The following is a 57,363-nucleotide window of genomic DNA, read 5'->3' as shown; positions in this document are numbered from 1 at the left end:
CCGTCAGGCGCCAGCGAACGCGGCCGAGATTTCATCGGAGTTTGGACTTCGGCGGGCGTGACGGCCGGCATCGACTCGGCCCTGACACCATCCGCCACAGGAAGATCGCGCCAACCAATTCGCGCGATGCACGCACGAATTGACAGCATTCGTCGGTATGTCGAAACTCAGTATCTCCATTCACCGCAGTGGCCATCAGAATGAATTTCGAGATATCCGACTTGCGCGCCTTTGTCGCAACAGCCGACCTGGGCAGCTTTCGCGCCGCAGCCGACACATTGCACCTATCTGCGTCCGCGCTATCGCGCCGAATAGAAAAACTGGAGGAGGCGTTAGGCGTCAGACTGTTCGAGCGCACGACGCGAAAGATGGATCTGACCATCGTCGGTCGCGGATTTCTCGAGCGCGCTCACCGCATCCTCAATGAGGTCGACAACTCGATGCTCGAGTTTGATGATCTTGCACGCAAGATGACCGGCGAACTTACGGTTGCGTGCGTGCCGTCGGCGGTGCGCTATTTCCTTCCGGAGACCATCGCGGCCTACCATCAGCGTTACCCGGGCATTCGCCTTCGTCTCATTGACGAGCCGTCGTCGATGGTTTTTCTGGCAGTCGCGCGTGGAGAAGCAGATTTTGGCCTGACTTACGTCGGCACTCAAGAGCCGGACATCGAATTCACGCCGCTCCTCGATGACCCTTTCGTTCTCGCTTGCCCGCGCAGTCACCCGCTTGCCAAACGCAAATCCGTCGCGTGGGCGGAGCTTGCCAGCCTCGAGTATTTGGCCATCGCACAAGGCAGCGGCAATCGCGCGGTCATAGACGAGGCGCTGGCAGGCGTCGCCGAGCGGCCCAAATGGTTCTGCGAGGTACGCCACGTACCCGCTCTCGTGAGTCTGATCGAAGCGGGCCTGGGTGTCGGTGTCGTGCCTCGGCTCGCGATGCCCCGCGGCCCGCACAAGGCACTTGCCAGCGTCGCGCTGGTCGATCCGCCGATCCGGCGAACGCTGGGTGTCATCCAGCGGCGTGGCCGCGGGTTGTCCTCCGCGGGCCGCTTCTTCCTTCAGCTGTTGACGGAGATGCGTGCACCCGGTGTGCCGCCCGCAAGCGCGGCCGCTTAGGCGAAGCACGGGCCCTCGGCTTCGGGCGGCACGGCAAAGCCTTCGCGGACATCCGGTGGTTGGGTTCGATTCGTGCGCATGACGCACCAATCGAACGAAAATATGCGTTTGTTGCGTGAACCGCTCCTGCACGATCATGTGCGAAACGCAAGCAGCGTGCGATGCGCAGCCGCTTGAACCGCACGGTTTTCAAATCGAAGGAGACAACGCGTTCCATGACCCAGCCCACTCCCACCCACGGCATCGTCAGCAAGGCACATCTGACCGAGCTGACCATCGAAGCACTCTGCGCGCTCGGCCTGACGCGCGCCGATGCGACCGACACCGCCACGATCCTCGTGCTTGCCGATCTGTTCGGTCTGCGTACGCACGGCACGAGCCGTATCGAATCGTACGGCTCGCGCCTGCGCATCGGCGGCATCAATCCCGCACCTTCGATCACCACCGAACAGGTGGCGCCGGCGCTTCACCGCCTCGACGGCGACAACGGCATCGGCCCGCTCGTCGGCCATCGCGCACTCGATCTGGCGATGACGGCCGCACGCGAACATGGCATCGCCTGTGTGTTCGTGCGCGGCAGCAATCACTTCGGCCCCGTCTCCCCCTATTCGTACCTCGCCGCGATGCAGGGGTTCGCCAGCATCATCGGCAGTAACGCGACGACGACGATTGCGCCGTGGGGCGGAACCGACGCACGCCTGGGCAACAGTCCCGTCGGCTTCGGCGTCCCGAACCCGAACGGTCGTCCGTTCATGCTCGACATGGCGATCAGCGTCGCGGCACGGGCGAAGATCCGCAACGCGCTCAAGCGCGGCGAACTGATTCCCGGCGACTGGGCAACCGACGCGCAAGGCAAACCGACCACCGATCCGAAAGCCGCGCTCGATGGCTTTCTGCTGCCGATCGGCGGCCACAAGGGCTACGGCCTCGCGCTGGTGGTCGACCTGTTCGCGGGACTGCTTTCCGGAGCGGCGTATCTCACGCACGTCAAGTCGTGGGAGGACGATCCTGAACAACCGCAGAATCTCGGCCACTTCTTCATTCTCATCGATACGACCCGGCTCGGCAGCACCGGGTGGCTCGCCGCGCATATGGCCGATTACGCGGCGATCCTGCACGGCTCCAAACCGGCCGATCCCGCGGCGCCCGTGATCGTGCCCGGCGAGATCGAACTCGGTCGCCTGGAACGCCAGATGGCGGAAGGCATCGATATCGGCGCGGCACAGCTAGCCATGCTGGAAGCGATCGCACGTCCGCAGCGCTGAAAGCCTTATTCGTCGGCGTGGCCCACCACGCTCGCGCCGTCCCAAACGCGCGGCGCGGCGGCGAACAGATAAGCGACAGACCGGGCGGCTCATTCGAGCGCCCGGCCGTCAAGCACATAACAAGCTCCAAGGAGCGACAGGTGACAAACATTCGATGGCGCATCGTCCTGCTGCTGTTCATCGCAGGCTTCATCAATTATCTCGACCGCGCGGCGCTGTCCGTCGCCGCACCCGCCGTCATGCGGGAACTGCATATGTCGCCGAGCAGTCTCGGCCTGTTGTTTTCGACGTTCTTCATCGGCTACGCAGCATTCAATTTCATTGGCGGATGGGCGGCGGATCGCTGGGGCGGCAAGCGCGTTTTTTCCGGGGCAGTCCTGACGTGGTCGTTGCTATGCGGCGCGACCGGCCTCGCCACCGGCTTCGGATCGCTGCTGGCCGTTCGCACCTTGTTCGGCATGGCCGAGGGTCCACTCGCCACGACGATCAACAAGATCGTGAACAACTGGTTTCCGCACAAGGAGTCGGCGACCGCATTCGGCTTTGCGAATTGCGGTCTGCCGCTGGGTGGCGCGGTTGCGGGGCCGGTCGTCGGCCTGCTGACAGCCGCTTACGGCTGGCGTGTCGCGTTCGCCGGAATCGCATGTTTCGGCTTGCTCTGGCTGATCTTCTGGCAATTTATGGCGACAGACAAGCCGCACCAGCATGCACGCGTATCCGATGACGAACGCCGGCTGATCGAATCCGACCGAAGCGTCCCTGGAAGTCCTTCGGACCTGCAGCCGCTCGGCTTCTATCTGAAGCAGCCCGCCATTCTCGCGGCGATGATTTCGTACTTCGGCTACAGCTACATCCTGTTTTTCTTTCTCACCTGGTTCCCGACCTTCCTGACGATGGACCGCCACCTGAGCCTGAAAAGCATGAGTCTCGCGACGGTGCTGCCCTGGCTGCTGGGATTCGTCGGCTACGGGCTGAGCGGCGTGCTGTCCGATCTGATCTTTCGCCGGACGGGCAACGCACTGCTTGCGCGCAAGCGGGTATTGATCGCATGTCTCGGTACCGCGGGCGTCTGTGTCACGCTGGCCGGCGCCGTGACCACGACGCTCGGAGCGCTGCTGTTGATGGCCATTGCCGTGTTTGCACTTTATCTGAGCGGCAGCGCCTATTGGGCGCTGATTCAGGACACGATTCCCGGCCCGAAACTCGGCAGTGTCGGCGGATGCGTACACGCGATCGCAAACTGCGCAGGCATCGTCGGCCCGGCTGCAACCGGCTTTCTCGTGCAGGAAAGCCATACGTTCCTCAGCGCGTTCTTTCTCGCGGGCGGAATCGCGCTGGCCAGCGTGCTGGCCGTGGTAATACTGCTGAGGCCCCGAGCGCCCGCGCAACACAAGTCGAGCGATGCGCCGGTCTGCGGCTGACGGCCCATGTCCCCATACGATTTTTCGTTCTTCACGCTATCCACATGAAACCCGATCCATCCGTCATTCGCGCATTCACACCTGCCGGCAAGTTGCGGGCATCGATCAATCTCGGGAATCCTATTCTCGCGGGCAGGGACATATCGGGCGCACCGACCGGTGTTTCGGTCGACCTGGCGCGAGCCTTTGCCACAACGCTCGGGGTAGAACTTGAACTGGTGGTGTTCGATACAGCGGGCAAGTCCGTTCAGGCGGTCAGCGATGAGCAGGCTGACGTCGGCTTCTTCGCCATCGATCCACGACGAGGAGAAACCATCGTGTTTACCGATCCGTACGTGTTGATCGAAGGCTATTACCTGGTGCGAGACGGATCGTCGATTCGCTCCAACGACGATGTCGATCAGCCGTCGATCCGCGTCGCAGTGGGCGGGGGAAGCGCCTACGATTTGTTCCTGACGCGCGAATTGAAGCATGCGCGGATCGTGCGCGCACCGTCATCTCCGACCGTCGTCCGAACGTTCCTCGATGAGGGCCTCGAGGTCGCCGCCGGCGTCAAGCAACAGCTCGAGGCAGACGCACGTCAAACCCCCGGCCTGCGTTTGCTCGACGAGCGATTCATGGTGATCCGTCAAGCGATGGGGTTGCCGAAGCGCCGCGGCGCGGCGGCCGCTGAGACATTGCGGGCATTCGTCGGGGAAGCGAAGGCATCCGGGTTCGTCGCCGAGGCGCTCGCACGGCATAAAATCACCGGCGCGACGGTTGCGCCTGCTGCTTAGTCGAGGCCTGGAATTCGGTACAAACAACACGCTCGCACGCTGAAGCCATTTTGCCGACCGGTTCGCCGGTCGTTTTTCACATTGCGATGGCCTCACGCATGTCCGATGAAGAAGCACCATCAGTACCCCTATAGTTACTGCGGTCACCTGTCCGACTACGAACACGGGCTGGTCTCCAATCAGTTCCTGCCGCCGCTGCGTGTTACTGACCGATCGACATGGCGGTCTGCACGCGGATGCCGCTCAGTGACGATGGTTCTGGCACACATCAACCTCGGATTGCCAGAACTATTTTGCTGGCCAAGTTACCGGCCAGCCTTTTTATTCATCGAGCCGATTACAATGGTTCGCTTTCTTCATTCTCGATGCTTCGTGCCTTCACATCACGACCATTGATTGAGACGTGATCCTCTACATGTCAACGCCGACTGAATTCGGCCCCGCCTTTCGGCGAATCGCCGGAGTAAATCTGACCCACCTGGGTCCTATGTCACGCAGCTACTCGCATGCGAGCGGCTCGAACGGGTGGGGCCGCTCAGACCTCGGGTGGCGATTATCCCGGAACGCGACTCGTGTGGGCGCCCGTCTCGTTGGCGTAAGCAAGCTCTTTATTCAAGTAGAGTCGGTCATATCGCGCTGACGGCGATGGAGTTGCTTATCGTGGCCTTCCTCGTCTGTGAGTTGGCGGAGTCACGAGTCCGCAATCACTCTGTACACTAGCATGACAAAGATTAGCCTTGCGCGCCAAACAGCACTTTAGAGACCAGAGATTTTCAGAAGCTTTGACGGCGAAATATTCAGAGCGTCTGCGATTCGGATGAGGTTGAGGATGGTCAAATTGCGCTCACCTCTTTCGATGCGGCCCATGTGACTTCGATCAATTCCGGTGACAAGGGCAAGCGCTTCCTGCGAGACGCCAAACTCTAGCCGACGAGCACGGACCGTCGCGCCAATCGCGGCCAGATGTCCTCCGTCGTCCCGTTTGCCAGATACCCTTTGCATTCAATGATGGTCGCGGTATGATGCTCGTTTGGCCACGGCATTTACGACCCATTTTCTCGGGTGCGGCCAGTTTCTCTAGCTGCAAGGCATATGTTTTTGATTCAGGATGGGAACCGGCTACCGCTTCAGTCGGCGATGGCCGGTGCAGCTGTATGGGCTGTGATGGAACAGTGGACGCCTGGCGACTTACTGGTTCTACGGGTGTCTGAAAAGCGAGCGCGTGGGATTCCCTGTGTGATCTGGACGGATCTCACATCGGGTGCGGCATCGCTGAAGCAGTTTCTTGACGGCAGTAACGTGCTGCGAGGGGCGGCGGTGGTGAGCACCCGTCGTGCGCGTCAGGTTGATGACTGGTATCTGGATCCACTGAGCGAGATCCGGGTTGGGGCGACCGAACTCAGCGACGACGATCGCACACTGCTGACGGTGACCCAGTTCACGACGGTGACGGGGCGAAAGTTTTCCGTGCCAAGCGGATTTGCGACGTGCTACGCCCGCGGACGGCGGGTATGGCAGGCGCATCGGTCGCGCTCGGACTCCGCACAATGACCGAGAGTGGGTTGCTTTTCGATGGACAGGCCATGTGTGCGGCTTTGGCTCTCGTAGTGAGGCGGGAGGAATTCCAGGTGTTCTGTGCTGAAGGTGCCCTGGTTGAGCGACTATGACCGATACCCGCTTCCACAATGGACCGACCTGGTTGGTACCTTACAGCGGTCGTAGCAGTTGGAGAAATCGTTTCTTCGTCGACACCGAGTTCACGGACTTCGAAGCGCCTCAACTCATTAGTCTGGCCATCGTTGGGGAGAACGGATCCGAGTTTTATGGCGAATGTACGGACTATGATGCAGCACGCTGTAGTGACTTCGTTCGGACCGTGGTGCTCCCACAACTGGGCCGATTCAGGGAGCGCGCGATGCCGCTTGATCAGCTGCGTCAGTCGCTGCGGGCTTGGATTGCGGGTATCCCGACTGGCTCCAAGCCGGTGCTCTGCTACGACCTCGAGACGGACCTGAATCTGCTGCGATTCTTGTTTGACGGCCCGTTGCCAGAGGGCTGGATGCTCGAAGATATCCGCGGCCAGATCGATACGCGGCGGCAGGCTGAATACTTCGCACGACATGGCGGCGAGCACCACGCGCTGCACGATGCCCGAGCAAACGCATACGCCTATATCGGTTAAACGAATCAGGCGGAGCCGTTGCAAGTTGGCCTGCAATTCATTCAATCGTGAGGCGCGCATCTCGGACATTGTGCACAATTATCGGGCTGCGCGGGCCGTGCCTCGACGATGTGAGCGGCGAGGCTGACGTTGAAAGGCCGCGCTGACTTGACGAGCCCGCTTTGCCTCCTCGCTATGCAGATAGTTCGACGTGGTTGCCACCGAGGCGTGGCGTAGGTTGTCTCGTACGACTACGAGTTCCACGCCGGCGTCTAGTGCGTGGGTCGCGTGTGTATGACGCAACCAATGGGGGCTGGCGTGCCGTAGCTTCTCGGCGAGCGCCGGATGACGGGTGTTTACGCGCTCGGCCGTCTCCCGAAAAAACTCACCTAACACCTGCCGCAACCGCGCCGCGCTCAGACCGGTACTGGTCTGGCGTTCCGTGCGATGTTCCGTAGTGAGGGCAGCCACCAACGGGGCGGCTGGCTGCCAGCGGGCGCGTCTGACCGGCAAGCCGCGCGCCTTCAGCGCGTGCCGCAGCGCGTCCCGCGCGAGGGGCGGCAGGGCCACGCGCCCCGACTTCGCCCCTTTTCCCGTCACCTGCAGCCATAACGTACCGCAGGCGTCCGCCGTGATGTCGCCGAGCGTCGCGGCCACCAGTTCTTGCGCCCGCAGCCCGGTTGCGTAGCCGAAATCCAGCACAAAACGCAGTCGTTCTGCGGCCGGTGCAGTCCACCCGGTTCGCTCGAGCTGGTCGGCTGCCGCCCGCACGATCTTCCACTCACGGCCAGTCAGCGCCCGTCCGGTATCGAACGGCGCACGGGCTGCGCCGCCGCGCACGGTCACGCCTGCAAACGGATTGAGCACGACGTAGTGCTGGTCCACGAGCCACCCGAAGAGGGCGCGCAGGACGGCCAGCGCATAGGCGGTTGACCGCGCCGTCAGGTGTCCCGTGAACGGACGCCAGGCGGGCGTCGTGCGCGGGCGCGGTGGACCGATCCAGCGGGCGGCGGGTGCCGGATGGCGCAGGAAGGCGCGATAGGCGATCGCGTCATCGGTAGTCAGTGACGAGAGGGGCCGACGGCGCCCGACAATGGCCCACAGCAACAGCCGTTCGGCCTCGCGTCGGTACGCCCGCACCGTATGGATGCCCTCGTGGAGCGCCAGCCATGCCTCGATCGCCTGGTAGTCGTTGGTGGCGGCGAGGCCGCAGGTGCCGGGCGGGGCCCGGAAGCGGCCCTTAGAACCATCGAGGTCGGCGGGCAGCGCATCCAGGGACCATCGCGGGGCCAACTGAGCGGTCGCTGCCTCGTAAGGAACCAGCGCGGTGGCGCGCCGGGTCAGGTCCGGGTGCGCCCCGAGGAAGGTGTCGACGCGGTGTGCACCCTGGCGCCCCAGCCCCGGGATCGGCCGCCACCAGCCGGGGCGGTGGGCCATTCGGACCAGCAGGTCGGCGAATGAGTCGACGCCGGCGGCCACCAGCGCCCGCGCGGTGCACGGCGGCAGCCAGTGGGCCACCGGGTCGGTTGGTTGTGGCGCCGGGATGGGGGTGGTGCGCAGCACATCGAGTGCCGCGACCACCTGCGCCGCGTGGCGGGTGCGGTCCGCGGCCGGGTGAGTGAAGAGCGGCACCAGGTCGTCGCGCTGGCGGGCGAGCGCGCACGCGACGAGCTGGCGGCGGAGGCGACCCAGGAGGCCACGCGATGACTGGCCGTCGGCCTTGCGGTGCGGCAGGTAGCGCTCAACTGCCGCGCGGGCCGTGAGCCCGGCGTGCCAGGCGCGCAGGGCGGCCAACGAGGCGAGATCGGGCAGGGCGGTCGCTGGGAGATTTCCGTCGTCCGACCCTGCGGAGGAGGCAGGGGCCGTACTCATGAACCCAGTTTAGGTCGCACGCAGAATACTGGCGATAAGACTATTTATCGCAAACATTTCGGGAGCGCATCCACCGCGGGACGCGTTGCTCAGTCGTGTTCAGTCCTGGAATGGTGTTTTCGCTCAGTCTCGGCTGAAGGGGCACCCTAAATAAAACTGGAAGGAGGGAATTTGCCGGAAGCGGCGCCACGACGGCGAACCACCCGCGCAGTTGGCGGCTGCGCAGGTGCGCTGGGGGCGCATCTACCGTACGTGTAGGTTTCGGTACGCGTGAGCAACCCGATTGGCGACGCGACTATCGGTGCGGTGTTCATGAACAACGAAGCGGCGGTTCCATTAGAGACCGTTGACCCGGAACGGCCCCTTGAACGGGGCAAAGGAACAACTGCTTTCGAGTGGGAATTCGACGGACGCTCCTTTTCGGAAGCACTCGCGCACCGCACCAGCGCGAAGCTGTCGCGCGAACTCGCTGCTGGGGCGAGCATGCAGCTTGTTGGCAGCATTGACGTGCCAATTACGTCCCTTTGGGAGGCTATCTCAAAGGGGATTGTTAGTTTTCGGCATTCTGAGATTGCCACTTATCAAATGACTCTCGTGAAATGTTGGTTAGCATGCTAGAAAATACAACCGGATCGCCTGCATATAGGCAGTGTCTAATTAGTGTATATGTGTTTAGTGTGTCACTCGGATTTTCAGCTTCGAAGGTGGCTTGATATTTTTTGATGTCGCCAATATTTTCTTTCATGTAGAAATTAAACTTCCCGCGGCTAATGTCGGGCTTGCACTTGATGATTTCGTCCGTGAACCCATCCACTTTGTGTGGCTCGAAATCAAAGTCTGGGAAAAAGTGCTTCGCAATTTTCAAAAAGCGGAATGCATTGAGAGGTGCGTACTGGTTTGGTTCAACCTCTGAAACGCGACCATCTGTATTTTCGGCAACATGGTCTAGTGCCGGCACTTCATCCACGTCACTTTCTTCGGCTTCAGCCATTTCAATCTCGGCAAGAGTCGCGTCGCGCACTTCGCGAAACTCTCTGTCGGCGAGCTCGAATAGCGCAGCGAGCGTGTTAATTCGACGCTTTAAGCGACCTGGAATGGATTTTTTGTATTTTATCTTGTGGTCCAGGATACTCCATGAGTCTTGGACGACAGTGCGCATTTGAAGCTCAAAAGGGATTGTCCCGTAGACGCCATATTCTGGGAAGTTCAGTCGATCGTCATTTAATTTTAAATCAAGATGCAAGCCCTTGTAGCCGAATGAATTTTCGGTGCCTTCAATTTGCTCGATCTTGTTCGTAACTGATAGTACCTTGAAGTGCTGGTGAATTAAGTTTTTTATGGCATCAATCTCGTCTTCGTACAGGCAGACAATGCGCAAGCCTACTAGATCGGTGATATGATTTTTAATTTCGTATGGTGTTTTGCTTGCCTCGAGACCGCCTCGATATTTTATGTTGAATTTTTTTATGCACTCTTCTCGGTTCTTGAGGCGACCTTCAATTTTCGATACCGTGAGGTTGGCGGACGCTAGCAAGGATCGAACTAATGTAAGAAATGACTCTATTGCGCCTTCGAGCAAAGGGCGTTCTGTATCATAGTACTCACGAAACGCTGCTTTCTCAGCATCAAAATCTAGTGAAGCCATTGTAATATCCCCGATTTTTCGTTAAATCAGTCTTGATATCTTTGAATTCACATGGTGCTCGCAGGGGCGTATACGCTGGCGATGCAAGTATGTCAATTCCTCGAAACCCTTGAAATATGCGAATCGCTGCATGGTTCAAGAGGTGACAAATCTTACGTACCGGGCCGCGACTGTCAATGGCCGCACTGTACTTATCTAGACCGTGGCGGCATGTCCACAGGTTGGTTTATGCGCAAGGCATAGTACGCCTTCTCAAACTGCTGTTCGAGATACACCCTGGCCCCCACGAGCGGATTGCTGCGACAACCGTAGCCGGATTTCTCAGTCGAGGGTGCGAGTGTGACAGTAGATACCTCTCCCGCAGCTGACCGATTTATGAATTTCACCGAGCGACGGTCCGCTATTAGCCGCCGAGCCGACACTCGAATGGCTGTGTCGAAGAACTGGCGGGTGACCGTAGCTGGCCGAACGTTGCCCGATACGGTCGACCGCAGTCGCACTAAAGTGGCTCCGAAGTGCTGCACTGTGTCTAATTTCGACTAAAATTTAGCAATTCCCGGTTGGCTTACATTACTCCGGCAGGCAACAAAGATTGATAATTTTGATGCTCACAGATAAATTGGCGGTAATTGCGCGGGGCAATGACGCACGCCCGGACGGCTTCACGAACGATATCCACTAAACCAACTATGGCTCCGGCAGAAGAAAAATTCACTGAAATATTCTCGCTCAGCCAAAATCCGGCGCTCATGGAAGTTGGAGGTGGCCACGGACAAAAAGGAGTGGATTTTCAGCGCTACTGGGCGATTCTTAGGATATTTGAGCTCAAGGAGGGTGGCACGAGCGATTTCCTCCTCCTTTTTGAGTCGATCCAAGACGTTGCCGAATTCGATTCCGAAACATCTCCCAGCAGGGTCGACATCTACCAAATCAAGAAGAAGGATGGCGGCGAGTGGTCTTTCAATGACCTTACCGGCATACTCAAGCCGGACGGCAGAAAAAAAAAGGTGGCCCCAACCCTGTCCAAAGTCGAGAAGAGTCCAGTTGGAAAACTCTACAAGGCTGGCTTGGCTATACAGCAATTGGATGCCAACGCGCATTTCGTATCAAACGCGGGTTGCGACCTTCCGCTAGCGAAGAGCGGGACCGCTTCATCCCTGCTCAAATGCTTAGCGTCGGAACTGGATATGAGCCACGCGTCTTCGCTGGCCGAAGGCTTGGCTCTACTGCACGCGACTCCAGGTGAGGTACCGGACCTCAAGCGGCTGGTCCTACGGAAAACCACTCTACATCCGGACAATCCACACCTCTTGGCGCTTGGAGCCGCCGCAGCCTACCTCAGCAAGCACCTACCCACGAGCGCCGGCCAAGCGAAGGCATTTGTGGATGCCCTGTTTGTCCAACTCAGCGCTCTAGGGAGGCAGACGGAACCGGTCACCTCCTTTGGAGAGCTTCGGCGCCAACGAGGGTATTCGATGGCGGAATTGGACGCCGCACTGGCCGACCTCAAGGGCGTGCCCGACCTGAAATCGCACCTAGATTCGGTCCTTGATGGATTGTCGCTAGAGGGGCTTGCGCCGCTCAAGCGCATATCGGTCAACATCGGGGTAACGAAATACTTTTCCGCCCTCGTCTCGGGGACTTGGGGAGCCGACGAGCTTGCTCTAATCGACGAATGTGCTAAGGCGGCGCCATCGCTCATGGGGTCAGCGCCGCTGTTTCCGGCGCTGGAAGCCGAGACCGCAAGGATTGCAGCAATGTATACAGCCTTCAAGGAAACTGAAGTCTTCGCGTATTTGCTAATCCAGGTAACGAAAAATGCCGCAGCCTAACTTCAGAAAACTCCTTCGTGCTTTATCCACAAAATCTTATGAAAAGCTTCCAATTCGAAAGCATTTCGCTGCTATCGCACCGCGACAAAAAGGCCAGGAAGGTCAGCTTTCACCCACACAGGAACCTGATCCGAGGAGAGAACCACACGGGCAAGTCAAGCCTCGTTAAACACCTCTTCATAACGCTAGGGGCCAAGCCACTAGGTACCCTCGAGCAGTGGGATCCACGGACAGTTTCCGCGGTGAGGTTCAAGGTTGACGGAGAGTCTTTCACCGCGATTCACCACAACGGCTCGCGCTCGCTCTACGACTCGTTCGGCAAGCTCCTAAAGGCAACCGATTCACATGCAACCTGGGCTGAGGCGTTCGCGACGCTCGTCGGCTTCAAACTCATACTGACCTCGAAAAAGACAGGCCAAGGTGTGCTTGCCGATCCTTCTTGTTTCTTCCTTCCTTTCTACATCGACCAAGACGGAAGCTGGCGGGACAAGTGGGACACCTTCCCGGCAACGATGCAGTATGCGGCCCCGGTTCGTAGCATTCTCGAGTATTTCAGTGGAATCAAACCCGCCAAATACTACGATCTCAAGAGCGAACACGGCGCGGTGTCGAAGGAGGCTGACGCGTTGGCCAGTGAGATGAAGCTTCTTGAGCGCGCTCGCAGCCGACTTAGTCAAACACTCCCCGTCGGTACTGTGAATCTCTCAGAGGACGGTTTCGAAGAGGAGATCCGACGCTTGACCACAGAAGCGAACGAACTCAACCATTTTCAAGAGACTCTGCGCGCTAAGCACGTCCGCGAAAGTGAAGTGGTCGCAAGCATTAATCATCAAATCCAAGTGGCCCTTGCTTCATTACAGGAATACGCTGGTGATCAAAAATACCTTTCCAGCGTGGCCAACGCGCGCGAAATCGTGTGCCCTACCTGCGGGGCTGAGCACGAACAATCGTTCCTACATTACTTAGGTTATGCCGAGGATGCGAGGATTTTGGAGGAACTTACGCGAACGCTTCAAAGGGATCTTATTGAAGCGAAGCACCACCTGGAATCGACGGCCAAGGAGCGCCAGTTGCTGCGAGGCAACTACGCGAGGATCAACGAAATCCTTGAGCGTAAGCGCGGAGAGCTCCGATTCCGCGAAGTCGTGGAATCCCACGGGTCCCAGGCTGCCCATCGGGCGTTCGACGCGGAAAGGGCGCAAATTTCTGGCGAACTCGCGGGCTGGAACTCCAAACTATCAGAAATCGACGCACGTTTGGACGCCTTGTCCGACAAGAAGCGCACAAAAAGAATCGTAACGGCGTTCAGGGAAGCCTACTCGCTAGCGAGGAAGGCGCTTAACGTGCCGGACCCGGCGGGCAATCAAAACATTGTCAGCAGACCAAACCGTTCGGGTAGTGGTGGTCCACGCTTACTTCTTGCGTACTATGCCGCGCTATGGAAGGTATGCCACGATGAGCATGTGGGTATGTCGATCCCCGTGGTCATCGATTCCCCGAACCAGCAGGACCAAGACGATCTGAATCTGCACGTAGTGCTCGGATTTATTGCCGAAAACCTTCCAGCCCCCATGCAGCTAATAGTCTGTGTTACGAAGCACTCGGACGCGCACCTCGACAAGACGATCATTTTCGATAAGAAATACAGCATGTTGCTTCCTGAGTTTTACGAAGAGGTTGAAGCTGACATTGGTCCACTCTACCGCAAGATGAATTCGGCACTATTAAATACGCCACTGGGCGAGACCAACGAAAGCGACCCGACTTCCGACGCGGATGAGTAATGCGAAGAGACATTCGAGGCATGTCGTAGGGGGGGGCAGCATAGCGAGAAAAATCTCTGTCACAGCGGCGAATGCTACAAGCCATGAAAAGCACATAGAGAGGCACACTACAACATCCGCCTTTTTTGGGAAAAGCTAGCACTCCAACACGGTCCTTAAGTCCGCGCGTGCTATCGGTGATGCGCTCGATCGCGGCGGCGCGCCCTACGCAGAGTATTTCGGTGACCTGGACCCGAGAGGCTTGAACATTGCTGCAGTGCTGGACCGGGGTTTGCGCGAACAAGGCTCGCCTGCGCTTCAGGCAGCGGTTGTCTTCTATCGCTAGCTAATAGAGAACGGGCGACGCAGACCGCTCGGCGATGACAAGCGGATCAGTGCGAGAATCACCGCAGAGTGGCGGCCTCCCGATCTGTGTGAAGAGATCGGGCGCGAGTTTGATTCGGGACAGTGGATTCCGCGGGAATCACTGTCGTTGCACGTCATTCAAAGCGAGCTATTTGTGTAGTTATCCAATCGAGTGTAAAAAGTCGAACTCGAGCGCACAGATTAAACTGCTGCGCATGACCGCCGTTCGCGCATGCCAAGCACTCGCGCTCAATCATCCGCTGAGCTACGCCAACCTCAGCGAGGCAGTGCCGGCAACTGCCCGAACTTCTCTGTTGTCGATTTCGATTGTTGGGAGGAACGCGCTATTCGGACCGGGGATCGATTCGTAGCACCGGTAGATCGCGTGGCTCCGTGCCTGTAATTTCTGGCCAATTTTGAAGCAAACTGACGCTGGGGCTCCAACGAAGAGATGGATACGTTTCACCGCCCACTCGTCTTGAAGTATCCGAACAGCCTCTCCAAGTTGCTGCGATATCCGGTCGAGATCCTCTTCGCTTGAAACAATGTCGTGATGTAGTTTGGCGTTGGAGGTGACCTCGAGCGCGCCCATTCTGAAAGTGCCGTCCTCAGCCACTATTTCTGATGGCAGTCGACCAGGATCAATGTCGAACGTTAACGAGACGACGAGGCACGCCTCTTCTGCACCCACCGTATGGGGATGCAATTCCCGAACGTGATATTTCTCAGGGGAATGCTCTAGTACTTCATCAAACGCCCAGCGCCCGCCTTCAGCAGAAACAGGGCGCTCACGTCGGAATTGAAAAATCCGAACCGCGCTTGCTTCGCCAAACAATCGGCCGGCGAGGATGAGTACAGATGTGCCATGTAGTGGAAAGACCGCAAGATCCGGGCTCCCCGAGTTTCCAGCATCCGTGCGCAGCAGTTTGCGGAGCTGAGGCAGTTCAGACTCAAGGGCTTCGAAAAGTGATGGCCAGAAAGCAACGGAGTGGGGGTCGTACTTGCTCCATCCATGTTCAAAAAAGGTATGCGGATGACCAGGTTTCATTCGCAACTTTTGCGTCCACATTGCCTCTTCGGCTTCGCGTGCAATGAAATGAGGGGACTGTGTCGCAACGTTTCCCATCAACACAATCGGCACGGCCTCTCGATACTGAAGTGAAGAGAGCAGTCTACGAACCTCAGCGATACTCTGTTGACGCATCTGCTGCAATACAGCGACGGTGAAGCGATCTGGATCCTCCCGGTCAATGCGACGATGACACTCGTCGCAGAGGAGGAGGAAGTTTTCGATGTCAGCTGATCGCACAGCCGATAGAAGCCGATCGCCTCGCGGTCCGTTCGGGGATGAGGCAATGATATGTGCAAAGTAGCTGGATCTATTGGCGACGCCAGTGGCAGTATGCGTACCCAAATCCCTACCGCATCCCGCAAATTGGCATCGTCGCGCCGTCAGATACTCGAGTTGATCCACGTCTGCGGCTTTCAGCGATGCGCCCCTTCCCGTGTCCGTCGTCAGAGACTCCGCCGTTTCCAACCAGGTATCGATGTGGGCCTGATCGACCGGCCTGGGTGCTACGTTCAAGATATCGCAACTCAGCGGCGATCCGACGACTTCATGCCACCACAGGTGTCCTCTGCCAGCCGAGCCACCAGCAGCGTCGCCACTTTTTAAGCCAAAATCACCACGTCCTAATGGCATCCAAGCGCTTTCGGCAGACTCTCGCGTTGCCAGGACAGCAGTGTAGTGGTTTGCTATGACGAGTAGATCTCGCCCCTGTGCGGCCTCTGACGTGATTGCGTCAGCCATATCAGCATCTGAGAAGATTCGGAGTTCTGGCATGTAGCTCACTTCGCGTTAACGATAGACGGTTCGCAGCGCGCGGCAGGGCAGCGGTCTTTCACGATGAAGCGCTCGATCGTATGAGAACCAGAATGGGCGCCATCTTCATTGCGTCGGACTCCACCGCGCTCGATCTCGCCGTGATCAACATCACAGCGGAGCTTGCCGACCTCTGCTCGGCAACGCTGGAGCAGCCGCGAGATGGAATCGCGCACCATCAGCGTACTCCAGGCCCCAGCATCACCGGCCTTTCGGGACGTTCTGGATACTGGGCGCTACAGTGCCTTGATCGGCACGTTGTCGAGATCGCCGCGAGGATCCCTGTACCCCGGAGCCAATCGAGCATTGTTTGCCCCGTAGAGCGCCAACGGGTCCTTTAGCCACAAAGCATATTCAATCCCGTCCAGGCTATGGTCGGGAGAGCAATCGATGGTCCAGCGGCGCAGCATATATCCTGCATTTGCGGCACGAACTTTCACGCGCAAAACCCCGTCGGGCATGTCGTAGTCCATCAACACCACGTCTGGCCGCGGATGGGATGGGTGGGGGACTAGCTCAAGTTCGATAATCCGATTCCACTGGACATCCTGGTCTCCACGCTCCTGGGCGGCAATTTCGCTGTCCTCCAGCAAAACGGGGTTCTCCATCCGCGTGAACACAAAGTCGCGGAAATCCTTGCGGCGCCGATCAAAGGCTCGAACGTGCCAACGTACCCCGTTGTTCGTAAGCGCGATCGGAACAATTTCTCGCTCAGTACGACCACTTTCGATTGATGTGTACGTCATCTTCACGACTTTTCCACGGTGAATTGCACGTGTCACCGGGGCCAGCACCGACATCTTCGGCACACTCAATGGCATGGGAAACTCACAACGCACCATCGGCTTCAGCTCATCGCCAATTCCTTGGCCAAAGCCTCGCGACAGCGCTGTCAGGACGCGTTGCGGCGCATGTTCGAAGAGAGGCGAGAAGGTCTCGGTAGGGCGGTAGATCTTGTCAGCGTTATCAAGTGACATATTGCCCGGCGCGAGTTCTTTGTATTGGGCGATGTCACGCGTAGCGGCGGCTGGTCCGGTCCCGAAACGATCCACGACATCGGCACGCCGTAGCTCACCGAGAAAGTAAAGCTTGAAATCAATATGCGATAGACGCTCGCGCTGAGCCTGAGGCAGGCGTTCTAAAAGGGTCAGATATTGGGGTGCGGGAGATTGAGTCATGCCTCCATAGTACACGAAACACCCAGATCGACGAACACATTCAATCACTTGATCTAATCAAAATGATGATATAGGATGGGTGGACTTGATAGCGCAGGAGTTAGTCATGGCGAAGAACAAACCCTACGGTGACGGCCATCGCATTGGTGCAGTTCGTGATCGGAGTCAGACTCAAACGCCGTCCGGGCATTACGTCAAGCGTGACGCCGAAACCGGTCGCTTCATGGAGGTCAAGACGACGGATAAAACTCCGTTCAAGGGTGTCCGTCGAGAGAAAAAATAGGGCGCGCATTGATGGCGCATCGGACGCAGCACGTAGGGCAGCATGGGGTTGGTGATATGGCTGCCACCAGGCATTCCGTAAGCATTCGGACGGTTTTGAGCGGAGAACTAGAAGCCGTCACTTTCGCACTACATCTATTGAAGGGCAAAGCTTCATGACGACGAATCCGCCACTCTCAAAGCGCGTTGCCGATGCGTTGAATGCTCGACGCGAGACGCAACAGTGGGAGCAACTCATCGCCAAGCTGCTGCGCCGCCTGGAGCTCGATCCGAACGATCGAGCTAAGGCGGAGATCGACTACGAAGAGTTGGCGGACGATTTGGCGCAGAAGCTGGATGTTCTACGGCATGACGTACACATTTTCCCGCAGGGGTCGATGCGTACGCAGACGACCATCAGTCAGCGGTACCCGGTGAAGTTCGATTTGGATCTGGTGGTGAAGCTGTCCGGCCCGAAGTATGTCTGGCCCGATCCCGAAGTCATGTTCGAAGCGTTTGGCAAAGCGCTGGAAGGCAACGAGTCGGTAACCGGTCAGCCGGAGGCTAAGCGCCGCTGCTGGCGACTGGCGTATCCGGGTAAACCGTACTACTTCGATCTCACTCCCGCTATTCACGACCAGACGGGACGTGAAGGTTCGAGTCTTTCGGTGCGGGATCCAGATACGCGCTGGGCACCGTCGAACCCGGAGGAGTTTGCCGACTGGTTCTGCGAGCACGCGGCGAAACGTTTTGAGTTTCAGGCTGCCTTGAGGCAGTTTGCGATAGACGCGCGCACGACTGTGACCCCATTGCCCGACGGCGATGTCGGTCTCGATGACATTCTTCGTCGTACCGTGCAGTTAATGAAGTTGCATCGAGACACGATGTATTGGGGTGTCGACGAAAAGAAAAAAGAGCGAATGCCCATCTCGGTCATCATCGTCACGCTTGCTACCAAGGCGTATGCAGCCCTCCATGCTCAGCGCCGAACGACATTTTCCTCGCCAATCGAAGTCGTGCTGGCATTGGTCGAGGCGATGCCGCAATTCATTCAACGAGACCATACTGGTTGGCGTGTCGAGAATCCGAAACTCAAGAGTGAAAATTTCGCGGACAAGTGGAACAGTGACGGTGGCGCTCGCGCTCAGGAGTTTTTGCGGTGGCACGCGCAGTTGGAACGCGATCTCGATGCGCTGTTTCATCAAAGCCATCGAGCTCCGAGCGAGGACAAGATTCGGAGCGTGTTTGGCTCGGCCGGCGTCGAGGCCTGGAAAGCCAGTCGCCCGAAAATCAGCGTACTCGACGGCCTGATCGGCAGCGCCGATGGATTTACCAAAACTAACCCAGATCAGCCTGTGAAAACCGGCTCGTCCAATACCCTGGGCTGAATCCGGCGTGGAGCGTAGCCCCTTTGATACGGCGTCCCTGCAGGTACGGGAATGGCTCGACAGCGGCCCAGGCGCCGTGTGGTGCCAGCGCGCGCGCGTACCTGCGAGCGCTGGTCACGCGTGGGACGTCGAATTCGAAGATGCCACACTCCCGGTAGCGGGAGTGCGTATCGTCTTGCCGCCGGATTTTCCGGCGAGCCCTTGCAAACTTTACGTCGACAAGTCCTACTTTCTGAAGCTCCCGCACGTGGAAGCTGATGGACACGTTTGCCTTGGGATTGAGTCGATCCCGGAGGACTACGACGATCCGGTTAGCGCGGTCACGCGCGCGCTCACGACACTGAACACGCAGTTACTCGGTCCCGCCCGCGATTCGAGCTGGATAGAAGCGCAGTTCCACTCAGAACGTGCGTCCTACTGGGCGCACCATTGTGGAAACCGTCGAAAAGCACGCGACCGGCGTCCTGTCCCGAAACTCACTTATGTTGATATCGGTTGTGTCGGGCTCTGGGCAGAAGGTTCCATTGCTGCGTATATCCCCGCGAAGTCAAAACATCGCCGCTATAGCCTTCAGGTTGCAGCTGCCTCGCCTGGTGATCCGCAGGAGTTGGCGGCGCGCCATCGATGGGCTGATGGAACGTTCGTGCGTGGCGAAGCACTGTTTGTTCGCCTTCCAGATAACGAGCGATGGACACCGTCGACCTGGCCGACATCATTCGAAGCCTTAAAGACGTTGGTTGATCGAGCGACGAATCACGAGTGCTCGCTAGAGAAGTGGGCAAATCGCGCCAGCCGCGCTCACAAAACCTCGGCGGGAAAGGGCGCGAAATGCAACCCGGATTCTCGCTTGCCTCCTGGTCAGGTACCGTTGCTTGTCGTTATCGAGCATGATAGCGTGATGTTTGGCTACCAGATATTCGGCGCTGCAGTGTGGCTGTTGCAGCCGCCGAGCATCGAGCCCGTGAATATCACGCGCGTTGACGCTGACTGGGCATTGGCTCGCGATCACAGCCTGAATCTCTTGCACGCCAGGCGCGAAAAGCGCGTGTTGCTCCTCGGGTGCGGTTCGCTTGGTAGCCCGCTGGCGAAAGCGTTAGCGCGCAGTGGCGTTGGACATCTCGATATCGTTGATGCGCAGTTGATGGGTGTCGAAAATACGAGTCGACACGCTCTGGGAATGCGCGACGTCGGACGGTCCAAAGCAGACGCAGTCGCCCAACAATTGAGGCAGGACATTCCCGGTCTGAAAGTTCACGGGTATCTCGCTGACGCTTCGGTCTGGGCCACCACGAACTGCAAACCCGGCATGTATGACATGGTGGTGGAATGCACCGCGGAATCGTCAGTGCGAACGTTCATCTCCCACATGCGCACAAGTTTGTTCGGCACGGCACCGATCGTTCATGCGTGGACCGAACCGATGTGTAGCGCAGGACATGTTGTGCTGACGCAACCCGACGTTGCTTGGCCGGCTGAAGATCCAGCCGATACCTTGGTCAACGCAAGCGATCTTTCTGCTCGCGACACACGTGTGAAGCTTCCAGCTTGCTCTGATGGATTTCATCCCTATGGCGCCGCGGACATAGAACTTGTGGCGGCCTTCGCCGCCGAGCGCGTGATCGGCATACTAAACGACATGCAGCAGACGTCAACAGTCTGGTCATGGGTCCGTTCGAGCGCGTATTTCGACGGATTATCTGTTCCTGTCAATATGCGGTCGATCGTACCGGTCTCAGGCTCAAGGTCCGACAGCGCAACGACAACCCGAGAGCTCCGTCTGGTCTTGGATGGAAAATGAAGGCCAGAGGACTGCGTTTTCGATTGCCTGGTGCAACCTGGACACTGCAGCTTGGTGCTATGGCGTTGGACGTGCTGCTGAGTCATACACAGCAATCGAGTTCGAGCAAAGAATCCGTCGGACAACTCTTCGCGAGAGATTTGACCGTCGATCCAGTACAAATCGAACTGGCTACAGTTTTGCACCCCAAGCGGGCATCCTGGGCTCGAGTGACGTTCGACACGGCTCAAGCGGCAGCTGAGCGCGAGCACCTCTTTGAAGAAGGACTGCATTGCGTGGGCATATGGCACACACATCCCGAACCTTCTCCCGTTCCGTCCTTAGACGACCGCTCATTGGCCCGTAACCATGCGCTTGCGGCAAAGCCGCAACTGTCAGGCATTGTCTTTGCCATCGTCGGAACGGCACCTGTGCCAGCCGGCGTGCGAATTTGGGTGGACGACGGTGTTGACTTCAATGAGGCAACGCTAGACGAGCATTAGTCGACGCAGAGCAGGGCGTCGGGACGAGAGAGCCAGCGCAGATTGGAATCAGTGGTCGTATCTGGCATTGACGGTACACGGGATAGCCCGCAGATAATAGGGAGGACTTGGATATGTCAGATTCGCTAGTTCGGGAATTGGGCCTGTTGCGATCGCTCGTTACACACCTTGACAGGCGACCGCTGCCACCCGAAGGGCTAACGCAAGGATACTTAAATAGGGAAGGCCTTGGACACGTACGTGAAGATGCAGACGGCATGATCGTCATTCGCATGCCCGGGCATCATGCATTCACGGATCTTACCGAGTGCATATTTGATCGCGTTCCTCGCATGGAACGTGGCGTCATCTATGCAGATGTTCAGACCGAACTGTTTGCTTGCATTGAGGATTATATCGGTCGCGAACCATCGAGCGTTGGTGGCCAAGATGCGCAAGCCCTCATTGCCCACTTCGAGAAATGGTTTGCCGATAGTGCATTGCCGCGGCGTGTTTTCGTACCTTGCGTTATCAGTCGTACGCCTGCGCCACGCTTCCAAATTGGACCTGTTACGTTCGAATATATCGATGACGTCACGACAAGCAACTTCTATCCGCGAGGCGCTGACGACACGATAGCTGATCGACGTGAATTCGACGACATCGTACGATGGATGCGTGAAGAAAATGCCGATTGGCTAGCGCACGTTTCTGTTGAAGGCTGCGAGCGAAAGCGCGCCGCAGAAATAGCTGAGCTCTCGGTGGATCTCGTAATCGTAGGGCTGCAGCTTGCGGCTCCCTATCTCGACACGCGGACTATGTCGCGGCTCGACGCACGGCGGGGAACATCGCAAAAACGAACACTGTCAGAAGCCGGTGGTTTCTATTGCACAGGATGGACACGTAGAGAGCCGGGGTTAGCAATCGGTCGCGGCACGCTGCCCGATATTTTGGAGAGGGCGGCACCAATCTTTGTTGCCGTCGGGAATGTGGTGCGCTCGTTTGCCGCCGGGTCGTTTCGTCTACCGACGCTTGAACGAGCTTGGTGCGACGCGGCCTATTGGTTTAATCAGGCTCTGGCCGAGTCGATCGATACGATTGCAATTGCAAAACTCGAAACGGTGTTAGAAGTTTTGGTCTGTGCCGAGAGCAGCAAGGGCAGCGAGCGTCGCATGTTCGAGATTTTGAATGCGTTCTTTGGCTTAGGACCAGACGACCAAATTGCGCCCGGATCTTTGCTCACGACACGGCAATTTGCGCGCAATGTCGTTCGCGATCGCTCGCGTATCCTGCATGGCACGTGGTCGACACTTAACGTTCACGGCATCGATCGAGAAGGGATGGAGGGCTTTGTCGCCACGGTTCTCCGGACTGCCGTGATTGACCTTGAGGCATACTGTGCTTCACCAGGCCGCACCGATAACATCGAAGATTTTCTCGGCTGGGTGGGACAGCGGAGAGTAGTGTCCGAACTCCCGAATGTCTAATTTCCCGATTAATGAGCCAATCCATGGGGTGCTTCACCTAGTGTCGACATATAAAAAGATCGCGTTTGGGAGAAGGGGCGAAAATGTGCAAAAATGGACGCACCTCGTATTTCACAATGTAATAAATTCACGCAACAAATTGATACTAATGTGTTATGTCCGTCTACATGGTCGGCGGGTTTGCGACTCATTGAGGTAGGCTGGGAACTGCCTTGTGGTGAGCACGACGGTGCGGTTGCACGCACGTATGCCCCTACAGGGCAGCTGGAATCCCAGGTGAATGACATGATGGCCCGAGGCCTGTGGCAGGTGAATCCCTAAAAGTCTGCCTGCGCATCCGGGCGTTGATGGCCAAAGCACGAACACGGTGCTAGGAGGGTAGGCCGGCAGCGAGCCGACTCAACAGGGGTTTCCGCGGCGGACGCGCGCGACGTCACTCGTCATGCGCGTCTGCCGGAAATGCCATGATCAAAACCGAGTGTGATTCGTGTCTGCCCAAACGTACCGACGGATTGAGCTCGCGTTAGCACAACTTGATGGGGTGCTTACGCTATTTCTTGAATACGAGAATTTGCTGCAGTGATCACCCTCGCCGGCGCGGCCGAAGAAGTTTTAGCCAAAGAGGTGAACCGGCGCGGCCGACTGGTTGCCTTCGACCGACGAGTCATTCGGTGTGCGGCATGGGGGCGGAAAGACGCGATCGCCGAAGCGAATCGCGTCCGTAACGCGCTCAAGCACTTCGGGGATCACCAGCAATCCGATATCACCGCCGCCCCCGAAGAGGTGGCTCGGTGGTTGCTGGAACGGGCTTGCGAGAATGCTCACCGTCTGGAACTGGAGGCCCCTCGGTCAGCCGCCATATGTGCAGGGTATCGTAAGACGCTGATCGAACGCCATGCAGCACCGCCGACCGAACAGCCCATAACCGAACAAGGTCAAGTGTGCAGACTGAAGAGACCAGAATTGTCGACGCCAGGACGAGGCACGCCACAAATTCGGTGCTACGCGAGCGGATTGTCGAACACGTCTTTGTGGGCGACGTAATGCGCCGCCTGTGGCAACTCGGCATCCTGAACGTCGAGATCCTGCGTGCGGAATTCGACGCGAGCGGATATGACCTTGTGATGTGCTGCGGCAACGTGATGCGACACGTCCAGCTCAAGGTGTCACTGGTCGATGGCGCCCGTGCGCAGGTTGCCATCAACCAACAGTTGGCGCGTGCGCCGAGCGGGTGCATGGTTTGGCTTGGCGTCACGGAGGACCTCGAAATCACGGAGTACCGTTGGTTTGGCGCGGCACCAGGGCGATCTCTACCGGATCTCTCCGGTCACGCTACCGCACGTCATGCGCGTGCGAACGCACAAGGCGTCAAGGCGGAAAGAGCGAATCAACGCATCCTTCCGAAAGGCTCTTTCGAGAGACTCGCTGGTTTGGACGAGACGATCGAGCGCCTCTTTACGATCCCGCAAGCGAACGAGTCGCACAGGCGTTACGCAACGCGTAACCCGTAGTTTCACAGCTATTCGCTCGCGCCGCTGCATCTCAGTGTTGCTGGCGTACAGATATCTCGGCCGCATTGCCAGTGACCTTGCGCACCTGCCTAAGGACTACCGAAAATCTGTTGAGGAGACGATAAACTCCATTCGGTCTGACTGGTCATCGAGGTATGAGTGGAGCGATTGATCGGCCAGTGTGTCGTCAGCGGCGGGCGGCATACGAGTGGGGCACAATTTCGTCGATAACACCAGCTGAAGCAGTCGCGACAATTGCCGCGTGGCAGAACCGGAACTGCGAGTGGCTAGCTGAACGTAACCGACGAGGCTGTTTCACCAGGCGAAGCAAATTCTTACCAAGCATCGTTCCCAGTCCGTTGGTTGGAAATAGACAGCTTTCTTCGCCGCGCCGCTAAACCTTGAGTCTTCACTGATGAAACCGTCAAGGCTCCACAGGTGGTCAGCCAAAGGTCGAAACCTTACTCTTGGATAAGAAATCGATTACGGTTCTTGGCTTCTTTGATCCACGCCGGTGCTCGGCCGCGCCCTGACCAAGTCGCTCCGGTTTTCGGATCACGATATTTCGCCTCGACCGGCGCCGCTGGTTTCTTTGCCACTCGGCCTCGGCGTACCCCAAATATATCTTTCTCGGTAATCCCGTACTCGGCGACCTTGGTACGGATGTCGTCGACGATAGCTTGGAATTCGGCTAGACGAGCCACTTCCGCCTGCTCAGCAAGCGCGTCCATTTGAGCTTTCAAGTCCTTGTAGCTGGCCATGCGTCCTCCTTTGGTTGTACTAAGCCTATGATAGCTGGTTTGACGAAGAGCGGGCTACCAATGTTTGCATGACTTAACTACTCGCACGGTTCTTTTTCGTGGACATGCCTGGGTGAGTCAGTCGATCGTTTGACTCAACGGTTACTCGTCCGTCGCGGAGCAGATATGCTCGTCCATGCATATGGTGTTCGGAGGATTGAATGAGTCGTGTTTTTCGCGAAGAAGATTTTGTTCAGTACAATGGATTTTACGGAAAACCCATTTGTCGATCGGTTGTGTTTCATCTGTATGAGGGGGAGTGTGCAACTTGCCGTTGTCGGATTGAAGGTGATAATTTTCACGTTGCACATATAATTTCACGAACTCACCCGAAGTTGATGGGTGAGTATTTTTCTGATTTGGATGTTGATAATCTTATAAATCTGAAATTATCTTGCCCGCGATGTAATATAAAAGAAAGTAATTTCGTTATAAATTCGATCATGATGCAGGGAGTTTTCAATTTTTCTGCTAGGATCATTTCGTCTCGACTTGATGCTGTGCTTGTCAAGTTGAATGCGGTGAGGAATAGAATTGAGATGATCAATTCGGACCCGCGAATATGCACTGATCTGCTGCACATTGAGGTCGATGAAATTCTCGCGTTGGCAGTGGGTTGGCGTGGCGCGTGGATTGTTTCGCGGGCTGCACTGGAGGCGCGTGCCGCAGAGGCGGTAAAGAATACACTCGGGAACGATGGTAATAGCGCGGATGCTTACCACGCCGTGGAAGATGGTATTGTATGTCTTCGCAACCGTATGGAAATAAAGGCTTCTAGTGGCTATTCATTTCATTCTGATGGCAGCTTGCCTTGGTTGACCGAAGCGATGATGAGTCTACGTCTAGAAGGTAAAGTTGGAGATATCTCGGAGAGGATTCGTGCTGCGGGTTTGGTCGACGGGGTGTACTTGGATCCGGTTGAATTGATAGGGCGTGGTGGCTTGGTGTTTCCGATTCGGACGGCGGTGCAGAGGTGGTTTCGCGATATGTTTGCAACGATAATATATGCAAGTAGAATGCTTGAGCGTAGTGAAGTGCGGAGATATCATGCGATAGGTGAGCGTGATTGGCATAATATTTGTTCCTTCTTTGATAAACTTGGATTAATCGAGTCGGGGATTGGCAAGACTGGGAGAAGGTTGAGACTTCCAGATATTGTTTCTCATTTTGAGATTCAGAAAGGAAGACTTTATTTTTCTGACGACGATATTTCAGTGCCAGATGACGTGCGGCGCATGTGTCATGCCATTGCAACAGATTCAATATGGGGCAATGGCGCTTTGATCCTCAAGTCCAAGTTCCGACCATGGCTCACGCGAGCGTTCTCAATCGTCGACCTAGCGGTGCGTGAGGCGGTTGGATCGCAGTTGGTGCTCGTCGATGACAAAGGATCAGGTTGGCGCCGATGGATGCCGAGGTTGCCAAAACTGGACGGGCAGACCCTAGAGGACATTCGTCTGGAATCTGCTGAGCGGCTGAGTCGGCGGAGAAGGAAAACGTAGAGCAAATTAAAATACGCTGGTGGACCTCAATACGAACACTTGCGCCAAGCTCTGTCGAGCTGCATCGTCATTCAGGGGTCTATCCTTGGGAGCCGAGTTTGGCGACGACGAGATCCTACGGGTGAACCTAGCAGCGGTTCGCGAGGACAGCTTACGCGGCCCGAAAGGCTTTGTTCAAGTGGGTGAAAAATATGGATGCAGGCAGCGCACGAGGTTGTCACGGGACAACTTTTGTTTGCAAACGCGAACGTGTAGTCGATGTTTTATTGCGAAAAACAACGGAAGCCGTTGATTTTACTGGAGGTCCCAGAACCATCTTCTCTTGGCTGCAGGTGAGCCGAGCGTCAAACATGAAGGCGAAGCACCTCTTCAGCAGGTTGAGTCAGTCAATGGGAGGTGGTTTGCTGTCAAAAAATATCTAATAATTACAATGATTTAGTCGTATGAAAACAGATTTATTTCTCATTGTGCGGGTCCGCGACTAGTGTTCGGACCAATATTCATTGTCTTAAAATGCAAGCTCAGATTTATTTGCTTCAGATCAGATTTTATTTGCGATGAACCAGCGGCCGCATACGACGCATTTGTTACGTGACAATTGTCCACTAAAACGAGACAACGAATCTTGTTTCGACGGATTGATGATTTTCGGTGAGACAGTAGACTGCACCCGTGCTTCGCCAGAACCGATCCGCACCGCGCCAAGCCGGCGCGACCGGACGGGTTCTTCGGCAGCGGCCCGACCGGCCCGCGGTTCGATCGTGCGAGGCGGGTTCGATGTCGATCTTTGGGTTCGCCGTTGCGGCGGACGTCGGCACCGAATGCGTCAAACCATCCATTCAAGGTGATTGCTATGCGTTACGTTTCGCTGGATTCGAAGAAGGACGAGCTGCTGTTGGCGGGCCGCGTGCTGATGATGATCCTGTTCGTGCTGTTCGGCTGGCAGAAGCTGAACGGCTTCTCGGGCACGGTCGCGTACATGGCGTCGACGGGGGCGCCGTCGCCCGAGCTGTCGGCGGTGATCGCGGTGGCGGTCGAGCTGGTCGGCGGCGCGCTGATCGCGGTCGGCTTCTACACGCGTCCGCTCGCGCTGGTGTTCGCGGTCTATACGCTCGCAACCGCGTTGATCGGGCATCGCTACTGGGCACTGCAGGGCATGGACCAGTACCTCGCGATGATCAACTTCTACAAGAACATCAGCATCATCGGCGGCCTGCTGTTGCTCGCGGTCACCGGGCCGGGGCGGTATTCGTTCGACCGGAAGTAAGCGAGCGCGAAACTTCGTGCCGCACGACAGGCCCGGTGCGCGCAATCGCGCACCGGGCCTTGTTTCATCATGCGCACGTCGTCGACGTGCGACCGAAATCGACATCGGTGCCGGTTCTCGTATAGATTGGGTCCCCTCACCCCTTTCGTCGTTGGCTACTACCGTGTCGCACCCGACCATCCTTCTCATCGGCGCGTCCGGCCTGCTCGGCCGTGCGGTTGCCGCTTCGCTGTCCCGCGAATCGTCGCTGACGCAGGTCGCAACCATCCGGAACCCGGACACCGCGGGCGCACGCCGCCTCGCGTTGCCGCCGGACAACGTCGCGCGGCTCGACGTTCTCGATCAGCCGGCGCTCGAACATCTCTTCGACACCCGGCGACCGGCCGCCGTGATCATCTGCGCCGCCGAGCGGCGCCCGGACGTCTGCGAACGCGACCCCGCGGCCGCACGCGCAATCAACGTCGACGCGCCGGCCCGCATCGGCGCGCTCGCCGCGCGCTACGGCGCGTGGACGCTCGGCATTTCCACCGATTACGTATTCGACGGCAAGGACGCGCCGTACCGCGAAGACGCCGCGCCAAACCCGCTGAACATCTACGGCCGCACCAAGCTGGAAGGCGAGGCCGCGTTGCTCGCCGCGTCGCCGCTTGCCTGCGTGCTGCGCCTGCCGTTGCTCTACGGCCCGATCGTCGACTGGCGCGAGTCGGCCGTCACGAGCCTCGTGCCGGCGATCGTCGCGTCCGCACGACCGGGCGCGGACGCGGTCGGCATGGACGCGTGGGCGATTCGCTATCCGACCTACACGCCCGACGTCGCCGAGGTCATCCGCGACCTGACGCTGCGCCATCTCGCGGGTTCGACCGTCACCGGCATCCGGCATTGGTCGGCCGAGGAACCGATGACGAAGTACGACATCGCGCAGCGGATCGCGGCCGTGCTCGGCATCGACGCGGCGCTCGCGCGGATCGACACGCCGGCCGATGCGACGCCGCGTCCGTACGATTGCCATTTGGATGCGGCGCGCGTGCGTGCACTCGGGATCGAGCATGCGACGCCGTTCGCGACCGGGCTGCAAGCCGTGTTGCGGGACGCGCCGCCGCTCCCGTAAGTCCGAAACGCCCGGTTCGCCGATGCGCTGACGCATTCGAACAACGCACGAGAGCAAGAGAGCAAGAGTGGGCCCATGCCGACACGTCTTCGTACCGACGTATCGGACTCGATCGCGCACGCGACCCGCGCGACGATGCTGAGCGGCATGGCCGGGCGTCCGCGTGTCGCCGACACCGTTCGGCGAATTTTTCGCGCGACGGGCACGAGCAACGCGCGACCCGCCATTTGACACTCCGCGCGCGCGGCCATTAAAGTCGCGTCGCGGGGCGGTGGGTCAAGCACACCCCCGGAACAGGCAGCCGATGTTCCAGGACCACGGGGCTACCCCGTGGATGAGACCGACACTCCGATGCGTCGCAAGAGCGCAGGTTGCGCGTTGCGCAACGACTGCTCTCGCAGCACCTGTCACGTTGACTCATCGTCCCGCCCATTCCTTGCCATGCACGCATCCCGGTTCGATACAGCCCGCACGATTGCCGAAGCGATGCTGGCCGGCCCGCCCGAACGTGGCGGCATGCTCGAGCGCATCGCGACCGTGCTCGGCGCCGCACCGTCGTGGTCGCATGAGCTCGTGGAGCACGTGATCGCGCACTTCGGCACGCACTGGGCCGACGTCGATACCGACCTGCTCGCCAGCGCGCTGGCCGATACGTCGGCGTTCATGATCGCGTGGTACGGCCGTGATCGGCCGGTCGTGATGCGCATCGTGCGCCGGCCGCCGGTGCAGCGGCCATTGCCGGCGCGGCTCGCCGGCGCCGACGTGCCGCAATGGCCGACGTGCGGCGACCTGGCACGCTGGCTCGGCGTCAGTGCTTCCGAGCTCGACTGGCTGTCCGAGCGCTGGCGCGTCGACGCGCGCGGCAGTGACTCGCCGCTGCATCACTACACGTACACCGGCTACGACAAGCGTCGCGGCGGCTGCCGCCTGATCGAGATCCCGAAGGGCCGGCTGCGCGAAGCGCAGCGCCGCATCCTGCACGGTCTGCTCGATCGCATCCCGCCGCACGACGCGGCGCACGGCTTTCGCAAGGGGCGCGGGATCGTGTCGTTCGCGGCCCCGCATGCGGATCGCGACGTCGTCGTGCGCTTCGATCTCGCGGATTTCTTCGTGTCGGTGCGCGCGGCGCGGGTGCATGCGTTGTTCGTGACGCTCGGCTATCCGGCGGAAGTCGCGCGCACGCTGACCGCGCTGTGCACCAACCGCGTGCCGTCGGCGCGGCTGCTCGAGGCCGACCTGCGCGACCGGTTCGACTGGACCGGCCGCCAGCGCTACCGCAACCGTCATCTGCCGCAGGGCGCGCCGACCTCGCCGGCGCTGGCCAACCTGTGCGCGTTCCGCCTCGACATGCGGCTCGCCGCGCTCGCGCGTTCGCTCGACGCGACCTACACGCGCTACGCGGACGATCTCGCGTTCTCGGGCGGCGGCGCCCTTGCCCGCGAGGCCGGGCGGCTGCAGGTGCGGGTCGCCGCGATCGCGCTCGAGGAAGGCTTCGCGCTGCAGCTGCGCAAGACGCGCGTGATGCCGCGGGGCGTGCGGCAGCAACTGGCCGGCGTGGTCGTCAATCGCCATCCGAATCTGGCGCGCGACGAGTTCGATGTCCTGAAGGCCATCCTGACCAACTGCATCCGGCACGGACCGGCGTCGCAGAATCGTGCCGCGCACCCGGATTTCCGCGCATACCTGGCCGGACGCGTCGCCCATGCACGCGCGCTGAACGCCGCGCGCGGCGCGAAGCTGCATGCGCTGTTCGCCCGGATCGCATGGGACGGGTGCGGCTTCGGCGCGTAAATCGCCGCGCAGGCGTCGACGCGCGCGGTCCGGCGAAGCCCAGGAGTGCGCCGCGCCGCAAAAGTCCTCAAACACGAGGGATCGGCACTGCTATCATTCGCGCCATGCCGCGCCCGCACAAGGCGGCGGCGCCCGGTGGCGAGGAGGTCGCCACCCAGGCGGCGCGCCGCGCGTTCGAGCGCGACGCGCCCCGTGTTGCGTGCCGATGCCATGCGGCTTTCGACGATGGCGTTGCCTGCGGCATACTGCGAAAGCCTTGCAGGTCCGGGCGAATTCACACATCGCAACACAGATTGGCGGAACTTCGTGATAGGTTCGGCCATCGGAGGTTTTTTGAATAAAAACATACCCAAAGAGGATGAATACATGACCCAGGCCCTGCAGGAACTCGAAGCACAACTTCGGGACCTGAACATCAAGTTGTCGGATGCCAAGCAGAAGGAGAAGCAAGCCGCACTCGCGGCATTCAAGGAGCAGGTCGAGTTGTTGGGCATCACGCAGCAGGAAGTGCTGAGCGCCCTCGGCTACATCGTCCAGCGAAAACGCAAGGCGCCTGCCAAGTATTACGATCCGACGACCGGCCGCTCATGGTCCGGCCGCGGCCCGCGACCCAAATGGCTCGAAGGCAAGGATCTCGACACGCTGCTCGTCGACCGCGAAGCCCGAACCTGGTGGCCCGGGGACGACCAGGGCTGATGCCGCAGCGGCACCGCCGAGGTGCCGTTCGACCCGCGCCGGCGGCGACGCCGGCCGCGCCACACCCGCTTCATCCCGTTCTTCGGTGTCCCGCCTGATGGCGGGATCGCCGGCTCCGATACCTTTCAAATTCATTACCGCCGCTGCCCGTTTCCGATGCCGGAAGCGGGCGCGCGCGGCGCTTTCTGCGTGCGCAATGTTCGTCAACGGGATGGTCGGCGGCCACGGGGCGCTGATGTCCGACGGCTATCCGACCGCCGCGCGGGCGACCGCGCAGAACGTGCTGGGGAATATCGGACGCGCGGTCGGCGGATTCGGGCCGGTGGCGGTCGGCGCGCTGGCCGCGCGCTACTCGTTCCAGACGGCGATCGCGCTGCTCGCCGGCCTCTACGTGCTCGACATGGTCGCGACGCTGGTCCTGATCCCGGAGCTCAAGGGCGTCGAACTCGAATGACGATGCGGGGCGCGCGGGCATCGTTACGCGCTCCGGCTCTTGGGATTCCCGATCATTCGCGCGGCCGGGTCATACGCAGCGGATAGAGGCATGTGCATCGGCTCGAGCGGACGGTCGGCCCGACCTGACGCTGAACGTACCGACGCCCGCGCTGACCGACGTGCCTTCCCAGTCGCGCATGGGCACGAATATCATGATCCATCTCGTCGACGGCGTATGGCACCAGAGTTGGGTGCAGACCAATACGCTATCGTTCGCGCAGTGCGTGTTGCCGTGCGGCGTCGAGCTGGTGCGGCATGGCGGCCCGCTGAGCCCGCTGCTCGACGGGCTGGGCGTGTCCACCGTCGCGCGGTTCGACGTGGTCAAGGATGCGCAGCTCACGCTGAACCTGCCGACGCCATTGAAGGCGTTCGATGAGCGCGGCTGCCGTTAGCCAACCCCTTTCAGAGGAAGCGTCGATGACCCAGCCGACCCATGATCTCGATCTCGTCGTATTCGGCGCCACCAGCTTCGTCGGGCAGATCCTGACGCGCTACCTGTCAGAATACCTGTCGGGCAGCGGCGAAACGCTGCGCTGGGCGATTGCCGGCCGCTCCGACGCGAAGCTCCGGCACGTCAGGGAGGCACTCGGCGCCGCATGGCAGACGCTGCCGATCATCGTCGCCGATGCGGCCGACGACACGCAATTGCAGGCGTTGTGCGCACGCACGCGCGTCGTCGTGTCGACCGTCGGGCCGTACGCGCTGTATGGCGAACCGCTGGTCCGGATCTGCGCGCAAACCGGTACGGACTACTGCGATCTCACCGGCGAGACGCAGTGGATCAAGCGAATGATCGAACGGTACGAGCCGACAGCCCGGCAATCGGGCGCGCGCATCGTGCATTGCTGCGGTTTCGATTCGGTGCCGTCGGATATCGGCGTGCTGTTCCTGCAGCAGCACGCACGGCGGCAGTGGGGCGTGCCGGCCACGCAGGTGAAGATGCGCGTGAAGACGCTGAAGGGCGGGGCGTCGGGCGGAACAGTCGCGAGCGTGATCAACGTCGTGCGCGAAGCCGCGGCCGATCCCGCGTTGCGCCGCGAACTGCTCGATCCGTATGCGCTGTGTCCGGCGGATCATCGCTTCACGGTGCGGCAGCACGCGGTCCGCTCGGCGGAATTCGATCGCGACGGCGGCACGTGGATCGCGCCGTTCGTGATGGCGGCCATCAACGAGCGCGTCGTGCATCGCTCGAACGCGCTCGCCGGCGACGCATACGGAACCCGTTTCGCCTATGACGAGGCGGTCATCACGGGCACGGGCCTGAAGGGCCGTCTCGCCGCGCTGACGATGGTGGCCGGACTCGGCGCGTTCATGGCGGGCGTGCTCATCCCGCCGGTGCGCGGCCTGATGGAGCGCTTCCTGCTGCCGAAGCCCGGCGAGGGGCCGAGCGCCGCCGCGCAGCTGGCCGGCCGCTACGATCTGCGCTTTTTCGGGCGCGCCGAAGACGGGCGGACGCTGCGCGTGAAAGTCACCGGCGATCGTGATCCCGGATACGGCTCGACGGGCAAGATGCTCGGGCAGGCCGCGCTCAGCCTCGCACTGGATTGCACACGCGACGGCGTGAAGACCGGGCGCGGTGGCGGGTTCTGGACGCCCGCGACGATGTTCGACGCGCGCTTCATTGAACGCCTCGAGCGGCATGCTGGGTTGCGTTTCGAAGTGCTGGCGGATGCGTGAGCCGAGCGCGCGGCGTGTGCAGTGCGATCGTTCGCGCGCGCCGTGCAGAATGCATCGGCATCCGGATGGATCAGCCGCGCATTTCGAACGCGTGAGCCGTGACGACTACCCGCAGCACGACATGATGATGCCGGACGACCGGTTCGACACGCCGCGCGGCGATCTTCACCCCGTGCGGCATCTACGGCCGCTGGAATCGGGTGTGTGCACGGCCACGCCGCTGCACGCGTCGCCGTCCGAACCCGCCCCCGCGCGCGGCGTCTTGCCGGTCCAGCGTCGATACGCATGGCGGAAGCTGCGCGGTTCGCTGTAGCCGAGCCGCTCCGCGATCGCGGCCACGCTCAGCGTCGGCTCGTCGAGCAGCCGCACCGCCTCCTGACGGCGCACGTCGTCCAGTAGCGACTGAAACGTGATGCCGTCCTTCTCGAGCCGGCGGCGCAACGTGCGCTCGGTCAGATGCAGCGCATTCGCGAGCGACGTCATCGACTTGAAGCGCACGAGGTCGCGCGCCATCAATTCCTTCGCGCGGTCGGCGAAGCGCGTGCCGATCGACGCCGCCCACTGTCGTTCGAGCGCTTCGCACTGACCGTGCAGCGCATTGAAGCTGACTTCGTTCGCGAGCCGCGGGACCTCGGTGCCGTTCACGCTCGTAAACACGAGCCGGTTCTCGCCGGCATTGAACGCGACCGGGCAGCCGAAGTGATGTGCGTAGTCCGCGCCGTTGCGCGGCGCGCGGCGCGCGAGATGCAACCGGGCGGGCCACACCGGCTTGCCGACCAGATCGGACACGATCAGCCGCAGGCTCGACAGGCACATGTCGGTCTGGAACACCTCGATGTCGGGTTCGCCGTTGTACCGGTCGATCGTCACGCTCATGCCTTGCGCATGCGCATGCACCCGCACGTCGAAATACAAGCCCATGAACAACGGAAACTGGCTCATGCACCGGAACGCCTGCATCACGGAGCCGCTGATCAGCATCGCGTAGCCGGCGAGGCCGAGCGTCGACACATGGAGCCGCGCGCCGATCGACAGGCCGATCGACGGCAAGCCGGTGCAGCGCAGCAGATTGCGGAAGCAGCGCTGCTCCTGGTCGCGATTCACGTGCAGGCTCGGCGACGCGACTTCCGCCGCGCCGAGGCCCGTGCCTTCGAGCAGCACCGCGCCATCGATATGTCGGACGCGGCACTCGTCGAGCGCGGCCGCGATCGCGTGCACGGTGGCGGGAATGTCCTCCTGGCGTCCGGCGGGACGCGCGAGGCCGAGCGCCGAACGCAGGCTGCGTTCGGCGCGGCTTTGAGGTCGATGGGACTTGCTGTCCATGGTGCGAGGGCGACGACGGGTTCGCATAGAACATAGCGGGAATGCCCGCGAAACGCCAGCGGGCCTTCCCCGCTAGCGACACGGCGCCGGTCGCCCGTCCGCAAATATCCCCTGATTACGTCCGCTTTTCTCATTCGTCGTCGATTTTTTGGCGCACCACACTCGTTTCCGAATCGCGCAATGCCTGCGATGCCCGCATTGCCGACGACACGAGTGTTGACGTCATGGACGACATCCACGCGAGGACAGCATGAAAGACACGAGGCCGGAGCAACGCGCGCCCAGCGCCGCGACAGACGATGTGCAAACGCATGCGAACGGGCACGCCGAGCCAGGACCAGGCAGTGCGCATTCGCTCGGGCTGTTCACGCTGGTGATCTTCGGCCTCGCGTACATGCTGCCGATGACGGTGTTCACGACTTACGGGATCGTCACGCGCGAGACCAACGGCCATCTGACGATCGCGTATGCGGTCACGCTGGTCGCGATGCTGCTGACCGCGCACAGCTACGGCCACATGGCGCGGCTGATGCCGAGCGCCGGTTCCGCTTATACGTTCGCGAGCCGTAACTTCGGCACGTCGGCCGGTTTCATGGTCGGCTGGGCGCTGCTGATGGACTACCTGTTCATCCCGATGATCAGCTACCTCGCGATCGGAATCTACATGAAGCAGCTGTACCCGGCGGTGCCGGCGAGCGTGTGGATCGTCGCGAGCATCGCGCTGATCACGGGACTGAACATCGTCGGCATCCGGCTCGTCAATCGCGTGAACCTGATCCTGATCGCGAGCCAGCTCGTGTTCATCGCGGTATTCGTCGCGGCGGCCGCGCACGTCGCGGCCGGCGAAGGGCTGACGACGGCGCTCGCGCTGCCGTCGTCGGGCGACGCGCGCGCGATCCTCGCCGGGTCCGCGATCCTGTGCCTGTCGTTCCTCGGCTTCGACGCGGTGTCGACGCTGTCGGAGGAAACGCACGAGCCGCGCCGTACGGTGCCGCGCGCGATCCTGCTCTGCACGCTCGCGAGCGGCCTGCTGTTCATGCTGATCGCGTATGCGGGGCAGGTGGTGTTTCCGGACTGGCACGCATTCAAGGATCTCGATTCGGCGAGCCTCGAACTGATGCGGCGCATCGGCGGCGGCACGCTGTCGGCGTTCTTCGTCGCGGTGTACGTGGCCGGCTGCTTCGCGAGCGCGATGGCCGGGCAGGCGAGCGTGACGCGCGTGCTGTTCGCGATGGGCCGCGACCAGGTGCTGCCCGAGCGTGTGTTCGGCCACCTGCATGCGCGACTGCGCACGCCGGTGCGCGCGACGCTCGCGGTCGGCGCCGTGTCGTTGTCTGCGCTGTTCATCACGCTCGATCTCGCGTCGACGATGATCAGCTTCGGCGCGCTCGTCGCGTTCGCGGTCGTGAACCTGTGCGTGATGCGCAGCTACCTCGGCCGCCCGGAACACCGCCGCTTCGCGTGCTGGATCAAGTTCGGCGTGGTGCCCGCGCTCGGCTTCGCGATGAACGTATGGCTGTGGTCGGGCCTGTCGCGCCAGACCTTCTACGTCGGCATCGGCTGGCTCGCGCTCGGGCTTTGCCAACTGCTGTGGCTCACGCGCGGTTTCACGCGGCCGGCGCCGACGCTGTCGATGAACTGAATGACCGGCCGGCGGCGTCCAGTCGCCGGTGTCGCAACGCAAAAAGGAGGAGTGACCCATGAACGGTGTTGACGTCAATCTCGATGCGGACCTGCAGGCGCTCGGCAAGCGCCACCTGCTGATGCACTTCACGCACGCCGATGCCTATCGCGAGCAGGCGCTGACGGTGTTCGACCGCGGCGAAGGCTGCTGGCTCGTCGATCGCAGCGGCAAGCGTTACTTCGACGCGCTGGCCGGGCTGTACTGCGTGCAGGTCGGCTACAGCCACGGCGCGGAGATCGGCGACGCGATCCGCGAGCAGATGGTGCGGCTGCCGTTCGCGACCAACTGGGGCTACGGCCACGAACCGGCGATCCGTCTCGCGCACAAGCTGGCGGCGCTCGCGCCGGACGGCCTAAACCGCGTGTTCTTCACGTCGAGCGGCTCGGAGTCGAACGAGTCGGCGATCAAACTGGTGCGCCAGTACCACCAGGCGCGCGGCGAGCCGCAGCGGCGCAAGTTCATCGCGCGGCGCGTCGCATATCACGGCACGTCGTTCGGCGCACTCGCGCTGAACGGAATGACCAACTTCCGCAAGCATTTCGAGCCGCTGATGGCGGGCGTGCGGCACGTGAGCAACACGAAGCGCTACGGGCGACCGGAAGGCGAGACGGAAGCGCAGTTCACGCGCCATCTACTCGACGAGATCGAGTCGCTGATCGTCCAGGAAGGGCCGGACACCGTCGCCGCGGTCGTCGTCGAGCCGCTGCAGAACGCGGGCGGCAGCCTGACGCCGCCGGCCGGTTATGCGCAAGGGTTGCGCGCGCTGTGCGACCGGCACGGCGTGCTGCTCGTCGCGGACGAGGTGATCTGCGGGTTCGGGCGTCTGGGCGAATGGTTCGGGTCGACGCGTTACGGGCTGAAGCCGGACCTCATCACGTTCGCGAAGGGGATCGCGTCGGGCTACGTGCCGCTCGGCGGCGTGATCGCGAGCGACACGGTGGTCGACACAGTGCTCGCGGGCCCGCAGCAGATGTTCCTGCACGGTGCGACGTACGGCGGCCACCCGGTCGCATGCACGGCCGCGCTCGCGAACCTCGCGATCATGGAGCGCGAAGGCGTGCTCGAGAACGTGCGCAGCAACGAAGCGGTGTTCCGCCAGACGCTCGACGGCCTGCTCGAGCTGCCGTGCGTTGGCGACGTGCGCGGCGACGGCTACCACTACTCGCTCGAACTCGTGACCGACAAGGCCGCGCGCCGCTGGGCGGCCGGCATCGGCGCACAGACATTCGTGTCGACGCTGCTCGCGCCCGCGATCTTCGAAGCGGGGCTGCTGTGCCGCGCGGGCGTCGATCACGAAGGCACGCCGATCGTGCAGTTCTCGCCGCCGCTCGTGATGTCGCGCGACGAGATCGTGTGGTTCGTCGCGCAGATCCGCGACATCCTCGTCGATACCTACGCACGTGCGACGCGCTGAGCACGGCACGGGCATTCGTTATCCCAGGAGCATTCGATGCGAACCTCGCAACAGAGCTATATCGCCGGGCAGTGGGTCGACCCGGTCGACGCGCGCGCGATCGACGTGATCGATCCGGCGACCGCCAGGCCATATGCGCGTCTCGCGATCGGCGGGCCGGCCGACGTCGACCGGGCGGTCAGCGCGGCGAAGCACGCCTTCGATACGTACTCGCGCTGGACGGTCGACGAGCGTGTCGCGCTGCTGCGGCGCGTGCTCGAGATCTACCAGCGCCGTTACGACGAAGTCGCGCACGCGATCAGCCAGGAGATGGGTGCGCCGATCGCGTTCGCACGCGCGATGCAGGCCGCGGTCGGCACCGCGCACCTCGAACAGACGATCCGTGCGCTGCAGGCGTTCCGGTTCAGTACGCAGACCGATTCGCTGCTCGTGTCGCACGAGCCGATCGGCGTGTGCGCGCTGATCACGCCGTGGAACTGGCCGATCAACCAGATCGTGTGCAAGGTCGCGCCGGCGCTCGCGGCCGGCTGCACGATGGTGCTCAAGCCGAGCGAGATCGCGCCGTTCAGCGCGGTCCTGTTTGCCGAGATCCTGCACGAAGCCGGCGTACCGCCCGGCGTGTTTAACCTCGTGCACGGCTACGGGCATGAAGTGGGCGACGCGCTGTCGCGGCATCCGGACGTCGACATGGTGTCGTTCACTGGGTCGACGCGTGCGGGCGTCGAGGTCGCGAAGGCGGCCGCCGACACGGTGAAGCGCGTGCACCAGGAGCTCGGCAGCAAGAGCCCGAACCTGATCCTGCCGGATGCCGACATCGACGATGCGGTCGCGCGCGGCGTGCGCAGCTGCTTCAGCAATAGCGGGCAGTCGTGCAACGCGCCGACGCGGATGTTCGTGCATGTCGACCAGCTGGCCGCGGCCGAGGCAGCGGCGCGTGCCGAGGCGGCGCGCACGGTCGTCGGCGATCCGCGTTCGCCGGAAACGGACATCGGGCCGGTGGTCAGCCGCACGCAGTTCGACCGCATCCAGCACTTCATCCGGCTCGGGATCGAAGAAGGCGCGACGCTCGTCGCCGGCGGCCCCGGGCGGCCAGAGGGGCTCGCTGACGGCTTCTACGTGCGGCCGACGGTGTTCTCGAACGTCACGCCGGACATGACGATCGCGCGCGAGGAGATCTTCGGGCCGGTGCTCGCGATCATGACCTACCACACCGAGGACGAGGCGATCGCGCTCGCGAACGACTCGGTCTACGGGCTCGCGGCCTATGTGCAGTCGAAGGATCTCGATCGCGCACGCAGGGTGGCGGCGCGGCTGCGGGTCGGCAATGTCCACATCAACTACCCGCCGTGGAACCCGGCCGCGCCGTTCGGCGGCTACAAGCGCTCGGGCAACGGGCGCGAGTACGCGGAGTTCGGCCTCGTCGAATACCTGGAGACGAAGGGGACGACGGGGTACGCGTGAGCGTGCGGGAGATGACGATCCCGGCCGCCCGGGGAAAGCGAGGCACGGATGCGTACTCACCGGTGTCGACGCCGCTCGCGGCGTCCGGCCGTCACGGCCATGACAACCGTAACGACCCGGAGCCGCCTCGGCATCCGCGACGCGGCTGACGATCCCGTGCGCGGCGAAGCACGCGGCGTCGAGCCGACGCCGCGCCCGCGGGCAATCAGTCGTCGTCGGGATCCTGTGCGCCCGCATCGGGTCCCGCAACGGCCGCGGCGGCCCGCCTGCGGATCTCGGAATCGAGGATCAACCGCCCGCGCAGCTTGCCCTTCATCCGCTTCACATGCTTGGGTGCCTCGGTCATGTGCTCGACCATCAGCGCCCGGACGCGTTCGGCATCCCGCTCGCGCGCGGCCTGCAGGATCGCCTTGTGGATCGACACGTTCGCTTCGCCGAAGCGCTTGTGCTCCACGAGCGGCGTATCGTTCCGGAACTCGATCAGCTGCCGGATCATCTCGTTGATCAGCTCGCAGCTGAAGCGCAGGAATGGGTTCGGGTTCGCGGCCGCGAGGATGTCGTGGAACGTCGTGTCCTCCTGCCGCTGGCGCAGCATGTGGCCACGGTCGTGCACGCCCGACGCGCCGTCGCAGCACGCGATGTTCGCCTCCAGCGCCGCGAAGTCGCGCTCGGTCAGGTGCGGCACGGCACCGGCCGCCAGCTCGGGTTCGAGCAGCTTGCGCACGGTGTAGATGTCGTCGATCGTCACGTCCTTGAAGAACAGGTAGTTCTGCAGGAGCTGCAGCGTGCGGTCGAGCGGCACCTCGACGACCATCCCGCCGCCCGACGGCCCGGTCGTGACCTTGATGAGCCCCTGCACCTCGAGCGACTTCAACGCCTCGCGGATCGTGCTCTTGCTCACGGCGTAGAGCTGCTGCAGCTCGGCTTCGCGCGGCAGGCGGTCGCCCGGCTTCAGGTCCTTCTCGGTGATCAGCCGCTTGATCTCCTCGGCGACGAGGTCGGCCCGCTTCGGCTGCTTGATTTCGACCGCGAGGCCCGCCCTGGCTCGGTCCATGACCATCTTCACGACTCCTTTGTCTGACTGCGCGCCGCGTCATCGTCGACGATCCGTTCCGGCGCGGGTACGGAATTTTGCCTGATTGACACCAATTTTGATCAACTTTAGCATCAGGTTCATTCTATTTATCATGATAAATAGGATCAACCGGCGGCGCGCATCCTGCAGGGCGTGGGCACGGTTTGGCAGTCGGTCGCATCGCGTGTGTCCCCCTTTATCAGGAGCGTCAACTTGAATCGCCGAGAACTGTTGAAACTGGCCGCGCTGTCGGCCGTGCCGGGTGCGCTCGGCAGCATGTCGTCCCGTGCCGCGTTCGCGCAGGGTTCATCCATCCAGCTGGCGTGCCCGGTGCCGATGTCGGGGCCGTTCGCCGCCAACGGCAAGTACGCCGATCTCGGCATGAAGCTCGTCGTCCAGCAGTACGGCAAGGTGCTCGGCGCGCCGCTCGCCTACACGGCGCTCGACACCGAGGGCAAGCCCGCGACCGCCGTGCGGCGCGTGCAGGAGATCGCGCAGCAGAAGGGCGTGCGTTTCTTCGCGGGCGGCATCCTGTCGTCCGAATCGCTGGCGATGGGCAAGGAAGTCCAGAAGGCGGGCGGCGTGTTCATCACGACGGCCGGCGCGGACGAGATCACCGGCAAGGATTGCAATGCCGCGACGTTCCGCTGGTCGGTGCCGACCTTCGGCGCGATCGAGCAGACGGTGCGCCCGTTGACCCAGATGCTGCCGAAGGCGAAGCGCTGGTACACGATCACGCCGCAGTACGTGTTCGGCGACGGCCTGCTGTCGGCCGCGAAGGCGATCTTCAAGGAGAAGGGCATCGAGCATGTCGGCAACAGCTACCACTCGCTCGCCGAGAAGGAGTTCAGCGGCTACCTGACGAACGCGGCGGCCGCGCAGCCGGACGTGCTCCTGATCCTGAATTTCGGCTCGCAATCGTCGGACACGCTGCGCCAGGCCGTCAGCTTCGGGATGAAGCGCAACTGCACGATCCTGCTCGCGTGGGCGTCCGGCCTCGAGCAGTTCGAGGCGCTCGGGCCCGACATCTGCGACGGCGTGTATTTCGGCGCGCAGTACTGGCACGACATCGATTCGCCGCTGAACCGCGACCTCGTGAAGCGCGCGAACGCCACGTTCAAGGCGAACCCGAACTACAGCCTCGCGGGTTCGTACATCTGCTCGAAGATCCTGGTCGACGCGATGGTGAAGGCCGGCAGCGCCGATCCGAAGAAGGTCGTCGCGGCGATGGAGGGCATGAAGTACGACGGCCTCACGGGCCCGGAGGAAATCCGCAAGGGCGACCACCAGGTGCTGAAGAACTACTACCTGCTGAAGGGCAAGCCGAAGAGCCGGATGAAGAACGCGGACGACTACGCCGACATCGTCAGCTCGGGCCAGTCGTTCCTGCCGGTCGAGAAGACGAACTGCAAGCTCGCGTGACGCAGTGCATGCGCCCGCGGCCGTCGTGCGCCGCGGGCGTCCGTTACCTTCCTTTCTGACACGGAAGCCATGAACGTCTATCTGCTGCAGATCGTCAACGGCATCGGCGTGGGCATGCTGTATTTCCTGCTCGCCGTCGGCCTGTCGATCGTGTTCGGCCTGCTGCGCTTCGTGAATTTCGCTCACGGCGCGTTCTACCTGCTCGGCGCCTATCTCTGCTACCAGGCGCTGCAATGGTCGGCGAATTTCTGGGTCGCGCTCGCGGTCGTGCCGCTCGTCGTCGGCGCGTTCGCGTGGGGCGTCGAAAAGCTCGTGCTGCGTCACGTGTACGCGCAGCAGCACGAATTCCACATCCTGGCGACGGTCGGGCTCGCGCTCGTGCTGCAGGAATGCGCGATCCTCGCCTGGGGCCCGCTCGGCGACAACGTGCCGCCGCCCGACGCGCTGAACGGCGTCGTGATCTGGGGCGGCTTCGTCTACCCGAAATACCGGCTGTTCGTGATCGCGTTCACGGCCGTGCTCGCCGCGTTGCTGTGGTGGGTGCTCGAAGGCACGCGGCTCGGCAGCACGGTGCGCGCGGGCAGCGAATCTTCGGAGATGGTGTCGCTGCTCGGCATCAACGTGACGCGCGTGTTCAGCCTCGTGTTCGCGCTCGGCGCGGCGACGGCGGCACTCGCGGGCGTGCTCGCCGCGCCGATCCGCGGCGTCGACCCGTTCATGGGCATCGAGGCGCTCGGCATCGCGTTCGTCGTGGTCGTCGTCGGCGGGATGGGGAATTTTCTCGGGGCGCTCGTCGGCGGGCTGCTGGTCGGCATCGTGCAGAGCCTGATGAGCACGCTGTGGCCGGAAGGTGCGCGGCTGATGATCTATGTCGCAATGGCGGCCGTGCTGCTGCTGCGTCCGAACGGGTTGCTGGGGAGGGCCGCATGATCGAATCGTCGAAACCGCTGCCGCCCGGGACGGCGGCCACGTCACGCCCGCAGCCGTGGCGCGGCGCGCTGCAGCGGCCGGAAGGCTGGCTCGCGGTGGCCGTCGTGTGCGTGCTGCCGGTCGCACTGACCTCGGGCTCGCTCGCGACCGAAGTGCTGGTGTTCGCGCTCGCCGCGCTCGGCTGCAACCTGCTGCTCGGCTACACGGGGCTGCTGTCGTTCGGGCAGGGCATCTTCTTCGGGCTCGGCAGCTACGCGGCGGGGCTGGTGCTGACGCACGGCGTCGCGTCGGTGACCGCCGCGCTGGTCGCCGCCACCGTGCTCGGTGCCGTCGCGGCCGCGCTCGTCGGCTGGTTCTCGATCCGGCAGCGCGGCACTTACTTCGTGATGCTGACGCTCGCGTTCGGACAGCTGTTCTACTTTCTCGCCTACACGACGCCGGATCTCACGGGCGGCGACAACGGGCTGCTCGACATCCCGCGCCCCGTGCTGTCCGCATTCGGGCATCCGCTCGTTCCGCTCGATTCGCCGTGGCGCTACTACGGCTTCGTCGCGGTGCTGTTCGTCGTGGTGTTCTGGCTGCTGTTGCGCGTGTCGCGCTCGGTGTTCGGCCGCACGCTGCTCGCGATCCGCGACAACGAGGCGCGCGCGGCCGCGGCCGGCTACGACGTGAAGCGCTTCAAGCTCGCGGCGTTCGTGATCTCGGGGGCCGTCACGGGCCTCGCCGGTGCGCTGCACGCGTTGATGACGGGCATCGCGCCGTTGTCCAACATCGACTACCACACGAGCGAGATGATCCTCGTGATGACGGTGATCGGCGGCACGGGCAACCTGTTCGCGTCGGTGCTCGGCGCGGCGTTCTACGTGCTGTTCGCGGACTGGCTGTCGACGCTGTGGCCGCGCTGGCTGCTGCTGCTCGGCCTCGTGCTGATCGCGGTCAGCCTGTTCATGCAGCGCGGGTTGTGGGGATTGGGTGAACGTGTCGCGGCGTCGCTGCGGCGCGGCGGACGCACGGCAGCGACGACCGGGGAGCGGCAATGAGCGAGGCGATTCTCGAGGCGCGCGGCATCGTCAAGCGCTACGGCAAGTTCACGGCGCTGGGCGGTGTCGATCTGCGGATCATGCCGCGCACCGTGCATTCGGTGATCGGGCCGAACGGTGCGGGCAAGACGACGCTGTTCCATACGCTGACGGGCACGTTGCCGATCACGGCGGGCTCGATCCTGTTCGACGGTCACGACGTGTCGCGCGAACCCGACCACAAGCGCGTGCGGCGCGGTATCGCGCGCTCGTTCCAGGTGACGAGCCTGTTTCCGAACCTGAGCGTGCGCGAGAACCTGCGCGTCGCCGCGCAGGGCGTCGAATCGCGGCGTGCGCTGAATCCGTGGGCGCCGCCGCGCGGTGCGCTCGCGCACGACGGCATCGTCGACGACGTGCTCGAGCGGCTCGGCCTGCAGCGCTTCGCCGATACGGCGGCCGGCGTGCTGTCGCACGGCCAGCAGCGCCGGCTCGAGGTCGGGATGGCGCTGGCGGCGCGGCCGCGCGCGATCTTTCTCGACGAGCCGACGTCGGGCATGGGGATCGACGATCTCGACGACATGAAGGCGCTGATCCGTGGCCTGCGCGACGACTACACGGTCGTGCTGATCGAACACAACATGGGCATCGTGATGGACATCTCGGACACGATTACGGTGATGCAGCAGGGCCGCGTGCTGGTCGAAGGCAAGCCGGATGCGATTCGCGGCGACGAGCGCGTGCGCAGCGCGTATCTCGGCAACATGATCACGGGAGGCCGCGCATGATGCTCGACGTGAAGGAAGTCCATGCCTGCTACGGCAAGAGCCACATCCTGCAGGGCCTTTCGCTGAACGTGAACGAAGGCGAGACGGTGACGCTGCTCGGCCGCAACGGCGCGGGCAAGTCGACGACGCTCAAGACGATCGCAGGCGTTGTCGCACCGACCGGCGGCACGGTGACGTTCGCGGGCCGGCCGGTGTCCGGGCAGCCCGCGCACCGGATCGCCGCGCGCGGCCTGTGCTTCGTGCCCGAGCATCGCGGGATTTTCCGCCTGCTGTCGGTCGAGGAGAACCTGCGGCTCGGCGCGCGCCGCGATTCGCCGTGGCAGCTCGACGACATCTACCGGATCTTCCCGCGCCTGAAGGAGCGCCGCCGCAACGGCGGTGCGCAGTTGTCGGGCGGCGAGCAGCAGATGCTCGCGATCGGCCGCGCGCTGATGAACCACCCGCGGCTGCTGATGCTCGACGAGCCGGTGGAGGGGCTCGCGCCGGTGATCGTCGAGGAGATCGTCGCGCAGTTGAAGCAGATCAAGGCAGCCGGCGTCGCGATCCTGCTCGTCGAACAGAACCTCGAAGTGTGCACGCAGCTCGCGGATCGCCACTTCGTGATCGAACAGGGCGTGATCGTCTACGAAGGCAGCAACGCGGCGTTCGCAGCCGATCACGAGGTGAAGGACCGTTACCTGGGTGTCGGCGTCGCATAAGCGCCGCGCCCTTTCATTGCGAGGAATTCCATTGATGCAAGTTCAGGATTCGACACCGGGCGTCGCGGCGTCCGGCTTGCGCGTCGACGGCGCGCGGCTGTGGGACAGCCTGATGCGTCTCGCGCGGATCGGCGCGACCGACAAAGGAGGCGTGTGCCGCCTCGCGCTCACCGAGCTCGATCGCGAAGCACGCGACCTGTTCACCGCATGGGCGAAAGAAACCGGCTGCACGGTACGGGTCGACGCGATCGGCAACATCTTCGCGCGGCGCGCGGGCGAACGCGACGACCTGCCGCCCGTGACGACGGGCAGCCATATCGACACGCAGCCGACCGGCGGCAAGTTCGACGGCAACTACGGCGTGCTCGCGGGCCTCGAAGTGCTGCGCACGCTCGACGACGCGGGCGTGCGCACGCGGGCGCCGCTCGAGGTCGCGGTCTGGACCAACGAGGAAGGCTCGCGCTTCGTGCCCGTGATGATGGGCTCCGGCGTGTTCGCGGGTGCGTTCACGCTCGACCATGCGCTCGCACAGTGCGACCGCGACGGCGTGTCGGTGCGCGACGCGCTGGCCGCGATCGGCTATGCGGGCGATGCGGGCGACGGGCGGGGCGCTCATCCGGTCGGCGCGTATTTCGAAGCTCATATCGAGCAGGGCCCGGTACTGGAGGCGCACGACACGACGATCGGCGTGGTCGAGGGCGCGCTCGGGCAGCGCTGGTATGACGTGACCGTGCACGGCATGGAGGCGCACGCCGGCCCGACGCCGATGGCGCTGCGGCGCGACGCGCTGCTCGTCGCGTCCGATCTCGTGCGCAAGGTGAACGCCATCGCGTGCGCGCATCCGCCGCATGGACGCGGCACGGTCGGCTGGGTCGACGTGCACCCGAATTCGCGCAACGTGATTCCGGGCCGCGTGACGCTGACCGTCGACCTGCGCGCGGCCGACGATGCGACGCTTGCGGCGATGGATGCCGAACTGCGCGCGGCGTGCACCGAGCTGGGCGCATCGGCCGGCATGCCGATCGACGTCGAGCAGGTCGTGTACTTCCCGCCGCAGCCGTTCGATACGGCACTCGTCGAGCAGGTTCGCGCGGGCGCGAGCACGCTCGGGCTGTCGTCGATGAACGTGATCAGCGGGGCGGGCCACGACGCCGTGTATCTCGCGCGCGTCGCACCGACCGCGATGATCTTCGTGCCGTGCAAGGACGGGATCAGTCACAACGAGATCGAGGAGGCCGATCCCGCGCATCTGGAGGCAGGTTGCAACGTGTTGCTGCACGCGATGCTGGGCGCCGCTGGGGTCGCGGAGGGCCGCGCACGATGAAAATCCTGATCGCCCGGATGAATCATGAGACGAACACGTTCTCGCCGGTACCGACGCCGCTCGCCGCGTTCGGTCGCAACGGTCCCGACTGGGGCGACGACGCGTATCGCGCGAATCACGGGATGCGCACCGCGATGGCCGCGTTCATCGATGCGGCCGTGCGCGAGGGCGCCGAGATCGTGACGCCCGTATCGGCGGCCGCCAACCCGAGCGGGCCTGTCGCGGCCGATGCCTATGCGGCGATCTGCGACGCGATCGTCGCGGCCGCGCCCGGCTGCGACGCGGTGATGCTCGACCTGCACGGCGCGATGGTCGCCGAGCAATCCGCGGACGGCGAGGGCGACCTGCTCGCGCGCGTGCGCGCCGCGCTGCCCGATGCGCCGATCGCGGTGGCGCTCGACCTGCATGCGAACGTCACGCAGAAGATGATCGACCACGCGGACGTGATCGTCAGTTTCAAGACCTATCCGCACGTCGACATGTACGAGACGGGCGAGCATGCGGCACGCGTGCTGCTCGACCGGCTGCACGGCCGCGCGCGGCCCGTGCTCGCATGGCGCCAGCCGCCGCTGATGACGTCGACGCTGCGCAGCGCGAGCGCCGAAGGCGCGATGCGGCTCGCGGTGGAGGCCGCGCGCGCGGCCGAGGCCGACGGAATGCTCGCGGTATCGGTGCTGCCCGGCTTCTCGCTCGCGGATATTCCCGCGCCATGTATCAGCGTCGTGGTGGTCGCCGACGGCGACCGCGCGGCAGCCGACGCGGTGGCCGAACGCATCGCCCGGCAGATCTGGGACGCGCGCGACGCGTTCGTGTACCGCAGCGCGCCGCTCGCCGAATCGGTCGCGCAGGCCGAGGTGCTGGCGCGCGGCGCGGACCGTCCGGTGCTGATGCTCGATCACGGCGACAACTGCATGTCGGGCGGCCCGTGCGACACGATGGACCTGCTCGAGGCCGCGCTCGCGCAGGGGCTCGACGGGATCGTCAGCGGGCCGCTGTGCGACCCCGAAGCCGTCGCCGCGCTGATCGACGCGGGCGTGGGCGCGACCGTCACGGTGCCGGTCGGCAACCGGATGCCGTCGCATGGCGGCGCGCGGCGCGCACCGTTTCGCGCGACGGGCATCGTGCGCGCCATCACCGACGGCGAATACGTGATTACGGGGCCGACCTATACGGGCCAGCGCGCATACATGGGCCGCGCGGCGGTGCTCGATATCGGCGTGGCGACGCTGGTCGTCACCGAGCGCACGCAGGAACCGTGGGATCTCGGCGTGTTCGAGAGTGTCGGCATCGATCCACGCCGCGCACGATTCCTGCTGCTGAAGTCGCGCATGTATTGCCGGCCGGTGTTCGTGCCGATCGCGGCCGCACTCGTCGAGTGCGACAGCCGCGGTGTGACCGGGTCGGACTTCGGACTGTTCCGCTACGAGCGGCTCGCGCGGCCCGTGTATCCGCTGGACGACGTCCGTCAGTGGGAAGGCGCGGGGCCGCGCACTCGCTGAGCGGCGGCCTCGCGACACCGGTTTCGCGCGCTTTAGTGCATGATGCGATGGCATCGACCCGTCGAGCAGCAGGGTCGTGCGATTCCTTGCGTCCGCAACCGATCCGGAGAACCGTCCGTCATGCATTCGAATCCTTTTCGCCTTCGTCGCGCCCGTCTGCTCGCCGCGCTGACGCTTGCCACCACCGCCGTCGCCGCGCACGCGGCCGACTGGATCGTGTCCGGCAACGACGGCAAGTATCAGCGCGTCGAAGGCCGCGACACCTTTCTCGCATCGCCGCCCGCCGACACGCTGACGCTGCTCGATGCGAGCGTGTTCCCGCCGAAGGTCGCGCTGCAGGTCGACGTCGAGAACGGCATCCAGGGGCCGCCGCAGGCCGTCGCGATCACGCCCGACGCGAAACTCGCGCTGGTCGGCGCGCCGACGCGTTACGACACGAGCGCGAAGCAACTCATGTACGACACGTTCCTGCAGGTCGTGAATCTCGATGCGTCGCCGGCGGCGATCACGCGCATCGAACTCGGCACGCACCCGCAGGGGATCGCGATCGACCGGTCGGGTCGCGTCGCGCTGGTGGCGAACGTCGACGGCAGCGTGTCGATCCTGCGGATCGACGGCACGCAGGTGACGCTCGACGGCAACCTGAAGATCGGCAAGAAGCGGCTCGCCGGGATCAGCTTCACGCACGACGGCAAGCATGCGCTCGTGTCGCTGCGCGACGAGCAGGGCGTCGCGGTGCTGAACGTCGACGACGGCAAGGTGACCGACAGCGGCGCGCGGCTGAGCACGGGCGTCGCGCCTTACACGATCGACGTGTCGAGCGACAACCGCTGGGCTGTCGTCAGTAACGTCGGGCTCGCGGGGCTGCCGGGCTATACGGGCACGCTCGCGGGCGATGCCGATACGGTCGCGCTGATCGACGTGTCGCGCACGCCGTTCCGCACGGTCCAATACCTGAACGTGCCGTCGCTGCCGGAAGGCGTCGCGATCTCGCCGAACGGCAAGTGGATCGCCGTGCAGGCGATGGACGGCTCGAACCTCACGCCCGACAACCCGGGCCGCCACAAGCTCGGCAAGGTCGTGCTGTTCGAGATCCGCAACGGCCGCGCGGTGCAGACGAGTGAAGTGCCGGGCGGCGAAGCCGCGCAGGGCATCGTATTCACTGCCGACAGCCGGCACGTGATCGTGCAGTTCAATGTCGAGCGGCAGCTCGCGCTGTATGCGGTCGAAGGCGGTCAGTTGCGCGATACGGGCAAGCGGATCGCGCTGTCGGGCGGGCCGTCGTCGTTGCGGACGTTGCCGCGTTGATGTGTGGCGCGGGTGAGCCGGCCGCGGTTCGCCGTCGACGATGCGGATGGGGCAGGCTGGCTTGCGATGAGGGTGTGCGGGGCGGCGGCGCCTGTGCTCGTGACGGGCCCGCCGCGCCTGCGATGAACCGGCGCTCCGTTACGGACGCAGCAGATCGAACCCGCCGAACACCACGCCGCTGAGCGCAATCATCGCGACCGAATGCTGGCCGAAATAGAGAATCGCGGCCGCGAGCCACGTGGTCAGGCAGAAGGCGCCGATGCGGGCCATCGTGAATTCCTCAAAGTGCGTGATGAAGGGGATGCGCGCCGAAGCCGTCGCGTCGTCGTGTCGCTGCGGGCGCGGGGCTCGCGCGGCGACGGCGCCGGACGGCGTCGCGTGTCGCGCCCGATCGGGCGGGCGCCGGTGCGGGGGTAGCCCGCAAGGCTTGTCGAAAGCAGCCGGTGTGCTGCAGCGGCAGGCCAGCCGGCGATTTTACCAGCGCGGATGGCCGGTCATTCTGGCCCCTTCGCAGCAATCCGCAGCCTGCGCATGACAATGGCGCGCGGTGCCGGCTGCGCGGCCGCGCCGGCGCGCCGCAGAAGGCGAGACTAAAGTTTTGTCCGACGAATACCGTAAACCGGTTGCAAGGATTTCCCTGTTCAACCGACCGAGTCGCACACACTCATTACGGACCGACACGATGCAGATCGACCTCTCTTCCGCCACGCAGACCCCGCTCACCACCAGCACCGCGGCCGCCAACCCGTCTGGCACGGGCGCCGCGGCGACGGCCACCGCGGCTGCGTCGTCGCCTACAGGCAGCGCAACGAAGACGTCGGCAAGCGGCGCCGCGCCGTCAGGCGACACGGGCGAGACGCTGGGCGCGTCGGGATCGTCGGCCGATGATCCCGCGGTCGCGCAACTGAAACAGCTCATCGAGCGCCTGCAGAAACAACTCGCGCAACTGCAGCAGCAAATGGCGGCCGTGGCACAGCGCGCGAAGGATGACCCGGCCGCCGCGGTCGAGCAGCAGACGCTGAGCGCGGAAGCGAGCACGATCTCGGGTGCGCTGTCGACGGCGATCGCGCAGCTCGCGCAGGCCCTCGAGAAGTCGGGCGGTTCGACGTCCGGCGGGCTCGTATCGACGCAGGCCTGACGGCACGGCGCCGCACAGCCCAGCACAGCACAGCACGCCGACGCATCGCGGCACGCCACTCCGCGCATTACAATCGCAAGCTCGTCTCCCTCGAAAGGACGGCAGAACGATGACTGCGGAATTCGCCGACGACGACCTCGTCCGCTTCGACGCGCAAGGCGGCACGCCGCTGCCCGCGGCCGATGCCGAAGGATGGCTTGACCACGACGGCGCGCGCATCTGGCACGCGTCGTTCGGCCACGGCCCGCCGGTCGTGCTGCTGCACGGCGGCCTCGGCCACGGCGGCAACTGGGGCAACCAGGTGCCGGCGCTGCTCGCGGCCGGCTACCGCGCGATCGTGATCGACAGCCGCGGCCACGGCCGCAGCACGCGCGACGATCGCCCCTATTCGTACGAACGCATGGCCTCGGACGTGCTCGCGGTACTCGATGCGCTGCACATCGGGCGCGCGCGCTTCGTCGGCTGGAGCGACGGCGCGTGCGTGTCGCTCGTGCTGGCCGCCCGCGCGCCGCAGCGCGCGGCGGGCGTGTTCTTCTTCGCGTGCAACATGGATCCCGGCGGCACGAAGGAGATGGTGCCGAGCCCGCTGATCGACCGCTGCTTCGCGCGGCACCGCAAGGACTACGCGCGACTGTCCGCGACGCCCGGCCAGTTCGACGCGTTCGTCGCCGCCGTCAGCGAAATGATGCGCACGCAACCGGATTACAGCGAGGCCGACCTCGCGGCGATCGCGGTGCCGGTCGCGATCGTGCAGGGCGAGCACGACGAGTTCATCCGCCCCGAGCATGCGGCCTATCTCACGCGCACGATTCCGGGCGCGACGCTGACGATCCTGCCCGGCGTGAGCCACTTCGCGCCGCTGCAGCGGCCGGCGCGCTTCAATGCCGCGATGCTGGCCTTTCTCGACCGGTTGCCCGACTGACATCGGCATGGCCGGTGCATGCGTTGCATAAGATTTTCTTTAGGCTCGCGCAAAATATCGTCGATTGTTGAACGGCGGCCGGCAGCGGATAGTCCTGCTTCGACCGGCCGGCTGCAACAGTTTCCGCGCGGCGCGGCCGGACCCGTTGTTCACACAACCATCAGAAAATCGAAGGAACCGCAACCATGCGATTCAACGCGATACGCGTCGCCGCGACCCTGTTCGTCGCCGCGTGCGCCGCCGTCACGGCCGGCCGCGCGGCCGCCGCCACGCCCGACGAGATCCACGACACCGTGACCCGCAACGTCGCGCCGCTGATGAAGCAGTTCGCCATTCCCGGCATGGCGATCGGCATCGTCGCCGACGGCAAGCCCTACGTGTTCGACTATGGCGTGATGTCGACGCAAACCGGCAAGCCGGTGACCGGCGACACGTTGTTCGAGATCGGCTCAGTCAGCAAGACGTTGACCGCGACGCTCGCGTCCGACGCGCAGGAGGGCGGCGAGCTGTCGCTGTCGGATCCGGCGGCCAAGTACCTGCCCGCGCTGCAGGGCAAGCCGTTCGGTGGCGTGACGCTGCTCGAACTCGGCACGCACACGCCGGGCGGGATGCCGCTGCAGGTGCCCGACAGCATCCGCGACGAAGCGGGCCTGATGCGCTATCTCGATGCGTGGCAGCCTGCGTACGCGCCGGGCACGCGCCGCACGTACTCGAACGTCGCGATCGGGATGCTTGGGCAACTCACCGCGAAGGCGATGAACCGCGACTTCGCGGCGTTGATGGAACAGCGGTTGTTCCCCGCGCTCGGGATGACGCAGACCTACATCAACGTGCCCGCCGCGCGCCGGGGCGACTATGCGCAGGGCTATACGCAGGACGGCAAGCCGATCCGGATGACGGGCGGCATGCTGTGGCAGCCGGCGTACGGCGTGAAGACGACGGCGGCCGATCTGTTGCGCTTCGTGCAGGCGAACATGGGGCTCGTCGACACGGCGCCGCGGATGCAGCGCGCGCTCGAGCGCACGCACACCGGCTATTTCCGTGCGGGGCCGTTCACGCAGGACCTGATCTGGGAACAGTATCCGTATCCGGTCGCGCTGCCGACGCTGCTCGAAGGCAACGGGCCGTCGATGCTCCACGACGCGACGCCCGCGACCGAACTCAAGCCGCCGCTCGCGCCGCGCCCGGACACGTGGATCAACAAGACCGGCTCGACCAACGGCTTCAGCACCTATGTCGCGTTCGTCCCCGCGAAGCGGATGGCGATCGTGATGCTTGCGAACCGCAGCTTTCCGATCGAGGATCGCGTGAAAGCCGCGTACCGGATCGTCGAGTCGCTGAACAGCAAGCCGTAACGTGCGTCGTGCGCGTGCCCGTGCCCGTGCCCGTGCCCGCGCTCAGGCGAGCGCGGCGTCCACGCCCGTGGACGCGGGCACCGCGTGCGCGCCCGCTGCCGACGCGCCGCCGGCGAGGCGCCGATAACGCGCAAGCGCCCACAGCGGGAAGTACGCGGTATAGCCGTGATACTTCAGGTAGAAGATGCGCGGAAAGCCCGGCGCGTTGTGCGAGCGGTGCCACCAGAAGCCGTCGTCCTGCTGCACGGATTGTAGATACGCGATGCCGCGCCTGACCGATTCCGATTCGCCGTCGCCGAACGCCATCTGCGCGAGCAGCGCCCATGCGGTGCAGTTCGACGTGCTTTCACCGGCATTGGTGCCGGCGAGCGCCGGATCGATGTAGCTGTCGTTCGTCTCGCCCCAGCCGCCGTCCGCGTGCTGACGTGCGCGCAGCCACGCCAGCGCGCGGGCGATGTACGGCTGCGACGGGTCCTCGCCCGCAAGCGCGAGCCCGGCCAGCACGCTCCACGTGCCGTACAGGTAGTTCGTGCCCCAGCGGCCCCACCAACTGCCGTCGGGCTGCTGCGTGCGCTTCACGTAGTCGATCGCGCGCGCGAGCGACGCGCGGTCGGCCGCGCGCTTCGTGACGCCGAAGCACAGCAGCACGCGGCCCGACACGTCCTCGGTCGGCGGATCGAGCAGCGCGCCGTGATCGGCGAACGGGATCGCGTTCAGGTACATGCGGTCGCAGTCGGCGTCGAAGGCCGCGAACCCGCCGTTGCGCGATTGCAGACCGCGCATCCAGTCGAGCGCGCGCGCGACGCGCGCCGCATACGGATGCGAGCCGTCCGCGTTGCGATGCGTGCGGCCGCGGCGGTCGAGCATCGCGGTGACGACCGCGCTGTCGTCGATGTCGGGGTAGTACGGGTTCGCGTACTGGAACGCCCAGCCGCCCGGTTGCGTGTCGGTGGGTGCGTTCTCGATCCAGTCGCCGCGCAGATCGTTCACCTGGCGCTCGGCCAGCCAGTCGTACGCGCGCGCGATGCGTGCGTCGAGTTCGTCCAGGGCGCTCGCGGGCGCGCCGGCTTCCGGCAACGCCACGCCGCGCGCCTGCTCGAGCGCCATCGTGCTCCACGCGGTGTCCCATACCGGCGACAGGCACGGCTGGCAGTACATGCTGCCGTCGGGCCGCGTGACCAGCAGCTTCTCCAGCGCGTTCTCGCAGTCGCGGCGCAGCGGATGATCGTCCGGGTAGCCGAGCACGTCCATCATCTGATAGCTGTACACGATCGGCGGAAAGATCCCGCCGAGGCCGTCTTCACCGTTCATGCGCTCCGCACACCATGCTTGCGCATGCCGGATCGCGCGCTGCCGCAGGCGTTTCGGCAGCAGCGGCTCGACATGGCGCACCACGCGGTCGAGCGCGAGGAACGCGCGGCGCATCCCGCGCGCGGGCGGGAAGTAGTGGCGTTCCTGGTCGGGCGGCGTGACGAACAGCTCGGGGATAGCGATGTTGCGCGGATTGCGCGCACGCGCTTTCAGCGAGCACAGCACGAGCAGCGGCACCATCGTCGTGCGGGCCCAGTACGCGACCTTGTACATCGAGATCGGCACCCACTTCGGGAACAGCACGAATTCGATCGGCATGAACGGCGTCGCGCGCCACGGCACCTGGCCGAACGTCGCGAGCAGGATGCGCGTGAACACGTTCGAGCGTGCCGCGCCGCCGAGCTTGAGGATCGCGTCGCGCGCGCGGACCATGTGCGGCGCATGCTCGCTGTCGCCGGCGGCCTTCAGCGCGAAGTACGCCTTCACGCTGCACGACACGTCGGGATCGCCGTCGACGTACAGGTCCCACCCGCCGTGCGTGTCGAGCCGCTGGATCGCGCGCAGGTAGCGCGCCATCTTCTCCTGGCGCGCGTCGCCGATCTTGTCCATGAAATGCATCATCAGGATGTATTCCGCGGTGATCGTCGCGTCGGATTCGAGTTCGAAACACCAGCTGCCGTCGGGCTGCTGAAGGCGCATCAGCGCGTCGCGTCCACGGGCGATCGCGGCGTCGAGCGCGGACCAGGGGGAGGGGGCGGGTTTGTTCATGCGGCGGATCATACCATCCAGCCGGAATGTTTATATCGAGACCGCGGGTGCTAACATCGCCCCCATGAAAAAACGCCTCGAACCCGCTTCGCGCGCTACCGCCGCGCCTGTCGACACGGCCGGACCGGCCGACGCCCGGAGCGCGCCCGCGCCCACGCCCGCTGCAGGCGTGCGGCGGAAAAAGGCGCCGGAGCAGGTGCGCGCGCAACTGCTGGAAGCCGCGTCGGACATCGCGACCGGTCAGGGCGTGGCCGCGCTGACGCTCGACGCGGTCGCCGAGCGCGCGGGCGTGACCAAAGGCGCGCTGCAGTATCACTTCGCGAACAAGCAGGGCCTGCTCGATGCGCTGTTCGGGCAGGCGACCGAACGCTTCGCGACGCAGATGGCCGCACGCCGGGCGGCCGATTCGCACGGCGACGGCGCGGCGGCGCGTGCGTATCTGCATGCTGTGCTCGACACCGCACAGCCGGCCGCGAGCACCGAGGTTCTGCGCGTGCTGGTCGCATCGATGATCACCGAGCAGGAGACGCGCGCGCGCTGGTCGGTGCCGATGCGCGAGTGGACGCGGCCGGACCCGGTGCCGCTCGAGCGGGCGGCGACGCTGATGATCTGCCGGCTGGCTGCCGACGGGCTGTGGATCTCGGAACTGCTCGACAGCGTGGAGATTTCGGCCGAGTTGCGCGCGGAGATCGTCCGGCAGCTGGACCGCATGAGCGCGGGCGAGCCGCCGGCGGGCACGGGCAAGCGTACGAGCGCGCGCGGCCGACGCGGCTGAGCGCGTTCAGCCGCTGAACTTCACGACGAGCTTGGCGATTCCATCTGACGCTCGTCGTCGCCATGGACGCGGCACGGGCTGCGCAGCGCGACATAGATCCGACGATTTGAAGAGAACCCTCGCGCGTGCCGGCGATTTCCTGACACACGACGCGCGTACCGTGACGGGAAACGACGACGTGTCGAGCGAAAAGCCCAAGCGGCGACACGCCGACGACGCCAGGCCGGCTGCGGTGTTGCGGGGGAGTGTCAATCACATGCTGACAAGAGACTACGTGGAGCGCGAGCTGTCTCATATCGAGAGAATGGTCGCGCTGCTCGAAAGCGATGCGGATACCGGCGCTGCGGCGATGCCGTACGCGATGCGCGTGAGTCGTCCAGGTTACTGGCGCGCACGGATCGAGGTGCTGCTCGCGATTCCCGGCATGCCGCGCCACGTGATGAAACTCGGCAATGTGTTGCTCGCGAAGATCGACGCGATCGAGTCGCGGCGGGGGACGGTGAATCCCTGACTGTGCGGGCGCGCGCAGCGCATGTCGTGTTGGGGCCCGGCTGGCGCTTCGGCGATGTGTTCAGCCTGCTCGCGGTGCCGGCGCTCGCCGCGGCCGGTGCGTTGTATGCGATCTGCCATGGCCGCACGAAGATTACTTACGGAACACCAGCGCGCGAGCGGAGCGGCCGTGCAGCGACACTGATTCGGCAGGCGCCTGTCGAGTGTGCGCGGATAAAGGAAAAGCCACGGATCGCTCCGTGGCTTTTTCCTTTCACATGCAGGCGGCCGTGTCACGGCCGCGTATCGCACGGCTTACGCGATGGTCTTCGACCAGTTTGCGTACCAGTTGCGGAACAGCGTGTACTGCGCTTCCGCGTAGTTGCGTTGCGCGTCGCTCAGTGCATCGGTTTCGTTGAAGTGCAGCGTGTATTCCTTGTCGCCGTTCAGCACCATCAGATGCTTGTAGAACAGCACGAGGTCGCACCCTTCGTCGAACGACGACAGCACGGCCAGCGCCGCTTCCAGTTCCTTCGCACGCACGCGCGCCACGGCATCGCCTTGCGCGGCCTTCTTGCACAGGTCGACCAGTTGCAGCACTTCGCGCGGCAGCGCGTTGCCGATGCCGGTGATCGCGCCCGCCGCGCCGCAATTCACGAAGCCGTGGAACACCTGCGTGTCGACGCCGGCCATCAGCGTCACGCTGTCGTCCTGCGACGTGATGTTTTCGGCTGCATAGCGCATGTCGGCGGCGCCGCCGAATTCCTTGAAGCCGATCAGGTTCGGGTGCTGGCGACGCAGTTCGAAGAACAGGTCGGCGCGGGTCGCGAAGCCGTAGTACGGGCTGTTGTAGATCACGGCCGGCAGGTTCGGCGCTGCGTTCAGGATCGCGGCGAAGTGGGCCTTCTGTGCGGCCGGCGATGCGCCGCGCGACAGCACGCGCGGGATCACCATCAGGCCGTGCGCGCCGACCTTCGCGGCATGCGCGGCGTGCGACACGGCTTCCTTCGAGTTCACCGCGCCGGTGCCGACGATCGTCGGCACGCCGGCTTCGACCAGGCGCGCGACGCCTTCCTGGCGCTGCGCTTCGGTCAGCAGCGGCCAGTCGCCCATCGAGCCGCAGTACACCACCGCGCGCATGC

General features: G+C 63.2%; 50 protein-coding genes and 2 pseudogenes (1 of these 52 cut by a window edge). 39 read left to right on the top strand and 13 right to left on the bottom strand.

Features of this window, described 5'->3' with window-relative positions; translation table 11 throughout:
• Window positions 1-200: 200 nt before the first annotated feature.
• From ABIC50_RS12780 to ABIC50_RS12765, 4 genes are all read left to right on the top strand, one after another.
• Complete coding sequence (locus ABIC50_RS12780; protein ID WP_354164197.1) at window positions 201-1,118, top strand: LysR family transcriptional regulator; 918 nt, start codon at window positions 201-203, stop codon at window positions 1,116-1,118.
• Window positions 1,119-1,333: 215 nt separating this feature from the next.
• Entirely contained in the window at window positions 1,334-2,383 is a 1,050-nt protein-coding gene (locus tag ABIC50_RS12775; protein ID WP_354164194.1) for an Ldh family oxidoreductase, read from the top strand.
• Between the two features lie 140 nt (window positions 2,384-2,523).
• Complete coding sequence (locus tag ABIC50_RS12770) at window positions 2,524-3,804, top strand: MFS transporter (protein WP_354164493.1); 1,281 nt, start codon at window positions 2,524-2,526, stop codon at window positions 3,802-3,804.
• Window positions 3,805-3,848: 44 nt separating this feature from the next.
• Window positions 3,849-4,580, top strand: coding sequence for an ABC transporter substrate-binding protein (locus tag ABIC50_RS12765; protein WP_354164192.1), 732 nt, complete (start codon window positions 3,849-3,851; stop codon window positions 4,578-4,580).
• A 756-nt stretch (window positions 4,581-5,336) separates the two neighbouring features.
• Here the strand turns inward: ABIC50_RS12765 and ABIC50_RS12760 are convergent.
• A complete protein-coding gene (locus ABIC50_RS12760) occupies window positions 5,337-5,582 on the bottom strand; it encodes a helix-turn-helix domain-containing protein (protein ID WP_354164190.1) in 246 nt (81 codons plus the stop codon).
• A 90-nt stretch (window positions 5,583-5,672) separates the two neighbouring features.
• On the opposite strand from ABIC50_RS12760, the gene ABIC50_RS12755 reads away from it, so the two are divergent.
• The gene (locus tag ABIC50_RS12755) at window positions 5,673-6,131 is read left to right on the top strand and encodes a hypothetical protein (RefSeq protein WP_354164187.1); all 459 of its coding nucleotides are present in this window, start codon (window positions 5,673-5,675) and stop codon (window positions 6,129-6,131) included.
• Window positions 6,132-6,243: 112 nt separating this feature from the next.
• The gene (locus tag ABIC50_RS12750) at window positions 6,244-6,762 is read left to right on the top strand and encodes a 3'-5' exonuclease family protein (RefSeq protein WP_354164184.1); all 519 of its coding nucleotides are present in this window, start codon (window positions 6,244-6,246) and stop codon (window positions 6,760-6,762) included.
• Window positions 6,763-6,840: 78 nt separating this feature from the next.
• Here ABIC50_RS12750 and ABIC50_RS12745 read toward each other — a convergent pair whose 3' ends face one another.
• The gene (locus tag ABIC50_RS12745; protein ID WP_354164181.1) at window positions 6,841-8,613 is read right to left on the bottom strand and encodes a site-specific integrase; all 1,773 of its coding nucleotides are present in this window, start codon (window positions 8,611-8,613) and stop codon (window positions 6,841-6,843) included.
• Window positions 8,614-9,163: 550 nt separating this feature from the next.
• Window positions 9,164-10,258, bottom strand: a complete 1,095-nt coding sequence (locus ABIC50_RS12740; RefSeq protein ID WP_354164179.1) for a GTP pyrophosphokinase — start codon at window positions 10,256-10,258, stop codon at window positions 9,164-9,166.
• Between the two features lie 689 nt (window positions 10,259-10,947).
• On the opposite strand from ABIC50_RS12740, the gene ABIC50_RS12735 reads away from it, so the two are divergent.
• Together ABIC50_RS12735 and ABIC50_RS12730 are read left to right on the top strand one after the other, a co-directional pair.
• Window positions 10,948-12,090, top strand: coding sequence for a dsDNA nuclease domain-containing protein (locus ABIC50_RS12735; protein WP_354164176.1), 1,143 nt, complete (start codon window positions 10,948-10,950; stop codon window positions 12,088-12,090).
• A 17-nt stretch (window positions 12,091-12,107) separates the two neighbouring features.
• Window positions 12,108-13,874, top strand: a complete 1,767-nt coding sequence (locus tag ABIC50_RS12730) for a hypothetical protein (RefSeq protein ID WP_354164173.1) — start codon at window positions 12,108-12,110, stop codon at window positions 13,872-13,874.
• A 610-nt stretch (window positions 13,875-14,484) separates the two neighbouring features.
• Here ABIC50_RS12730 and ABIC50_RS12725 read toward each other — a convergent pair.
• From ABIC50_RS12725 to ABIC50_RS12715, 3 genes are read right to left on the bottom strand one after another with little or no spacing between them, the layout of a single operon-like run.
• A complete protein-coding gene (locus ABIC50_RS12725) occupies window positions 14,485-16,062 on the bottom strand; it encodes an SAVED domain-containing protein (RefSeq protein ID WP_354164170.1) in 1,578 nt (525 codons plus the stop codon).
• Window positions 16,063-16,067: 5 nt separating this feature from the next.
• Window positions 16,068-16,280, bottom strand: coding sequence for a hypothetical protein (locus ABIC50_RS12720; RefSeq protein WP_354164167.1), 213 nt, complete (start codon window positions 16,278-16,280; stop codon window positions 16,068-16,070).
• A gap of 57 nt (window positions 16,281-16,337) precedes the next feature.
• The gene (locus tag ABIC50_RS12715) at window positions 16,338-17,279 is read right to left on the bottom strand and encodes a WYL domain-containing protein (RefSeq protein ID WP_354164164.1); all 942 of its coding nucleotides are present in this window, start codon (window positions 17,277-17,279) and stop codon (window positions 16,338-16,340) included.
• Window positions 17,280-17,385: 106 nt separating this feature from the next.
• Between ABIC50_RS12715 and ABIC50_RS12710 the strand changes: the two genes are divergently transcribed.
• The 5 genes from ABIC50_RS12710 (at window position 17,386) to ABIC50_RS12690 (ending at window position 22,674) form a co-directional block, all read left to right on the top strand.
• Window positions 17,386-17,562, top strand: coding sequence for a hypothetical protein (locus ABIC50_RS12710; protein ID WP_354164162.1), 177 nt, complete (start codon window positions 17,386-17,388; stop codon window positions 17,560-17,562).
• Between the two features lie 154 nt (window positions 17,563-17,716).
• Complete coding sequence (locus ABIC50_RS12705; RefSeq protein WP_354164160.1) at window positions 17,717-18,928, top strand: nucleotidyltransferase domain-containing protein; 1,212 nt, start codon at window positions 17,717-17,719, stop codon at window positions 18,926-18,928.
• Between the two features lie 163 nt (window positions 18,929-19,091).
• Complete coding sequence (locus ABIC50_RS12700; RefSeq protein WP_354164159.1) at window positions 19,092-20,726, top strand: ThiF family adenylyltransferase; 1,635 nt, start codon at window positions 19,092-19,094, stop codon at window positions 20,724-20,726.
• Window positions 20,723-21,208 carry a Mov34/MPN/PAD-1 family protein gene (locus ABIC50_RS12695; protein WP_237435911.1) on the top strand — a complete coding sequence of 162 codons (486 nt, stop codon included), beginning with the start codon at window positions 20,723-20,725 and terminating at the stop codon, window positions 21,206-21,208. The genes ABIC50_RS12700 and ABIC50_RS12695 overlap by 4 nt, the downstream gene beginning before the upstream one ends.
• A gap of 257 nt (window positions 21,209-21,465) precedes the next feature.
• Complete coding sequence (locus tag ABIC50_RS12690; RefSeq protein ID WP_354164157.1) at window positions 21,466-22,674, top strand: hypothetical protein; 1,209 nt, start codon at window positions 21,466-21,468, stop codon at window positions 22,672-22,674.
• A gap of 612 nt (window positions 22,675-23,286) precedes the next feature.
• Here the strand turns inward: ABIC50_RS12690 and ABIC50_RS12685 are convergent.
• A complete protein-coding gene (locus ABIC50_RS12685) occupies window positions 23,287-23,499 on the bottom strand; it encodes a hypothetical protein (RefSeq protein WP_354164155.1) in 213 nt (70 codons plus the stop codon).
• Window positions 23,500-23,615: 116 nt separating this feature from the next.
• Here ABIC50_RS12685 and ABIC50_RS12680 point away from each other — a divergent pair, with 116 nt between their 5' ends.
• The gene (locus ABIC50_RS12680) at window positions 23,616-24,185 is read left to right on the top strand and encodes a hypothetical protein (RefSeq protein ID WP_354164153.1); all 570 of its coding nucleotides are present in this window, start codon (window positions 23,616-23,618) and stop codon (window positions 24,183-24,185) included.
• Between the two features lie 461 nt (window positions 24,186-24,646).
• Here ABIC50_RS12680 and ABIC50_RS12675 read toward each other — a convergent pair whose 3' ends face one another.
• Entirely contained in the window at window positions 24,647-24,946 is a 300-nt protein-coding gene (locus tag ABIC50_RS12675; RefSeq protein ID WP_354164151.1) for an H-NS histone family protein, read from the bottom strand.
• A gap of 200 nt (window positions 24,947-25,146) precedes the next feature.
• Here ABIC50_RS12675 and ABIC50_RS12670 point away from each other — a divergent pair, with 200 nt between their 5' ends.
• From ABIC50_RS12670 to ABIC50_RS12635, 8 genes and pseudogenes are all read left to right on the top strand, one after another.
• Window positions 25,147-26,487: an HNH endonuclease signature motif containing protein gene (locus ABIC50_RS12670; protein WP_354164149.1), complete on the top strand. Its 1,341-nt coding sequence runs from the start codon at window positions 25,147-25,149 to the stop codon at window positions 26,485-26,487.
• Window positions 26,488-27,340: 853 nt separating this feature from the next.
• Complete coding sequence (locus ABIC50_RS12665) at window positions 27,341-27,754, top strand: DoxX family protein (protein WP_011660963.1); 414 nt, start codon at window positions 27,341-27,343, stop codon at window positions 27,752-27,754.
• A 163-nt stretch (window positions 27,755-27,917) separates the two neighbouring features.
• Entirely contained in the window at window positions 27,918-28,862 is a 945-nt protein-coding gene (locus ABIC50_RS12660) for a dTDP-4-dehydrorhamnose reductase family protein (protein ID WP_354164147.1), read from the top strand.
• A gap of 441 nt (window positions 28,863-29,303) precedes the next feature.
• On the top strand, window positions 29,304-30,653 hold the full coding sequence (locus ABIC50_RS12655; RefSeq protein WP_354164146.1) for a reverse transcriptase family protein: 1,350 nt from the start codon (window positions 29,304-29,306) through the stop codon (window positions 30,651-30,653).
• 366 nt (window positions 30,654-31,019) lie between these two features.
• On the top strand, window positions 31,020-31,349 hold the full coding sequence (locus ABIC50_RS12650; protein WP_006750598.1) for an H-NS histone family protein: 330 nt from the start codon (window positions 31,020-31,022) through the stop codon (window positions 31,347-31,349).
• Between the two features lie 196 nt (window positions 31,350-31,545).
• Window positions 31,546-31,803, top strand: a pseudogene (locus tag ABIC50_RS12645) (MFS transporter); the annotation flags it as partial.
• 100 nt (window positions 31,804-31,903) lie between these two features.
• A pseudogene (locus ABIC50_RS12640) lies at window positions 31,904-32,236 on the top strand (acetoacetate decarboxylase); the annotation flags it as partial.
• A 25-nt stretch (window positions 32,237-32,261) separates the two neighbouring features.
• On the top strand, window positions 32,262-33,521 hold the full coding sequence (locus ABIC50_RS12635) for a saccharopine dehydrogenase family protein (protein ID WP_354164144.1): 1,260 nt from the start codon (window positions 32,262-32,264) through the stop codon (window positions 33,519-33,521).
• Between the two features lie 165 nt (window positions 33,522-33,686).
• On the opposite strand, the gene ABIC50_RS12630 is transcribed toward ABIC50_RS12635, so the two are convergent.
• Window positions 33,687-34,844 (bottom strand): AraC family transcriptional regulator, encoded by a 1,158-nt coding sequence (locus ABIC50_RS12630; RefSeq protein WP_354164142.1) that lies wholly within the window; start codon window positions 34,842-34,844, stop codon window positions 33,687-33,689.
• Between the two features lie 41 nt (window positions 34,845-34,885).
• On the opposite strand from ABIC50_RS12630, the gene ABIC50_RS12625 reads away from it, so the two are divergent.
• The 4 genes from ABIC50_RS12625 to ABIC50_RS12610 are packed head-to-tail and all read left to right on the top strand — an operon-like array spanning window position 34,886 to window position 39,403.
• Window positions 34,886-35,098 carry a hypothetical protein gene (locus tag ABIC50_RS12625; protein ID WP_354164140.1) on the top strand — a complete coding sequence of 71 codons (213 nt, stop codon included), beginning with the start codon at window positions 34,886-34,888 and terminating at the stop codon, window positions 35,096-35,098.
• On the top strand, window positions 35,095-36,486 hold the full coding sequence (locus tag ABIC50_RS12620) for an APC family permease (RefSeq protein WP_354164138.1): 1,392 nt from the start codon (window positions 35,095-35,097) through the stop codon (window positions 36,484-36,486). The genes ABIC50_RS12625 and ABIC50_RS12620 overlap by 4 nt, the downstream gene beginning before the upstream one ends.
• Window positions 36,487-36,544: 58 nt before the next feature.
• Complete coding sequence (locus ABIC50_RS12615) at window positions 36,545-37,942, top strand: aspartate aminotransferase family protein (RefSeq protein ID WP_354164136.1); 1,398 nt, start codon at window positions 36,545-36,547, stop codon at window positions 37,940-37,942.
• A gap of 36 nt (window positions 37,943-37,978) precedes the next feature.
• Window positions 37,979-39,403, top strand: coding sequence for an aldehyde dehydrogenase family protein (locus tag ABIC50_RS12610; RefSeq protein WP_354164134.1), 1,425 nt, complete (start codon window positions 37,979-37,981; stop codon window positions 39,401-39,403).
• A gap of 205 nt (window positions 39,404-39,608) precedes the next feature.
• On the opposite strand, the gene ABIC50_RS12605 is transcribed toward ABIC50_RS12610, so the two are convergent.
• The gene (locus ABIC50_RS12605) at window positions 39,609-40,463 is read right to left on the bottom strand and encodes a FadR/GntR family transcriptional regulator (RefSeq protein WP_354164132.1); all 855 of its coding nucleotides are present in this window, start codon (window positions 40,461-40,463) and stop codon (window positions 39,609-39,611) included.
• A gap of 228 nt (window positions 40,464-40,691) precedes the next feature.
• Here ABIC50_RS12605 and ABIC50_RS12600 point away from each other — a divergent pair, with 228 nt between their 5' ends.
• The 8 genes from ABIC50_RS12600 to ABIC50_RS12565 all read left to right on the top strand — a co-directional run bounded on the left by ABIC50_RS12600 (window position 40,692) and on the right by ABIC50_RS12565 (window position 49,463).
• On the top strand, window positions 40,692-41,900 hold the full coding sequence (locus ABIC50_RS12600) for an ABC transporter substrate-binding protein (protein WP_175700601.1): 1,209 nt from the start codon (window positions 40,692-40,694) through the stop codon (window positions 41,898-41,900).
• Window positions 41,901-41,969: 69 nt separating this feature from the next.
• Window positions 41,970-42,830 carry a branched-chain amino acid ABC transporter permease gene (locus ABIC50_RS12595; protein ID WP_126224210.1) on the top strand — a complete coding sequence of 287 codons (861 nt, stop codon included), beginning with the start codon at window positions 41,970-41,972 and terminating at the stop codon, window positions 42,828-42,830.
• Window positions 42,827-43,870 carry a branched-chain amino acid ABC transporter permease gene (locus ABIC50_RS12590; RefSeq protein ID WP_105830182.1) on the top strand — a complete coding sequence of 348 codons (1,044 nt, stop codon included), beginning with the start codon at window positions 42,827-42,829 and terminating at the stop codon, window positions 43,868-43,870. The genes ABIC50_RS12595 and ABIC50_RS12590 overlap by 4 nt, the downstream gene beginning before the upstream one ends.
• Window positions 43,867-44,634 carry an ABC transporter ATP-binding protein gene (locus ABIC50_RS12585; RefSeq protein ID WP_085040185.1) on the top strand — a complete coding sequence of 256 codons (768 nt, stop codon included), beginning with the start codon at window positions 43,867-43,869 and terminating at the stop codon, window positions 44,632-44,634. Before ABIC50_RS12590 ends, ABIC50_RS12585 begins: the two co-directional genes overlap by 4 nt.
• The gene (locus ABIC50_RS12580) at window positions 44,631-45,332 is read left to right on the top strand and encodes an ABC transporter ATP-binding protein (protein ID WP_175666327.1); all 702 of its coding nucleotides are present in this window, start codon (window positions 44,631-44,633) and stop codon (window positions 45,330-45,332) included. The genes ABIC50_RS12585 and ABIC50_RS12580 overlap by 4 nt, the downstream gene beginning before the upstream one ends.
• A gap of 34 nt (window positions 45,333-45,366) precedes the next feature.
• A complete protein-coding gene (locus tag ABIC50_RS12575) occupies window positions 45,367-46,656 on the top strand; it encodes a Zn-dependent hydrolase (RefSeq protein WP_175700600.1) in 1,290 nt (429 codons plus the stop codon).
• Window positions 46,653-48,155, top strand: coding sequence for a M81 family metallopeptidase (locus tag ABIC50_RS12570; RefSeq protein WP_354164130.1), 1,503 nt, complete (start codon window positions 46,653-46,655; stop codon window positions 48,153-48,155). Before ABIC50_RS12575 ends, ABIC50_RS12570 begins: the two co-directional genes overlap by 4 nt.
• Before the next feature lie 120 nt (window positions 48,156-48,275).
• Entirely contained in the window at window positions 48,276-49,463 is a 1,188-nt protein-coding gene (locus ABIC50_RS12565) for a YncE family protein (protein ID WP_354164128.1), read from the top strand.
• A 138-nt stretch (window positions 49,464-49,601) separates the two neighbouring features.
• Here the strand turns inward: ABIC50_RS12565 and ABIC50_RS12560 are convergent, their stop codons facing one another.
• Window positions 49,602-49,733 (bottom strand): hypothetical protein, encoded by a 132-nt coding sequence (locus ABIC50_RS12560; protein ID WP_354164126.1) that lies wholly within the window; start codon window positions 49,731-49,733, stop codon window positions 49,602-49,604.
• Window positions 49,734-50,145: 412 nt separating this feature from the next.
• Here ABIC50_RS12560 and ABIC50_RS12555 point away from each other — a divergent pair, with 412 nt between their 5' ends.
• The 3 genes from ABIC50_RS12555 to ampC all read left to right on the top strand — a co-directional run bounded on the left by ABIC50_RS12555 (window position 50,146) and on the right by ampC (window position 52,878).
• Window positions 50,146-50,601: a hypothetical protein gene (locus ABIC50_RS12555; RefSeq protein WP_354164125.1), complete on the top strand. Its 456-nt coding sequence runs from the start codon at window positions 50,146-50,148 to the stop codon at window positions 50,599-50,601.
• A 109-nt stretch (window positions 50,602-50,710) separates the two neighbouring features.
• A complete protein-coding gene (locus ABIC50_RS12550) occupies window positions 50,711-51,523 on the top strand; it encodes an alpha/beta fold hydrolase (protein ID WP_354164123.1) in 813 nt (270 codons plus the stop codon).
• Window positions 51,524-51,708: 185 nt separating this feature from the next.
• Window positions 51,709-52,878, top strand: a complete 1,170-nt coding sequence (ampC, locus tag ABIC50_RS12545) for a class C beta-lactamase (RefSeq protein ID WP_354164121.1) — start codon at window positions 51,709-51,711, stop codon at window positions 52,876-52,878.
• 42 nt (window positions 52,879-52,920) lie between these two features.
• Here the strand turns inward: ampC and shc are convergent, their stop codons facing one another.
• A complete protein-coding gene (gene shc / locus ABIC50_RS12540; RefSeq protein ID WP_354164119.1) occupies window positions 52,921-54,969 on the bottom strand; it encodes a squalene--hopene cyclase in 2,049 nt (682 codons plus the stop codon).
• Between the two features lie 52 nt (window positions 54,970-55,021).
• Between shc and ABIC50_RS12535 the strand changes: the two genes are divergently transcribed.
• Both ABIC50_RS12535 and ABIC50_RS12530 read left to right on the top strand, forming a co-directional pair.
• Entirely contained in the window at window positions 55,022-55,732 is a 711-nt protein-coding gene (locus tag ABIC50_RS12535; RefSeq protein WP_354164117.1) for a TetR/AcrR family transcriptional regulator, read from the top strand.
• Window positions 55,733-55,892: 160 nt separating this feature from the next.
• Window positions 55,893-56,243 (top strand): hypothetical protein, encoded by a 351-nt coding sequence (locus tag ABIC50_RS12530; RefSeq protein ID WP_502913469.1) that lies wholly within the window; start codon window positions 55,893-55,895, stop codon window positions 56,241-56,243.
• 293 nt (window positions 56,244-56,536) lie between these two features.
• Here ABIC50_RS12530 and ABIC50_RS12525 read toward each other — a convergent pair whose 3' ends face one another.
• Window positions 56,537-57,363: the 3' portion of a dihydrodipicolinate synthase family protein gene (locus tag ABIC50_RS12525; protein ID WP_012372215.1), read on the bottom strand. It continues 115 nt past the right edge of the window; 827 of the gene's 942 nt are visible here — the last part of the coding sequence; its start codon lies beyond the right edge, outside the window — the gene reads right to left on this strand; its stop codon occupies window positions 56,537-56,539.

The organism is Burkholderia sp. 567, from assembly GCF_040545115.1.
GTDB lineage: Bacteria > Pseudomonadota > Gammaproteobacteria > Burkholderiales > Burkholderiaceae > Burkholderia > Burkholderia ambifaria.
Note: the sequence above shows the minus strand (reverse complement) of the source record. Positions and strands in the feature narration are given on the sequence as shown.

What these genes read in the sequence shown, in the direction of transcription:
- ABIC50_RS12780 (WP_354164197.1), top strand. Translation starts at nt 201, where the DNA reads ATGAATTTCGAGATATCCGACTTGCGCGCCTTTGTCGCAACAGCCGAC.
- ABIC50_RS12775 (WP_354164194.1), top strand. Translation starts at nt 1,334, where the DNA reads ATGACCCAGCCCACTCCCACCCACGGCATCGTCAGCAAGGCACATCTG.
- ABIC50_RS12765 (WP_354164192.1), top strand. Translation starts at nt 3,849, where the DNA reads ATGAAACCCGATCCATCCGTCATTCGCGCATTCACACCTGCCGGCAAG.
- ABIC50_RS12760 (WP_354164190.1), bottom strand. Translation starts at nt 5,582, where the DNA reads ATGCAAAGGGTATCTGGCAAACGGGACGACGGAGGACATCTGGCCGCG.
- ABIC50_RS12755 (WP_354164187.1), top strand. Translation starts at nt 5,673, where the DNA reads ATGTTTTTGATTCAGGATGGGAACCGGCTACCGCTTCAGTCGGCGATG.
- ABIC50_RS12750 (WP_354164184.1), top strand. Translation starts at nt 6,244, where the DNA reads ATGACCGATACCCGCTTCCACAATGGACCGACCTGGTTGGTACCTTAC.
- ABIC50_RS12745 (WP_354164181.1), bottom strand. Translation starts at nt 8,613, where the DNA reads ATGAGTACGGCCCCTGCCTCCTCCGCAGGGTCGGACGACGGAAATCTC.
- ABIC50_RS12740 (WP_354164179.1), bottom strand. Translation starts at nt 10,258, where the DNA reads ATGGCTTCACTAGATTTTGATGCTGAGAAAGCAGCGTTTCGTGAGTAC.
- ABIC50_RS12735 (WP_354164176.1), top strand. Translation starts at nt 10,948, where the DNA reads ATGGCTCCGGCAGAAGAAAAATTCACTGAAATATTCTCGCTCAGCCAA.
- ABIC50_RS12725 (WP_354164170.1), bottom strand. Translation starts at nt 16,062, where the DNA reads ATGCCAGAACTCCGAATCTTCTCAGATGCTGATATGGCTGACGCAATC.
- ABIC50_RS12720 (WP_354164167.1), bottom strand. Translation starts at nt 16,280, where the DNA reads ATGGTGCGCGATTCCATCTCGCGGCTGCTCCAGCGTTGCCGAGCAGAG.
- ABIC50_RS12715 (WP_354164164.1), bottom strand. Translation starts at nt 17,279, where the DNA reads ATGACTCAATCTCCCGCACCCCAATATCTGACCCTTTTAGAACGCCTG.
- ABIC50_RS12710 (WP_354164162.1), top strand. Translation starts at nt 17,386, where the DNA reads ATGGCGAAGAACAAACCCTACGGTGACGGCCATCGCATTGGTGCAGTT.
- ABIC50_RS12705 (WP_354164160.1), top strand. Translation starts at nt 17,717, where the DNA reads ATGACGACGAATCCGCCACTCTCAAAGCGCGTTGCCGATGCGTTGAAT.
- ABIC50_RS12695 (WP_237435911.1), top strand. Translation starts at nt 20,723, where the DNA reads ATGAAGGCCAGAGGACTGCGTTTTCGATTGCCTGGTGCAACCTGGACA.
- ABIC50_RS12690 (WP_354164157.1), top strand. Translation starts at nt 21,466, where the DNA reads ATGATCGTCATTCGCATGCCCGGGCATCATGCATTCACGGATCTTACC.
- ABIC50_RS12675 (WP_354164151.1), bottom strand. Translation starts at nt 24,946, where the DNA reads ATGGCCAGCTACAAGGACTTGAAAGCTCAAATGGACGCGCTTGCTGAG.
- ABIC50_RS12670 (WP_354164149.1), top strand. Translation starts at nt 25,147, where the DNA reads ATGAGTCGTGTTTTTCGCGAAGAAGATTTTGTTCAGTACAATGGATTT.
- ABIC50_RS12665 (WP_011660963.1), top strand. Translation starts at nt 27,341, where the DNA reads ATGCGTTACGTTTCGCTGGATTCGAAGAAGGACGAGCTGCTGTTGGCG.
- ABIC50_RS12655 (WP_354164146.1), top strand. Translation starts at nt 29,304, where the DNA reads ATGCACGCATCCCGGTTCGATACAGCCCGCACGATTGCCGAAGCGATG.
- ABIC50_RS12650 (WP_006750598.1), top strand. Translation starts at nt 31,020, where the DNA reads ATGACCCAGGCCCTGCAGGAACTCGAAGCACAACTTCGGGACCTGAAC.
- ABIC50_RS12635 (WP_354164144.1), top strand. Translation starts at nt 32,262, where the DNA reads ATGACCCAGCCGACCCATGATCTCGATCTCGTCGTATTCGGCGCCACC.
- ABIC50_RS12630 (WP_354164142.1), bottom strand. Translation starts at nt 34,844, where the DNA reads ATGGACAGCAAGTCCCATCGACCTCAAAGCCGCGCCGAACGCAGCCTG.
- ABIC50_RS12625 (WP_354164140.1), top strand. Translation starts at nt 34,886, where the DNA reads ATGCCCGCGAAACGCCAGCGGGCCTTCCCCGCTAGCGACACGGCGCCG.
- ABIC50_RS12620 (WP_354164138.1), top strand. Translation starts at nt 35,095, where the DNA reads ATGAAAGACACGAGGCCGGAGCAACGCGCGCCCAGCGCCGCGACAGAC.
- ABIC50_RS12615 (WP_354164136.1), top strand. Translation starts at nt 36,545, where the DNA reads ATGAACGGTGTTGACGTCAATCTCGATGCGGACCTGCAGGCGCTCGGC.
- ABIC50_RS12610 (WP_354164134.1), top strand. Translation starts at nt 37,979, where the DNA reads ATGCGAACCTCGCAACAGAGCTATATCGCCGGGCAGTGGGTCGACCCG.
- ABIC50_RS12605 (WP_354164132.1), bottom strand. Translation starts at nt 40,463, where the DNA reads ATGGTCATGGACCGAGCCAGGGCGGGCCTCGCGGTCGAAATCAAGCAG.
- ABIC50_RS12595 (WP_126224210.1), top strand. Translation starts at nt 41,970, where the DNA reads ATGAACGTCTATCTGCTGCAGATCGTCAACGGCATCGGCGTGGGCATG.
- ABIC50_RS12590 (WP_105830182.1), top strand. Translation starts at nt 42,827, where the DNA reads ATGATCGAATCGTCGAAACCGCTGCCGCCCGGGACGGCGGCCACGTCA.
- ABIC50_RS12585 (WP_085040185.1), top strand. Translation starts at nt 43,867, where the DNA reads ATGAGCGAGGCGATTCTCGAGGCGCGCGGCATCGTCAAGCGCTACGGC.
- ABIC50_RS12580 (WP_175666327.1), top strand. Translation starts at nt 44,631, where the DNA reads ATGATGCTCGACGTGAAGGAAGTCCATGCCTGCTACGGCAAGAGCCAC.
- ABIC50_RS12575 (WP_175700600.1), top strand. Translation starts at nt 45,367, where the DNA reads ATGCAAGTTCAGGATTCGACACCGGGCGTCGCGGCGTCCGGCTTGCGC.
- ABIC50_RS12570 (WP_354164130.1), top strand. Translation starts at nt 46,653, where the DNA reads ATGAAAATCCTGATCGCCCGGATGAATCATGAGACGAACACGTTCTCG.
- ABIC50_RS12565 (WP_354164128.1), top strand. Translation starts at nt 48,276, where the DNA reads ATGCATTCGAATCCTTTTCGCCTTCGTCGCGCCCGTCTGCTCGCCGCG.
- ABIC50_RS12560 (WP_354164126.1), bottom strand. Translation starts at nt 49,733, where the DNA reads ATGGCCCGCATCGGCGCCTTCTGCCTGACCACGTGGCTCGCGGCCGCG.
- ABIC50_RS12555 (WP_354164125.1), top strand. Translation starts at nt 50,146, where the DNA reads ATGCAGATCGACCTCTCTTCCGCCACGCAGACCCCGCTCACCACCAGC.
- ABIC50_RS12550 (WP_354164123.1), top strand. Translation starts at nt 50,711, where the DNA reads ATGACTGCGGAATTCGCCGACGACGACCTCGTCCGCTTCGACGCGCAA.
- ampC (WP_354164121.1), top strand. Translation starts at nt 51,709, where the DNA reads ATGCGATTCAACGCGATACGCGTCGCCGCGACCCTGTTCGTCGCCGCG.
- shc (WP_354164119.1), bottom strand. Translation starts at nt 54,969, where the DNA reads ATGATCCGCCGCATGAACAAACCCGCCCCCTCCCCCTGGTCCGCGCTC.
- ABIC50_RS12535 (WP_354164117.1), top strand. Translation starts at nt 55,022, where the DNA reads ATGAAAAAACGCCTCGAACCCGCTTCGCGCGCTACCGCCGCGCCTGTC.